Source organism: Flavobacterium sp., from assembly GCF_034111225.1.
Lineage (GTDB): Bacteria > Bacteroidota > Bacteroidia > Flavobacteriales > Flavobacteriaceae > Flavobacterium.
The window spans coordinates 1-57671 of the sequence record NZ_JAWUXR010000009.1 but is presented as its reverse complement, the minus strand read 5'-3'; the positions used below and the strand labels follow the sequence as shown (position 1 = coordinate 57671).

Annotated in this window: 53 protein-coding genes, 1 rRNA gene and 1 other RNA gene (1 of these 55 running past the window's edge); 20 read left to right on the top strand and 35 right to left on the bottom strand. The window is 29.7% G+C overall.

From position 1 onward, the window contains the following. The 11 genes from UXY25_RS04945 to UXY25_RS04895 form a co-directional block, all read right to left on the bottom strand. Positions 1-376, bottom strand: the 5' portion of a protein-coding gene (locus UXY25_RS04945) for a protein-tyrosine-phosphatase (protein WP_320814892.1). Its footprint begins 239 nt before the window's first position; only the first 376 of its 615 coding nucleotides appear in the window; it begins with the start codon at positions 374-376; its stop codon lies off the left edge, out of view. 3 nt (positions 377-379) lie between these two features. Further along, positions 380-997, bottom strand: a complete 618-nt coding sequence (locus UXY25_RS04940) for a class I SAM-dependent methyltransferase (protein WP_320814891.1) — start codon at positions 995-997, stop codon at positions 380-382. Between the two features lies 1 nt (position 998). Then, entirely contained in the window at positions 999-1472 is a 474-nt protein-coding gene (locus UXY25_RS04935; RefSeq protein ID WP_320814890.1) for a DUF6428 family protein, read from the bottom strand. Positions 1473-1546: 74 nt separating this feature from the next. Further along, positions 1547-1870, bottom strand: coding sequence for a metalloregulator ArsR/SmtB family transcription factor (locus UXY25_RS04930; protein WP_320814889.1), 324 nt, complete (start codon positions 1868-1870; stop codon positions 1547-1549). A 112-nt stretch (positions 1871-1982) separates the two neighbouring features. Continuing rightward, on the bottom strand, positions 1983-3752 hold the full coding sequence (gene rpsA, locus UXY25_RS04925; protein WP_320814888.1) for a 30S ribosomal protein S1: 1770 nt from the start codon (positions 3750-3752) through the stop codon (positions 1983-1985). A 190-nt stretch (positions 3753-3942) separates the two neighbouring features. Further along, complete coding sequence (gene cmk, locus UXY25_RS04920) at positions 3943-4635, bottom strand: (d)CMP kinase (RefSeq protein ID WP_320814887.1); 693 nt, start codon at positions 4633-4635, stop codon at positions 3943-3945. Positions 4636-4637: 2 nt separating this feature from the next. Continuing rightward, complete coding sequence (porQ, locus tag UXY25_RS04915; RefSeq protein WP_320814886.1) at positions 4638-5657, bottom strand: type IX secretion system protein PorQ; 1020 nt, start codon at positions 5655-5657, stop codon at positions 4638-4640. 116 nt (positions 5658-5773) lie between these two features. Further along, positions 5774-8227, bottom strand: coding sequence for an endopeptidase La (lon, locus tag UXY25_RS04910; protein ID WP_320814885.1), 2454 nt, complete (start codon positions 8225-8227; stop codon positions 5774-5776). Positions 8228-8423: 196 nt separating this feature from the next. Beyond that, entirely contained in the window at positions 8424-8981 is a 558-nt protein-coding gene (locus UXY25_RS04905) for a DUF6252 family protein (RefSeq protein WP_320814884.1), read from the bottom strand. A gap of 41 nt (positions 8982-9022) precedes the next feature. Then, positions 9023-10408 (bottom strand): MFS transporter, encoded by a 1386-nt coding sequence (locus UXY25_RS04900; protein ID WP_320814917.1) that lies wholly within the window; start codon positions 10406-10408, stop codon positions 9023-9025. Between the two features lie 61 nt (positions 10409-10469). Beyond that, positions 10470-11288, bottom strand: coding sequence for a M48 family metallopeptidase (locus UXY25_RS04895; RefSeq protein WP_320814883.1), 819 nt, complete (start codon positions 11286-11288; stop codon positions 10470-10472). A gap of 126 nt (positions 11289-11414) precedes the next feature. On the opposite strand from UXY25_RS04895, the gene UXY25_RS04890 reads away from it, so the two are divergent. After that, positions 11415-12275, top strand: coding sequence for an alpha/beta hydrolase (locus UXY25_RS04890; RefSeq protein ID WP_320814882.1), 861 nt, complete (start codon positions 11415-11417; stop codon positions 12273-12275). Here the strand turns inward: UXY25_RS04890 and corA are convergent. After that, positions 12272-13342: a magnesium/cobalt transporter CorA gene (corA, locus tag UXY25_RS04885; RefSeq protein WP_320814881.1), complete on the bottom strand. Its 1071-nt coding sequence runs from the start codon at positions 13340-13342 to the stop codon at positions 12272-12274. The two genes, UXY25_RS04890 and corA, sit on opposite strands and share 4 nt — an antisense overlap. 72 nt (positions 13343-13414) lie before the next feature. On the opposite strand from corA, the gene hutI reads away from it, so the two are divergent. Then, positions 13415-14653 carry an imidazolonepropionase gene (hutI, locus tag UXY25_RS04880; RefSeq protein ID WP_320814880.1) on the top strand — a complete coding sequence of 413 codons (1239 nt, stop codon included), beginning with the start codon at positions 13415-13417 and terminating at the stop codon, positions 14651-14653. 48 nt (positions 14654-14701) lie between these two features. On the opposite strand, the gene UXY25_RS04875 is transcribed toward hutI, so the two are convergent. Continuing rightward, positions 14702-15580, bottom strand: coding sequence for a hypothetical protein (locus UXY25_RS04875; RefSeq protein ID WP_320814879.1), 879 nt, complete (start codon positions 15578-15580; stop codon positions 14702-14704). A 115-nt stretch (positions 15581-15695) separates the two neighbouring features. Between UXY25_RS04875 and UXY25_RS04870 the strand changes: the two genes are divergently transcribed. From UXY25_RS04870 to UXY25_RS04860, 3 genes are all read left to right on the top strand, one after another. Beyond that, positions 15696-16718 (top strand): formimidoylglutamase, encoded by a 1023-nt coding sequence (locus tag UXY25_RS04870; RefSeq protein WP_320814878.1) that lies wholly within the window; start codon positions 15696-15698, stop codon positions 16716-16718. Positions 16719-16854: 136 nt separating this feature from the next. Further along, the gene (locus UXY25_RS04865; RefSeq protein WP_320814877.1) at positions 16855-18099 is read left to right on the top strand and encodes a DEAD/DEAH box helicase; all 1245 of its coding nucleotides are present in this window, start codon (positions 16855-16857) and stop codon (positions 18097-18099) included. Between the two features lie 79 nt (positions 18100-18178). Then, entirely contained in the window at positions 18179-18952 is a 774-nt protein-coding gene (locus UXY25_RS04860; RefSeq protein ID WP_320814876.1) for a sulfite exporter TauE/SafE family protein, read from the top strand. Here UXY25_RS04860 and UXY25_RS04855 read toward each other — a convergent pair. From UXY25_RS04855 to holA, 5 genes are all read right to left on the bottom strand, one after another. After that, positions 18949-21156, bottom strand: a complete 2208-nt coding sequence (locus UXY25_RS04855) for an ATP-binding protein (protein ID WP_320814875.1) — start codon at positions 21154-21156, stop codon at positions 18949-18951. The two genes, UXY25_RS04860 and UXY25_RS04855, sit on opposite strands and share 4 nt — an antisense overlap. A gap of 83 nt (positions 21157-21239) precedes the next feature. After that, positions 21240-22934: an energy-dependent translational throttle protein EttA gene (gene ettA, locus UXY25_RS04850; protein ID WP_320814874.1), complete on the bottom strand. Its 1695-nt coding sequence runs from the start codon at positions 22932-22934 to the stop codon at positions 21240-21242. A gap of 49 nt (positions 22935-22983) precedes the next feature. Beyond that, positions 22984-23160 (bottom strand): CAL67264 family membrane protein, encoded by a 177-nt coding sequence (locus tag UXY25_RS04845; protein ID WP_320814873.1) that lies wholly within the window; start codon positions 23158-23160, stop codon positions 22984-22986. 72 nt (positions 23161-23232) lie between these two features. Further along, positions 23233-25485, bottom strand: a complete 2253-nt coding sequence (locus UXY25_RS04840; protein WP_320814872.1) for a response regulator — start codon at positions 25483-25485, stop codon at positions 23233-23235. A gap of 45 nt (positions 25486-25530) precedes the next feature. Next, positions 25531-26535: a DNA polymerase III subunit delta gene (holA, locus tag UXY25_RS04835; RefSeq protein ID WP_320814871.1), complete on the bottom strand. Its 1005-nt coding sequence runs from the start codon at positions 26533-26535 to the stop codon at positions 25531-25533. Between the two features lie 62 nt (positions 26536-26597). Between holA and UXY25_RS04830 the strand changes: the two genes are divergently transcribed. The 3 genes from UXY25_RS04830 to UXY25_RS04820 all read left to right on the top strand — a co-directional run bounded on the left by UXY25_RS04830 (position 26598) and on the right by UXY25_RS04820 (position 28962). Continuing rightward, positions 26598-27050, top strand: a complete 453-nt coding sequence (locus UXY25_RS04830) for a type I restriction enzyme HsdR N-terminal domain-containing protein (protein ID WP_320814870.1) — start codon at positions 26598-26600, stop codon at positions 27048-27050. A gap of 7 nt (positions 27051-27057) precedes the next feature. Next, positions 27058-28053, top strand: coding sequence for a glycosyltransferase family 2 protein (locus UXY25_RS04825; protein ID WP_320814869.1), 996 nt, complete (start codon positions 27058-27060; stop codon positions 28051-28053). A gap of 75 nt (positions 28054-28128) precedes the next feature. Beyond that, the gene (locus UXY25_RS04820; RefSeq protein ID WP_320814868.1) at positions 28129-28962 is read left to right on the top strand and encodes a flagellar motor protein MotB; all 834 of its coding nucleotides are present in this window, start codon (positions 28129-28131) and stop codon (positions 28960-28962) included. Between the two features lie 57 nt (positions 28963-29019). Here UXY25_RS04820 and UXY25_RS04815 read toward each other — a convergent pair whose 3' ends face one another. Beyond that, positions 29020-30639, bottom strand: a complete 1620-nt coding sequence (locus UXY25_RS04815) for an ABC-F family ATP-binding cassette domain-containing protein (protein WP_320814867.1) — start codon at positions 30637-30639, stop codon at positions 29020-29022. Positions 30640-30783: 144 nt separating this feature from the next. Between UXY25_RS04815 and UXY25_RS04810 the strand changes: the two genes are divergently transcribed. Continuing rightward, positions 30784-32181, top strand: a complete 1398-nt coding sequence (locus UXY25_RS04810) for a thioredoxin family protein (RefSeq protein ID WP_320814866.1) — start codon at positions 30784-30786, stop codon at positions 32179-32181. A gap of 63 nt (positions 32182-32244) precedes the next feature. Here the strand turns inward: UXY25_RS04810 and fsa are convergent, their stop codons facing one another. The 5 genes from fsa to ffs form a co-directional block, all read right to left on the bottom strand. After that, a complete protein-coding gene (gene fsa / locus UXY25_RS04805; RefSeq protein ID WP_320814865.1) occupies positions 32245-32901 on the bottom strand; it encodes a fructose-6-phosphate aldolase in 657 nt (218 codons plus the stop codon). A gap of 74 nt (positions 32902-32975) precedes the next feature. Further along, positions 32976-33620 (bottom strand): hypothetical protein, encoded by a 645-nt coding sequence (locus tag UXY25_RS04800; protein ID WP_320814864.1) that lies wholly within the window; start codon positions 33618-33620, stop codon positions 32976-32978. 6 nt (positions 33621-33626) lie between these two features. Further along, positions 33627-34430: an SDR family oxidoreductase gene (locus tag UXY25_RS04795; protein WP_320814863.1), complete on the bottom strand. Its 804-nt coding sequence runs from the start codon at positions 34428-34430 to the stop codon at positions 33627-33629. Between the two features lie 49 nt (positions 34431-34479). Beyond that, entirely contained in the window at positions 34480-35472 is a 993-nt protein-coding gene (locus tag UXY25_RS04790) for an enolase C-terminal domain-like protein (RefSeq protein ID WP_320814862.1), read from the bottom strand. A 60-nt stretch (positions 35473-35532) separates the two neighbouring features. Further along, positions 35533-35631: signal recognition particle sRNA small type (ffs, locus tag UXY25_RS04785), an RNA gene on the bottom strand. 88 nt (positions 35632-35719) lie between these two features. On the opposite strand from ffs, the gene UXY25_RS04780 reads away from it, so the two are divergent. Next, entirely contained in the window at positions 35720-36793 is a 1074-nt protein-coding gene (locus UXY25_RS04780) for a glutaminyl-peptide cyclotransferase (RefSeq protein WP_320814861.1), read from the top strand. Positions 36794-36846: 53 nt separating this feature from the next. On the opposite strand, the gene UXY25_RS04775 is transcribed toward UXY25_RS04780, so the two are convergent. The 5 genes from UXY25_RS04775 to UXY25_RS04755 all read right to left on the bottom strand — a co-directional run bounded on the left by UXY25_RS04775 (position 36847) and on the right by UXY25_RS04755 (position 42063). Next, positions 36847-37317, bottom strand: a complete 471-nt coding sequence (locus UXY25_RS04775) for a hypothetical protein (protein ID WP_320814860.1) — start codon at positions 37315-37317, stop codon at positions 36847-36849. Between the two features lie 83 nt (positions 37318-37400). After that, positions 37401-37787 carry a hypothetical protein gene (locus UXY25_RS04770; RefSeq protein ID WP_320814859.1) on the bottom strand — a complete coding sequence of 129 codons (387 nt, stop codon included), beginning with the start codon at positions 37785-37787 and terminating at the stop codon, positions 37401-37403. 35 nt (positions 37788-37822) lie between these two features. Then, positions 37823-38773 carry a nitronate monooxygenase gene (locus UXY25_RS04765; protein WP_320814858.1) on the bottom strand — a complete coding sequence of 317 codons (951 nt, stop codon included), beginning with the start codon at positions 38771-38773 and terminating at the stop codon, positions 37823-37825. A gap of 110 nt (positions 38774-38883) precedes the next feature. Further along, the gene (locus UXY25_RS04760) at positions 38884-39924 is read right to left on the bottom strand and encodes a cysteine synthase family protein (RefSeq protein WP_320814857.1); all 1041 of its coding nucleotides are present in this window, start codon (positions 39922-39924) and stop codon (positions 38884-38886) included. Positions 39925-40002: 78 nt separating this feature from the next. Next, positions 40003-42063 carry a S9 family peptidase gene (locus UXY25_RS04755; protein WP_320814916.1) on the bottom strand — a complete coding sequence of 687 codons (2061 nt, stop codon included), beginning with the start codon at positions 42061-42063 and terminating at the stop codon, positions 40003-40005. 137 nt (positions 42064-42200) lie between these two features. Between UXY25_RS04755 and UXY25_RS04750 the strand changes: the two genes are divergently transcribed. Beyond that, complete coding sequence (locus UXY25_RS04750) at positions 42201-42524, top strand: YbaB/EbfC family nucleoid-associated protein (protein ID WP_320814856.1); 324 nt, start codon at positions 42201-42203, stop codon at positions 42522-42524. 29 nt (positions 42525-42553) lie between these two features. On the opposite strand, the gene UXY25_RS04745 is transcribed toward UXY25_RS04750, so the two are convergent. Next, positions 42554-43579, bottom strand: a complete 1026-nt coding sequence (locus UXY25_RS04745; protein WP_320814855.1) for a GntG family PLP-dependent aldolase — start codon at positions 43577-43579, stop codon at positions 42554-42556. A 49-nt stretch (positions 43580-43628) separates the two neighbouring features. Between UXY25_RS04745 and prfB the strand changes: the two genes are divergently transcribed. From prfB to UXY25_RS04710, 7 genes are all read left to right on the top strand, one after another. After that, positions 43629-44727, top strand: a protein-coding gene (gene prfB, locus UXY25_RS04740; RefSeq protein WP_320814854.1) for a peptide chain release factor 2 whose coding sequence is annotated in 2 segments (ribosomal slippage) — positions 43629-43691 and positions 43693-44727 — 1098 coding nt in all. Because the reading frame shifts where the segments join, the coding sequence is not laid out codon by codon here. A gap of 79 nt (positions 44728-44806) precedes the next feature. Beyond that, positions 44807-45811 carry a UDP-3-O-(3-hydroxymyristoyl)glucosamine N-acyltransferase gene (lpxD, locus tag UXY25_RS04735; RefSeq protein WP_320814853.1) on the top strand — a complete coding sequence of 335 codons (1005 nt, stop codon included), beginning with the start codon at positions 44807-44809 and terminating at the stop codon, positions 45809-45811. A gap of 100 nt (positions 45812-45911) precedes the next feature. Next, the gene (locus UXY25_RS04730; RefSeq protein WP_320814852.1) at positions 45912-47555 is read left to right on the top strand and encodes an acyl-CoA carboxylase subunit beta; all 1644 of its coding nucleotides are present in this window, start codon (positions 45912-45914) and stop codon (positions 47553-47555) included. A 50-nt stretch (positions 47556-47605) separates the two neighbouring features. After that, positions 47606-47947, top strand: a complete 342-nt coding sequence (locus UXY25_RS04725; protein WP_320814851.1) for a hypothetical protein — start codon at positions 47606-47608, stop codon at positions 47945-47947. 65 nt (positions 47948-48012) lie between these two features. Further along, positions 48013-49650 carry a pseudouridine synthase gene (locus UXY25_RS04720; protein WP_320814850.1) on the top strand — a complete coding sequence of 546 codons (1638 nt, stop codon included), beginning with the start codon at positions 48013-48015 and terminating at the stop codon, positions 49648-49650. Between the two features lie 59 nt (positions 49651-49709). Next, on the top strand, positions 49710-51338 hold the full coding sequence (locus tag UXY25_RS04715) for a M1 family metallopeptidase (protein ID WP_320814849.1): 1629 nt from the start codon (positions 49710-49712) through the stop codon (positions 51336-51338). Between the two features lie 92 nt (positions 51339-51430). Continuing rightward, entirely contained in the window at positions 51431-51853 is a 423-nt protein-coding gene (locus tag UXY25_RS04710) for a DoxX family protein (RefSeq protein ID WP_320814848.1), read from the top strand. Positions 51854-51976: 123 nt separating this feature from the next. Here the strand turns inward: UXY25_RS04710 and UXY25_RS04705 are convergent, their stop codons facing one another. Then, positions 51977-53041 (bottom strand): AMP-binding protein, encoded by a 1065-nt coding sequence (locus UXY25_RS04705; RefSeq protein ID WP_320814847.1) that lies wholly within the window; start codon positions 53039-53041, stop codon positions 51977-51979. Then, positions 53016-53930, bottom strand: coding sequence for a CPBP family intramembrane glutamic endopeptidase (locus UXY25_RS04700; RefSeq protein WP_320814846.1), 915 nt, complete (start codon positions 53928-53930; stop codon positions 53016-53018). The genes UXY25_RS04705 and UXY25_RS04700 overlap by 26 nt, the downstream gene beginning before the upstream one ends. 78 nt (positions 53931-54008) lie before the next feature. Here UXY25_RS04700 and arsC point away from each other — a divergent pair, with 78 nt between their 5' ends. Both arsC and UXY25_RS04690 read left to right on the top strand, forming a co-directional pair. After that, a complete protein-coding gene (arsC, locus tag UXY25_RS04695; RefSeq protein WP_320814845.1) occupies positions 54009-54350 on the top strand; it encodes an arsenate reductase (glutaredoxin) in 342 nt (113 codons plus the stop codon). Between the two features lie 83 nt (positions 54351-54433). After that, positions 54434-56881, top strand: coding sequence for a TonB-dependent receptor domain-containing protein (locus tag UXY25_RS04690; protein ID WP_320814844.1), 2448 nt, complete (start codon positions 54434-54436; stop codon positions 56879-56881). Between the two features lie 51 nt (positions 56882-56932). Here the strand turns inward: UXY25_RS04690 and UXY25_RS04685 are convergent, their stop codons facing one another. From UXY25_RS04685 to rrf, 3 genes are all read right to left on the bottom strand, one after another. Beyond that, the gene (locus UXY25_RS04685; RefSeq protein ID WP_320814843.1) at positions 56933-57103 is read right to left on the bottom strand and encodes a hypothetical protein; all 171 of its coding nucleotides are present in this window, start codon (positions 57101-57103) and stop codon (positions 56933-56935) included. A 106-nt stretch (positions 57104-57209) separates the two neighbouring features. Continuing rightward, positions 57210-57413 carry a hypothetical protein gene (locus UXY25_RS04680; RefSeq protein WP_320814842.1) on the bottom strand — a complete coding sequence of 68 codons (204 nt, stop codon included), beginning with the start codon at positions 57411-57413 and terminating at the stop codon, positions 57210-57212. Between the two features lie 163 nt (positions 57414-57576). Next, positions 57577-57671 (bottom strand): 5S ribosomal RNA (gene rrf, locus UXY25_RS04675); the annotation flags it as partial.

Sequence of the window (57671 nt, the reverse complement as noted above, 5' to 3'; positions counted from 1 at the left end):
AACAAATGACAGGAAGTGAATTCTCATCATATTTAACTGCATACACAGGATTAGCTTCTGAATTTAGTTTTTGAATTTGAAATCCTTGATTTAATAGCGTCTCTGCAACTTTTGGAAACATTGCTGTTGTCGCTGTTCCGCCAGAATAACAATTTACATTAGACATATTATAAAAATAAGCCATTGTTTGCGCCCATATTTGAGCCAAATGACTTCTACGAGAATTATGTGTACAAATGAAATTTAAGCGAACAGAATCATTCTTATTGGTTTTATGCGCTATATAATCAACTAATGGTTGCAAATATTCTTTCCTTTCTTCAGAAATTGACATTTTACTAATTACATTAATTGTTTCTTTTAATGTTGTATTCATTTTTTACTGCTTTCTAAAATGACAAAAAATAAAATTTTGGGTTGTATCAAATGGTGTTTCATGATCTTCGGTAAAACAATTTTCCATTTCAAACTCTTCTTCAAATAAATCCAATATTTTTTCAACTGAATATTGAGTAATCTCTAAACCACTACATTTTAATGGACCTTCATCAGAAAATGTTCCCAAAAGAAAACTTCCATTGGAGTTTAAAGCATTAGAAACAATAGTTCTATATTTTATAATATCTGTTTCGTTTGTCAAAAAATGAAAAGAAGCTCTATCGTGCCAAGCATCAAATTTTTCAGTTGTTATGAAATCTAAAACATCTGAAACTATAAAAGTAACTTTATCAGCATTAGCTCCTAGCCTCTTCTTACTTCTTTCGATAGCATTTTCAGAAATATCCAATAAATATAAATTGGTATAACCCAATTCAATTAAACTGTCAATTAAATAACTATCGCCACCACCAATATCAATAATTTTGGCATCCTTTGGTAATTTACACGCCTTTATTAATTGTATAGAAGTTTCCGGTTGTTTTTGAAACCAACTAACTTCATTTTCTGCCTTTGTAGTAAAGACTTTTTCCCAATGTTCTTTTTTTATATTTTCCATATTAACAACATCCTGAATTTGGATTACACGAATTTTCTTTTTGTTTCCACTCACCTATTTTAACTTTCTGCTTTTCTACAGGAATCCCGCAATTATCTTTAGCTAAACAATCGGTTAATTTTGAAGTAAGTAAAAAGTTTGCACCGTCGAAATCTAAATCAAATTTACCAATAGTATCTTTCATTTGGTATTCTACTTCAATTTCTAAATCTGGAATTTGTAGTTTTTTTTCAGATAATTCAATAATATGAATCAATTTTTCAGGGTGCAATCGATGATCATAATCGTTTGCTTCCCATAATTGAAAGTTTACAACTTCTTCGTTTCTGACAGTTCCACCGCAATCAATAAAGTTTTTGGTTACTTTACCAACTTCGGTAACGTGAAAATGATTAGGAACCAATGTTCCATCAGGTAACTGAAAAGCAATGGTTTTCAACTTTTGTAAAGCTATTTTTATTTCTGATAATTTCATATTTAGATTTTTAGATTATTGGACATTTAGATTTTAGACTTCTATAATCTAAGAAGTCTAACTTGTCTAATTATTTAACAACACTTATTTTGCAATTGATTTGAGATTCCATTAAAATAAGTTTCAAACATAGAAATGGTTTCAGGATTTAAGCAATAACAAATTGCCGTTCCTTCGATAGTTCCTTTTATAATGTTTGCATTTTTCAATTCCTTTAAGTGCTGAGAAATTGTTGGCTGTGCCAATGGCAATTCGTTTACAATATCACCACAAATACAAGAATCTACTTTTAAAAGATATTGAATGATTGCAATCCTTGCAGGATGAGACAATGCTTTAAACACATTTGCCATATTATTCTGCTCATTTGTAAAAAAATCTGATTTTGAAGCTCCCATAATTAAATTATTATATTGCAATATTACGATATAATAATTAAAGAACAAAATTTTGCATAAAAAAAGTCCTGATTTTCATCAGGACTTTTAAGTATAAATTAGAATTTAGAGATTATTTATTTTCTCCTTTTTCCATTTTCGCTTTTAATTCAGCTAAAACATCTAAATCACCTAAAGTTGATTTATCTGCATTATTGTTTGATGAAGATGATTCAACAGCAGCTTTTACATGTTTTTCTTCTTCTTCACGGAAGATAGCTGTATGAGAAGCAACTACTCTTTTGAATTCTTTATTGAACTCAATAACTTTAAAGTCAGCAGATTCTCCTTTTTTCAATTTCTTACCATCTTCTTTTTCAAGGTGACGAGTAGGAATGAAAGCAACGATATCTTCTCCAAATTCAACAGTAGCACCTTTGTCTACAATTTCAGAAATTTCTCCGTTGTGAATAGTACCTTCAGCAAATGAAGCTTCATATTTATCCCATGGATTAGGAGTAGTTTGTTTGTGACCTAAAGATAATTTACGTCCTTCAACATCTAACTCTAAAACAACAACATCCATTTTGTCTCCAACGTTTACAAATTCAGATGGGTGCTTAATTTTCTTAGTCCAAGATAAATCAGAAATATAAACTAATCCGTCGATACCTTCTTCTAATTCAACAAATACACCAAAGTTTGTAAAGTTTCTTACAATACCGTTATGGTTTGAACCAACTGGGTACTTAGCTGTAATATCAGTCCAAGGATCTTGTGATAATTGCTTGATACCTAATGACATTTTACGGTCATCTCTATCTAGAGTTAAAACAACTGCTTCAACTTCATCTCCAATTTTCATGAAATCTTGAGCCGAACGTAAGTGCGTAGACCAAGACATTTCAGAAACGTGGATTAAACCTTCAACACCTTCAGCAACTTCGATAAATGCACCGTAATCAGCGATTACAACAACTTTACCTTTTACTTTATCACCAATAGCTAACTTAGTATCTAAAGCATCCCATGGGTGAGCGTTTAATTGTTTTAAACCTAATTGAATTCTTGTTTTCTCATCATCAAAATCAAGGATTACAACGTTTAATTTTTGATCTAATTCAAGAGCTTCACTTGGGTGATTAATTCTTGACCAAGATAAGTCTGTAATATGGATTAATCCATCTACACCACCTAAGTCAATAAACACACCATAAGAAGTAATGTTTTTAACAACACCTTCTAATACTTGTCCTTTTTCTAATTGACCAATGATTTCTTTTTTCTGGATTTCAATATCCGCTTCAATAAGCGCTTTATGAGAAACTACTACGTTTTTGAATTCGTGGTTGATTTTCACAACTTTAAATTCCATAGTTTTGTTTACATATTGATCGTAATCTCTAATTGGCTTAACGTCAATTTGAGAACCTGGTAAGAATGCTTCGATTCCGAAAACATCTACAATCATACCACCTTTAGTTCTACATTTTACGAAACCGTTAACGATTTCACCTGTGTCATGAGCAGAAATAACTCTGTCCCAAGCTTTAATAGTTCTCGCTTTTCTGTGAGATAATACTAATTGACCTGTTTTGTCTTCACGTACATCGATAAGTACTTCTACTTTATCTCCTTCTTTTAAAGCTGGATTGTAACGGAATTCATTTAAAGAAATTACACCTTCAGATTTAGCGTTGATATCAACGATAACATCTCTATCTGTGATTCTTACTACTACACCTTCTACTACTTCTGCATCATCAGTAGAGATAAAAGTTTTAGATACTAAATCTTCAAATTCTTGTAAGTTTTTTTCGTCTACTACATCAATACCTTCTTGGTAATTGTGCCAGTTAAAATCCGCTAAAAACGCTTCTTGTTCTTTATTAATTTCAGACATGCTGATAAAAAATTTGTATTCTGTGCTATTCAATGGGTTTTTATCAGTTTTGATAACAACAGAAGTGTTAAATTATTTAGTTTATACCTAATTGGAAACCCAATACTGCCAAAAGGTGTGCAAAGGTAATACTATAATTTTGATTTACAAAAGCTTAGATAAATAAAAAATGAAGTATGTTTTTGAAAAATTATTTAGATTTGAATTTTTCATTAACCATTGCAATGACTAAGTTAAATTGTTCTTCTTTAGACATTGAAGAATTATCAATTTCAATAGCGTCTAAAGCTTTTATTAATGGTGAATCTTCTCTATGGGTGTCAATATAATCTCTTTCTTGAACATTTTGCAAAACCTCATCAAATGTTACCATTTGTCCTTTTTCAACTAATTCGTCAAAACGACGTTGTGCTCTTGTTTCAGCTGAAGCAGTCATGAACAACTTTAATTCAGCATCTGGAAAAACGACAGTTCCAATATCTCTTCCATCCATAACAACCGCTTTGTTTTTACCCATTTGCTGTTGTTGCTTTACCAACATTGATCTTACTTCTGAAATTTCTGCAATTTTACTAACACACCTAGACACATTAATTGTGCGAATTTCATTTTCAATGTTTACTTGGTTTAAAAACATTTCTGCAAAACCTAATTGTTCGTTGAAACGAAATTCTAAATTTATACTAGACAAATTATTAATTACTTCAACAGTATTTAAATTGGTTTCAGAAACCCAACCCTTTTTCATCGCAAAATAAGTGACTGCACGATACATTGCGCCAGTATCCACATAAGCATACCCCAATTGGTTAGCTAATTGTTTTGCTAAAGTACTTTTCCCTGTTGACGAAAACCCGTCTATTGCAATTGTAATTTTTTTCAATATTAATCTAAATTAATCATTATGCCAAACAAACTTGTGTTTGCTGCAACTGTATATTTTGAATACGAATAATCAAATCGTACTTTATTAAATCTTATTCCGAAACCAGCTGAAATTCCAGAAAAATTTCTTTGATCCACAATTCTTAGCTCTTCTCCTCTTCTAAAGTTATATCCTAATCGAATACTAAACCCTTTTTCAGGAAAAAGTTCTGCTCCCAAAATCACATGTCGTAATGCATTGTTGAAAAAAGATACTTTTTCTTCGTTTGTTTCACCGTCTAAAGTAGATTCTCCTCTATTTGGATTTGAAAAAGCTATATTCCATTGTTGTAAATTTTCTAATGTTAAATGCCAACGAATAGGAACATTTTCCATTAATTGAGAAACTCCTGCATCAATAGATAAAGGTAATTTCTCATTTACATTATCATATGGTTTTATTTGAAATCCTAAGTTTCGAACGGTTAAACCGTAATTAATATCATTTTTATAATCAACATAAAGAAAACCTAAATCTACCGCAGTTCCCCATGAATTATAGGTTTCTAAAGTAGATGAAATTAATTTTACATTAGCTCCCACAAACATATCGGTCCAGGGAATATTATAGGCATATCCTAAAGAAAGGGCAGCTTCGCTTCCTGTGAAATCAGAAGTTAAATTTCCTAATTCATCTCTTCCCTCAAACGTACCGTAATTTACATAACTAACACCTGCATGAAAAGTTTGAAGATGTCTGTCCCATGTATAAGCATAAGCAGCTGTTCCATATGTGACTTCGCCATAATAATTACTATAATTAACAGCTAATCGTTTATTCATTTTTTCATTAATTGTTGCTGGGTTATAAAAAACCTGATTAACATCGTAATCTACAACAGTAACGGTTTTTCCCCCTAATGCTGCTTGCCGTGGAGATTGAACTAGGTTCAAAAACTGATATACATACTTACCACCTATTTGTCCCAACATACTGGAAGAAAAAAGTAAAAAAGTAAAAGCAATCAATTTTTTGTTCATTAAATCTAATTCTAAAAGCTATAACGCTTATGCGAAGATAAAATTATAAAGCAATATATAAAAAACAAATTCCAACTAAATATTTGAGTTGGAATTTGAGTTTGAAAACATCGTAATTAACTTAATTTCTTAGCGTTATTTACTTTTTGATTTGTAATAGCAATATCAATTACTTCACTCATTCTATCGACATAATGAAATGTAAGTCCTTTTAAATAATTTGGATTAATCTCTTCAATATCACTTTTATTTTCTTGACAAAGAATAATCTCTTTGATATTTGCTCTTTTTGCAGCTAGAATTTTTTCTTTAATTCCTCCTACAGGCAACACTTTACCTCTTAACGTAATTTCTCCAGTCATGGCTAGTCCTTTCTTTACTTTTTTCTGGGTAAAGGTTGAAACCATAGACGTTAGCATTGCAATACCTGCACTTGGTCCGTCTTTTGGCGTAGCGCCGGAAGGAACATGAATGTGAATATTGTTTGTAGTTAATAGCTCAGGGTCAATTGAAAGTAATTCTGCATTTGAACGAATGTATTCTAAAGCAATCGTAACCGATTCTTTCATTACAGTTCCTAAATTACCTGTCATACTCATTGTGCCTTTCCCTTTTGACACAGAAGATTCAATAAATAGAATATCTCCTCCTACTGAAGTCCAAGCCAAACCAGTAACAACGCCTGCGACATCATTATTTTCGTATTTATCTCTTTCTAAACGTGGAGCTTTAAGAACACTTAAAATATCTTCGTTGGTTACTTTTACATTATACTCCTCCTCCATTGCAATAGATTTAGCAGCATTACGAACTATTTGAGCGATTTTCTTTTCCAATCCTCTCACTCCCGATTCACGAGTATATCCTACAACAATTTTCTCTAATTGTTTTTTATCAATTTGTAAATCTGAAGGCTTTAATCCGTGTTCTTTTAATTGCTTTGGTAACAAATGTTTTTTAGCAATTTCAACTTTTTCTTCGATAGTATAACCAGACATGTTAATAATCTCCATTCTATCCCTTAAAGCAGGCTGAATGGTCGATAAACTATTTGAAGTTGCAATAAACATTACTTTAGATAAGTCGTACCCCATTTCTAGGAAATTATCATGAAAGTCTGAATTTTGTTCGGGATCTAAAACTTCCAATAATGCTGAAGATGGGTCTCCACTATGACTAGTTGATAACTTGTCTATTTCATCTAAAACAAAAACAGGATTTGAAGTCTTTGCTTTTTTAATAGATTGAATAATTCTTCCTGGCATTGCACCAATATAAGTTTTTCTATGCCCTCTTATTTCAGCTTCATCTCTTAATCCGCCTAATGAAACTCTAACATATTCTCTTCCCAAAGCTTCTGCTACAGATTTCCCAATTGAAGTCTTTCCTACTCCCGGAGGGCCATATAAACAGATAATAGGTGATTTCATGTCGTTACGCAATTTAAGAACTGCTAAATGCTCTATAATTCGTTTTTTAACGTCATCTAAACCATGATGGTCTCTATCTAATATTTTTTGTGCTCGTTTTAAATCAAATTTATCTTTTGAAAATTCATTCCAAGGTAATTCAAGAAACAATTCAATATAATTCCGTTGAATACCAAAATCAGGCGAATTTGGATTTGTTCGTTGTAATTTTGAAAGTTCCTTATTGAAATGAGCTCCGGTTTTTTCATCCCATTTTTTTAGCTTTGCTTTCTCTCGCATTTCTTCAATTTCCGCATCATGAGAAACACCACCCAATTCTTCTTGGATTGTTTTCATTTGTTGTTGTAAGAAATATTCGCGTTGTTGCTGGTCTAAATCAAAACGAACTTTAGACTGAATATCGTTTTTAAGTTCTAATTTTTGTAATTCTAAATTCATGAAACGCAATGTTTCCAATGCTCTTTCTTTCAAATTATGAATTGACAAAAGATTTTGTTTGTCAATAACTGAAAGATTCATATTTGAAGAAACAAAGTTGATTAAAAACGGATTAGACTCAATGTTTTTAATTGCAAATGTAGCTTCCGTTGGAATATTCGGGCTTTCTTTAATTATTTCAATAGCCAATTCTTTAATAGAATCAACAATTGTATCAAATTCGGTATCGCTATTTTCTGGTCTTTCTTCAGCAACTTCTCTAATTGTTGCCTTCATATAAGGCTCTTCTTGAGTAAAAGTATCTATTTCAAACCTTTTTTTTCCTTGAAGAATAACGGTTGTATTTCCATCAGGCATTTTTAAAACACGAATAATTCGTGCCACTGTCCCTATTTTATGAACATCGTTTGGAGTAGGTTCTTCTACATTTTCGTCAATTTGCGCAACAACACCAATAACTTTACCGCTTGCATTAGCATCATTTATCAGTTTTATTGATTTATCTCTACCTGCAGTAATAGGAATTACAACACCAGGAAATAAAACCATATTCCTTAATGAAAGAATAGGTAAATCTGAAGGCAATTCTTCTTTGTTCATTTCCTCCTCATCTTCTGGAGTTAAAAGAGGAATTAATTCGGCATCTGAATTTATTTCTTGCAGTGACAAATTGTCAAGCGTAAGTATTTTTTGATTAGACATATCTATTTTAAAGTCATTTTGTCATTAAACATAATTAAATGGAGAAAGAAGTAAATTGTCGTTTTCATATAAACAACTGTATATCAGTAAAAAAATACTCAATTTACAAGTTCCATAAAGTATAAGGTCAAGTTTTATGCCATAAAAAAATCCCGAAGTTTTAAATCGGGATTTGATTTATAGTATAAGTTAGCTATTAATTAACCGTATTTTCAAATGTAATATTATTAAAAACACCATTTGTAATTGATCTAGTAGTTGTGTCATTAGAATTATAAGCAGTAAAGCTAAATGTTCCTGAAGCTTTGTTGTTAACCGTATCAAAATTTGTAATTGTAACAGTTCCTGTTGAAGTATCAGTTAATTGATTATATGAAGAAAAAGAGCCGTTTATTCCTAATGAAATATCCGTAAACTGAAGTAATGTTAAATTACTAGTATTAAAATTAGCAGGAAAAGTTGCTACTGATGGGTTTAAAACAGTAATTGAAATATTTTTCCCTGTAGTAGTCGATCCTGATATAACAAATTCATTTCCAATTGAAGCAGGTGAATAATCGCCAATAATTGACTCTGATGATGCAATAAAATTTTCGCCATTAACTTTTGCCGTAAAACTAGCAACTGTAATTCCTGAACCTCCTCCAGTACTAATATCTATTGAAGAATCTAATGGCTCAACATCACAAGAAGTAATTGCAGTAAAAGCTAATGTTAAAATTAGAACTGAGAAAATTGATTTTATAGTTTTCATACGTTTATTTTTGTATTTGTTTCCAAATATATATAAATTATTTATATTTTATTTATTGTTTTTTGAACATTGACTAATAAAAACACTCCTATAATAAAAAATACTGCTAAAAACACAATAGCATTTCTCATTGAACCTGATATTTGATCAATACTTGCAAAAATACCCATTCCTATAACAATTCCTATTTTTTCTGCAACATCATAAAAACTAAAGAAAGAAGTAGAATCATTTGTTTGGGGCAATAATTTAGAATAAGTAGACCTTGAGAGGGATTGAATTCCTCCCATTACCAAACCTACAAAACCTGCTGTAATATAAAAATGAATAGGAAGTGTTACAAAAAATGCACATATGCATATAACAGCCCAAATAGAATTAATTATAATTAAGGTCTTAATGTTTCCTATTTTTTCTGAAAGTTTTGATGTTAAAATAGCGCCCACAACAGCAACCAATTGAATAACTAGAATACTTATTATTAATCCTGATGTACGTTGACTATCAGATTCCCATAAAATTTCTTGTTCTCCAAAATAAGTTGCGACCAACATTACTGTTTGAACAGCCATAGAATAAACAAAGAAACTATTTAAATACTTTTTTAAAACTATATTTTCTTCCAATTGATGCCAAACTTTTTTTAACTCTTTATATCCATTGAGAATAACATTCTTTGTAACCTTATTATTTACAGTGTTTTTTGGCAAATAATAGAACGTATATTGACTAAAAATTACCCACCAAATTCCAACAGAAATAAACGAATATTGCATGGCTCTAAATGAGGCGGCATTTTTAGCAGATTCTAAAGCCGTCTCAATTTCTAACGGATTACCAGAATGCATTAAGATTTCAGGTATTGATAAATCAAAACCAAACCATTCTGGTTTCATGACCATAGCTAAATTAAACAACAGCAAAATAACACTCCCAATATAACCTAATGAATAGCCTTTAGCACTTAGTTTATCTTGATCTTCAGGATAAGCAATATCTGGCAAATAAGAATTATAAAAAACCAAACTTCCCCAAAAACCTATTAAACCAAAAAAGAAACATAAAATGCCAAAATATAAATTATCTAATGTAAAAAATGATAGTCCAATACAAGACAATGCCCCCAAATAACAAAAAAACTGCATGAATCGTTTCTTATTTCCTGTGAAATCTGCTATTCCAGAAAGTAATGGTGACATGATAGCTACAATTAAAAAAGCAAAAGCTGTTACAAAACTAATTAAAGCTGTGCTTTTTACTTCATATCCCAAAAATTGTATAGATGTAATTCCTTTTATTTTGAATAATGCACCATAATATATAGGAAAAATAGCTGATGATATTACTAAATTATATACCGAATTTGCCCAATCATAAAATGCCCATGCATTACCTAATTTTTTGCTTCCTTTTTCTAAATTCATAATGGTAATTAAATTAAAAAATCCCGCCAAAGCGGGATTCAAATATACTATATAAATCTAAAACCTATTTAAAAGTAACTCCAAATTTTGCAGCTTCAGCTTTAGCCTGAGGGATTAAAGCAGTTAACTCATTAATTCTAGTTTGATTACTTGGATGAGTACTTAATATTTCTGGTGGAGCTTGACCACTAGAAAGAGCTGACATTCTTTCCCATACTCGTACAGCATTAATTGGGTCGTAACCTGCAATTGCCATTAATGTTAATCCTATTTTATCTGCTTCACTTTCATGACTTCTACTAAAAGGCAGCATTCCACCTACTTGAGAACCTACACCATAAGCTTGCATAATTAAAGCTTGCGTTTGTGGATCTTTGTTACCTACTGCAACTTGAGTACCTACTGCACCTACTTGTTGTAATAATCCAGCACTCATTCTTTGTTGACCATGATTTGCTAATGCATGAGCTACTTCGTGTCCCATTACAGCTGCAATACCACCATCATCTTTACAAACAGGTAAAATTCCTGTATAGAAAACAATTTTTCCACCTGGCATACACCATGCATTTAATTCTTTACTATCAACTAAATTATATTCCCATTCATAACCGTCTAAATAATCAGCATGTCCGTTTGCATTTAACCATCTTTCAGATGCTGTTTTAATTTTCATACCAATAAGTTCAATTTTTTTAGCTTCGGCAGTACCTTTTATTACTTTATTCTCAGATAGAAATTGCCCGTATTGTTGAAATGCTGATGGGAAAATTTGACTATTTGGCACAAGAGCCATAGTGCTTTTACCTGTGAAAGGATTCTTAGCGCATGAGAATACAATTGCTAAAATAATTCCTAACAAAAATTTTATTTTTAAATTCATAGTGTAAATGTTTTTTTACAAAGTTAATTATATTTTTAATCTACTTCAATAATGTTGCCAATATAAATTTAAGATAAGTTTAATATAGTGCTATGATACATTTAATAGTTTTGTAAAAAAAAAGTAATGTCAAAAAGACAAAAAAATATTTCAAGTGATTCAATCCCGAAAATAATTATATTAATTACTAAATCTTTACAAAAAATTTCTACTTCATTAACTGTGAAATTTGCAAAAAAAATATTTTCGACTCCTATAAAATATAAAATTCCGAAGAGAGAATTTGAAATGGATTTAAACTCTAAACAAAAGTTAGTTTTTATTCCTGAAATTTCAAAAAAAATAATGACCTACAAATATGGAACTGGCACTAAAAAAGCTTTATTAGTTCACGGATGGTCTGGTAGAGGAACGCAATTGGTAAAAATAGCAGATCAATTAACTGAATTGGGATACACAACCATTAGTTTTGATGCACCTGCGCACGGAAAATCTCCTGGCTCTACATCCTTAATGATTGAATTCATTGCAAGCATTCTAGAATTAGAAAAAATCTATGGGAAATTTGACCTAGCAGTTGGCCATTCCCTTGGAGGTATGTCTATTTTAAATTCTATTAAACAAGGTTTAAATGTTGATAAAGCAGTTATTATAGGAAGTGGTGATAGCATAAGTGATATTTTACATGATTTTGCAAAAAAGTTAAGTTTAGAACCTAAAATAGCTGATTTAATGAGGGATTCTTATGAAGCAACTTATAAAGAAAAAATGGAAAATTACTCAGGAAGTAATGCTGCTAAAGAAGTTAATGTTCCTATTTTAGTAATCCACGATAAAGATGACGAAGATGTTCCATATACAGCTTCAGTGAATATTGACAAAGTACTAAATAACAGCGAATTATTCCTAACAAACAACTTAGGTCACAGAAAAATATTAGGAAATGAAGATGTTATTTTAAAGATTAAAGATTTTATTTTAAATTAAAACCACTTTTTCTTTTTAAAATAAAACATCATCGCTAAAACAATAAAAATCATTACACCTATCACAATAAAATAACCATTTCTTGCATGTAATTCTGGAATTCTATCAAAGTTCATTCCGTAAATTCCTGCCAAAAAAGTAATGGGCATAAATACTGCTGATACAATGGTTAATGTTTTCATTACTTCATTCATTTTATGACTTTGAGTAGTATAGAAAAAATTACTTGCGCTGTCTAAAGTATGTAAATCATAATCTATTTGATCTAGCAATTCAATTGTTTTCTGGTGTAAGCGCCCAAAAAAGACAAAATTTGTAGGTTCTATGCAGTTAAAGTCATCATCATCTTTAATTGTTTTAATGGTATATAAAGCATCTCTTAATGGAACAATTGCTCTTTTTAGGAAATGAAAAATTTCTCTGTTTTTCTCAATTTCCTCCATTATAGATGGATTATCAGTTGTTTTAGAAGTGCCAACTAATTTTTCTATTTCAATTTCTTTATTATCAATTGTAATGTAAAAATTTTCAATTATAGCATCAAGCATAAGGTATAAAAGATAATCGGTCTTCTTTTTACGAACTAAACCTGAATTTGTTCTCAAACGTTCTCTAATGTGAGTAAAAAAATCACCTCTTTTCTCTTGAAACGAAACAATCAATCCGTCTTGTAAAACGAAACTAATTTGTTCTATAGAAATATTTGTTTTGTCGTCTGTAGGAAGAATCGATTTTATACTAAAGAAAAGAGTGTCATCAAGTTCTTCTAATCTTGTTCCTCTTGAAATATTAAGAACATCCGAAACAATAATGCTGTTAATATTTAAACTTTCTGATAAATTTTTAATTAAATCCACATTCTTTAGACCATGTACATTTATCCAATTATTATCTATCGAAGATTTATTATTTAAAATTTCATCAATTCCAATGTCCTTAAATTCATTTACCTCCTTTTCATTGTAAACAAACAATTGCATTTCGGTATTCTTGTCTGTATAAATACCTGTATATTCTAATGGAGTTGGTTGAACCCTTCTTCCTTTTTTGTATTTTAATCGTCTCAAATCTGTAAAATTTACTATAAAGATAGGAGTTTTTAAAAATGGACCTTATTTTTACCAAAATATTTTTAGAAAATGAAAACATTATTCATCAACATAAAAGAATTACTTCAAGTTAGAGAAATCTCAATCGATAAAGTTTCTGGAAAAGAAATGGCTACGTTGCCAATAATTAAAGAAGCATTCTTATTAATTGAAAATGATACAATAATTGATTTTGGTTCAATGAAATCATGCCCTGAAGTTGATAACGCTACGACTATAGATGTCACTGGAAAAGTTATTTTGCCAACATGGGTAGACAGTCATACTCATATTGTATACGCAGGAAATAGAATTCAAGAGTTTGTAGATCGAATCAATGGCTTAACTTATGAAGAAATATTTAATAGAGGTGGCGGAATTTTAAATTCGGCAAGAAACTTAAATGAAACTACTGAAGATGAAATTTACGAACAGTCTAAAATTCGTTTAGAAGAAATAATAAAACAAGGAACTGGTGCAGTAGAAATTAAATCGGGTTATGGATTAACAGTTGAAGGAGAATTAAAAATGCTTCGTGTAATTAAACGTTTAAAGGAGAACTATGCTTTACCAATTAAAGCTACTTTTCTTGGAGCTCATGCATTCCCTACTGAATATAAAGAGAATCATGCTGCATATATCGATTTAATCATTAATGAAATGTTGCCTAAAATTGCGGAAGAAAATCTTGCCGATTATATTGATGCATTTTTAGAAACAGGTTACTTTTCGGTTGCAGAAACTATAAAAATTATGGAAGCTGGTAAAAAATATGGTTTAATTCCAAAAATTCATGTCAATCAATTTACTGCAATTGAAGGAATTAAAGCATGTGTTAAAAATGGTGCTTTAAGTGTAGATCATTTAGAAATTGTTACCGATGAAGATATTGAAGTTTTAAAAAACAGCAACACAATGCCTGTTGCTTTACCTAGCTGTTCGTATTTTATTAGCATTCCTTATACTCCAGCGAGAAAAATGATCAATGCAGGCTTACCAATTGCTTTAGCTACCGATTACAACCCTGGCACTACTCCATCTGGAAATATGAATTTTGTAGTAGCAACAGCCTGTATAAAAATGAAAATGACTCCAGAAGAAGCTATAAATGCTGCAACAATAAATGGCGCTTATGCAATGGGAATTTCTGAAACGCATGGAAGTATTACCAGAGGCAAAAAAGCTAATATTATATTAACAAAACCTATAACAACTTATTATCAATTGCCATATGAGTTTGGCAGTAATTTAATTGATAGAGTTATGATAAATGGTGAGTTTATATCATAAAAAAAGAGCGACAATTGTCGCTCTTTTTTTATGCTCTTTTATGAAATATTATCTCAAAGAAAAACTAGTTTTAGAAACCATTTCCCCTGTTGCGTTAAACACATTCACAAAGTAAGAACCCGGTTGAAAGTCTTTTCCTGCAACTTCTTGTTTTACTTGTACTGTTTTGTTTTCAAATTTCACTTTAGTAATAAAAGTATAAGTTAAAGATTTATCTCCCATTGGAATAGTTTCTTTATCTCCTAGAATATTATTTTTTGCATCAATAATTTGAACATAGTAAGTTCTATCTCCTGATTTAGCAATTTGGTTTTCAGCAATTAAAAAACTAATTTTTAATTTATCCGCTCTACTTGCTTTATCAGTTTCAATTTGTTTTCCAGAACTTCTTTCTTTTACAGCCAATACATTTAAGTTTAAAACTGAAAGTTTTGAACCTTTTTCAACTGTTTTAGTCAAATTATCATTCTGAGAAACTAAAGTGTCATTGAATTTTTTAGCATCAGTTAAAACAATTTTAGTACTATCTAGACTAGATGTTAAAACTACATTTTGCTCTTTTAATAATTTATTTTCAGCAACTAAATTATCCATATCTCTCTTTAAACGGAAATACTGATCTTTATACTTTCTCATTGCAGCTGCATCTCCTTTTGATTTTTCGATAGCAACCAAAAGCTTTTCCATTTCTTCTTTTTGCGCTTCAAAATCAGCCTTAAGAGCATTGTCATCAGCAATTAAAGTATCATATGCAGCGATTTTTGCTTTTAAATCATTTACTAATGTTTCCTTTTCAGAAGTTAAAGTTGTAACTGTTTCCTTATTGTCAGATGTCATCTTATAAATATAAGCTCCGCTTCCTAATAATAATAAACCTAAAACTACTACTGCAGCTTTTAATCCTGAATTGTTTTGCTTGTTTTCCATTTAAAAATATAGATATTTGGTTAAATTAATAACAAAAATACAATAAAAAACTATTTTTCCCATTTTGAATTAAAGTTATTTTAAAATAGTATTTTTGATTGCAATTTTTTAATCAATGGAAAACATAAAATTACTGTCGGCAAAAGAGCTTGCAAAAATCACTCAACATAGAAGCGGCGAAATAAAATTTGGTGAAAAAATACAGCTTATTCCACCAGATGTTGATGTATTTAATTTCATTAAAGAATCATCAGCTAATTACGTTTTATTAGGCATTCCTGAGGATATTGGCGTTAGAGCTAATAGAGGAAGAGCTGGAACTTCAACTGCATTTGAATCAACTTTAAAAAGTTTAGTTAATATTCAACATAATAAATTTTGCAAAGGAAGCAATCTAATAATCCTTGGAGAATTAGATGTTGAAAATGAAATGGCATTAGCCCAAAATTTAGATTCATCTAACAAAGATGACAGGAAACAATTATTTAGTTTAGTTGAAAAAATAGATAAAGAAGTATCTCATACAATTCATCAAATAATAAAAGCGGGTAAAAAACCAATAATTATAGGTGGCGGACATAATAATGCTTACGGAAATATAAAAGGTCTAGCGCTTGCTAAAGGGAAACCAGTTAATGCTGTAAACTTTGATCCTCATACCGATTTTAGAATCTTAGAAGGAAGACATTCTGGAAACGGATTTAGTTACGCATATGAAGAAGGGTTTTTAAAAAAATATTTCATTTTTGGTTTACATGAAAGTTATATTTCTAAAGGAGTTCAAAGTACAATTAAATCAATTGCCGCGAGGGTGAAATTTACTACTTATGAAGAAATTGAGATTCGTAAAGAAAAAACATTCTATGATCAATTAAACGAAGCCTTACAGTTTATTAAAAATGACCCCTTTGGAATTGAAATGGATTTAGATGCAATACCAGGAATTCATACAAGTGCTATGACATTAAGCGGATTTAGTGTACAACAAGCACGACAATTCATACATCATTTTGCGTCAAATAAAAATGCTTCATACATACATATTTGCGAAGGAGCTCCTACTTTAGACGAAAGCAACAACAATCAACTAACTGGTAAATTGATTGCTTATATGATAACTGATTTTATGAAATCGTAATTAACATGAAGTTTTTTGAATAAAAACACCAATAATTGAAAACGATACATATTTGACCGCTAAAAAATAAAATTTACAAATATGAAAAGTTAATATAAATCACTAACTTTCATTACTTTACAAAAAAAAAAAAATAATGACTTTTAAAGAATTACACTTAATAAACCCAATACAAGAAGCTTTAAATGATTTAGGCTATGCTGCTCCTACTTCAATACAAGAACAAGCTATTCCAGAAGTTTTAAAAGGTCAGGATTTAGTGGCTTGCGCACAAACAGGGACAGGAAAAACAGGTGCTTTTGCTATTCCAATTATTAATTACATTCATAAAATCGTTGGTTCGGCTAAAAAAGCTAAAAAGATAAGAACCTTAGTAATAACTCCAACTAGAGAATTGGCACATCAAATTTCTGATAGTTTTAATGATTATGGTAAATATACCAACATTAAATCGATGGTTATTTATGGTGGTGTTAGTCAAAATCCACAAGTTGACCAATTAAAAAAAGGTATTGATGTATTAATTGCTACTCCAGGAAGATTATTAGACTTACACAAGCAAGGTTTTATTGATTTAAACCATTTGCATCATTTAGTACTTGATGAAGCTGATCAAATGCTTGATATGGGTTTTATTAACGATGTTAAAAAAATAATTAAATTAACTCCCGAAAACAGACAAACATTAATGTTTTCTGCAACAATGCCAATTGCTGTAAGAGAACTTGCAGATGCCTTTTTAACTAAACCAAAATATATTATAGTAGATCCTGTTTCGAGTACTGCAGATAATATAACTCAAAAAGTATATTTTGTTGAAAAAGAAGATAAAAGAAAACTATTATATCATATTATTAAAAACGATGGTATCAAAAACGCTCTTGTCTTTACTAGAACAAAACATGGTGCTGATAATGTTGTTAAAGCCTTAACAAAACAAGGCGTTACTTGTGCAGCAATTCATGGAGACAAAACTCAAACTTCGAGACAAAGTGTGTTAGAAGAATTTAAAAATCAAGAAATTTCAATTTTGGTAGCTACTGATATTGCAGCAAGAGGAATTGATATTGAAAATTTACCTTATGTAATTAATTTTGACTTACCTAATATTTCTGAAACCTATGTTCATAGAATAGGAAGAACTGGTAGAGCAGGAAATTCTGGTATTGCACTTACTTTTTGTGGAAAAGACGAAAGAGTATATTTAACAGAAATTGAACGATTGATTAGAATGAAGGTTAAAGAAATAAAAGATCATCCTTATCCTTGGAATAATGAAAGTGCAAAAGTAGATGCAAAACCCGATTTAAGAAATAAAAAGAAAAAGGATAATTCTAGAAAATCAGAAGCTTCTAAGAAAAACAAAAAACGCTGGTATTAGTTTATTAAATTGTTAATCATAATTTCGAATTGGTTTCAATATATCAATTGAATTACCTTTGACATTTTTATTTTATATCATGGATTATATCATCATTTGTATTGTTTCGCTTTTAGCTTCTGGATTAACTCTATTCTCTGGTTTTGGACTTGGAACCATTCTTCTTCCTGTTTTCGCACTCTTTTTTCCTGTAGAAATAGCAATAACTTTAACTGCAATTGTCCATTTTTTGAATAATTTATTTAAATTGGCTTTATTAGGTAAACATGCAAACTACAAGGTTATTGTTGCTTTTGGAGTTCCTGCAATTCTTTTTGCTTTTCTAGGCGCTTATACTTTAAAGTATTTAACAGGCCTTGCTCCTCTTTTTGATTATACTTTATTTGACAAACAATTTTATATTGAGCCTTTAAAAGTTGTTATAGGATTATTGCTAATATTCTTTGCGCTACTAGATATAATACCAAAATTGAAAAACTTACAATTTGATCAAAAATATTTGCCTTTTGGAGGTGTTTTAAGCGGTTATTTTGGAGGTTTGTCTGGACATCAAGGAGCTTTGAGAAGTGCTTTCTTAATTAGAGCAAAGCTTTCTAAAGAAGCGTTTATTGCAACAGGAGTTGTAATTGCTTGTGTAATTGACATTTCAAGACTAAGTGTTTATGCAGAAACGATTATTGAGCAAAAGGACATTTTAAATTATTCGCTTGTAATCGCTGCAACAATTGCTGCTTTTTTTGGAGCATATTTTGGGAATAAATTAGTTAAAAAAGTTACAATTGATTCTTTACAAAAGTTTGTTGCTTTTCTATTAATTGTATTTTCATTCTTTTTTATACTTGGAATTATTTAAAGAGTTTTTTCATTGATAAGTTTGTAAATCATTTGAAATAATTTTGCTGGCTCAAATGGTTTTACAATAACATCATTTATATCAGCCTCAATCATTTTTTCTTCAATTTCCTGCCTGTCAAATGCAGTAACGGCAATAATAGGAATTCTGATACCATTGCTCCTAATGATTTTTGTAGTTTCAAAACCATTAATTTTTGGCATGTTTATATCCATAAGTATAGCATCAAATTCTTCGTGCTTTAACACATCAATTGCTTTAAAACCATCATCAACTATTGTACATATGAATTTATGGTTTTCTAATAAACGTTTTGTAACAACTTGGTTTATTTTGTTGTCTTCAACTATTAAAATTCTATAATTAGAATAATCAGATAAGTCTACTTCGGTTGAATTAATCGTTTCAATTAATTTATCTACTCCCGATTCAAAAGGTAATTCAACTATAAAGGTAGTTCCAAATCCTTCTTCACTTTCTAATTTTACTGAGCCTTGAAATAAATTAACTAACTTTTTAACAATAGTTAAGCCTAATCCTGTTCCTTGATAATCATCTTCCCTTCTCTCAATTTGAACAAATTTATCAAAAACAGCTTCTTGATATTCAACAGGAATTCCTATTCCATCATCAATCACTTTTAAAACAAGTTTAAGGTTACTACCATTTATATCTTCAGCTTTCGCGATTACTTTAACGGTTCCATTATTGGTAAACTTCAACGAATTACTCAGTAAGTTTATAAGTATTTGAGAGAGTCTAATTTTATCGCCATATAGAAATTCGGGTATACTTTTATCAATTTCAAAAACCATTTTATTGTTGTTTGAGATTGCAATAATTCGCAATGAATCTATAATGGTTTCTAGTTCATCTTCTAAATTAAATAAAACACTTTCGAGAACAATTTTTTGTTCTTCAATTTTATAAACTTTTAAAATATCGTTTACTAAGGCTAATAAGTATTTTGCTGAAAATTTAAGTGATTTTAAATGTTGACTGCCTCTTAATTCTTTATGTTCTTCTTCAATAATATCAGTTATACCAATAACACCATATAAAGGAGTTCTAAGTTCATGACTAATATTAGAAATAAATTGGGTTTTAATGTTTGAAGCTTCTTCAGCCTTTTCTTTCGCAATAACTAACTCTTCATTAGCAAGTTGTAGTTTTAAATTTGAATTTAATCTTCTTTTATTATTTTTGATTAATGAAAATAATAATATAAAAAGAATAGTAAAAATGATAAAGAATAAGAAAATTACAACTTTAGTTTGAAAAATCCTTTCATCTTGTATTACTTTTTCTGCCTCAATTTGTTCAATTTTTCTTTTTGATTCATTCTTTTCTATATCTTGACTAGCTAAACCAACTTCTTTTGTTCTTTCATCATTATAGATAAGGTCTTGAAGAGAATCATGTTTTCTAAGAAAATCATAAGCTTTTACAAAATCTTTCTTTTTAAAGTAAAAATTAGAAATATCCTTATACGTATTTGAAACATGAGAATTGATGAATTCAACTTCATTTTGAAAACAGTATTCTAACGATTTTAAATAATAATACTCTGCTTTTTCATCTTGATTCAATTGATTATAATAATCCGCATAAAGAGCATTTAAAGTTATTTTAGCTTCAACATCTCCTTTTGTATCAACATATTTTTTAGCTTCATTTAAATAAACTATTCCATTTTGATAATCGCCCATTGAAAAATAGGCTGTTACCATATTTAATTTAGTAAAGGTGATTTCGTAGTCATCTTTGAGCTTAATTGAGTATTTGAGTCCTATTTTATAATACTTAATACTTTCCTTAAAGTCAATTTTATTGTAACTATATAAATTAGCAATATTATTTGACAACCAACATTTTATAGTGTCATTAGACGTTTTATTAGCATAATCTAAACCTTTTTTATAATATTCAATTGCTTTTTTTTTATCTGAAAAATCAGCAAAATTTAATCCAATAAGGTTGTAAGATTTAGCAGCTAATTCATTTTCATTTAGTTTAATTGAATACTCTAAAGCTTTATTAGCAAATTGCAATGACTTATCGCTTTCTAAATTTAGAAAGTGCTTCCCTGAATTTGATAACCATACTTTAATATCTTTTTCAGAAAATTCTTTTTCTTGAGAAAAAACATTTCCTGAGATTATTGAGGTTAAAAATAGTAATACTAATACTCTAATTTTTATCATTATTTAATCTCAAAGTCAAATAGTAGTTTGAGAAATTTAAAAATAAAAAAAATCCTGATATAATCAGGATTTTTTTTGTGATATTAATTTCTAATTAATTTTTTATATTTAATTCGGGTTGGAGTAACATCCTTACCTAATCGTTTTCTCTTATTTTCTTCATAATCTGAGAAACTTCCTTCAAAACAATACACTTGAGAATCTCCTTCAAAAGCTAAGATATGAGTACAAACTCTATCTAAAAACCATCTATCATGCGAAATAATAACTGCACAACCAGCAAAGTTCTCTAAACCTTCTTCTAAAGCTCTAAGAGTATTAATATCTAAATCATTTGTTGGTTCATCTAATAAAAGCACATTTCCTTCTTCTTTTAGAGTCATTGCTAAATGAAGTCTGTTACGTTCTCCACCAGACAAAGTTGATACTTTTTTATTTTGATCACTTCCACCAAAGTTAAAACGAGATAAATAGGCACGAGAATTTACTTGTCTTCCACCCATCATCATTAATTCTTGACCATCACAGAAATTTTCATAAATTGATTTTTCTGAATCTATATTTGAATGTGTTTGATCTACATATGCAATTTTAACGGTTTCCCCAATTGAAAAAGTTCCGCTATCTGCTTCTTGTTCTCCCATTATCATTCTGAATATAGTAGATTTACCAGCACCATTAGGTCCAATAATTCCAACTATACCTGCTTGTGGTAATGTGAAGTTCAAATCGTCATATAACAATTTATCACCAAAAGCTTTCGCAACATTTTTAGCTTCAATAACATTAGTTCCTAAACGAGGTCCATTAGGAATATAAATTTCTAATTTTTCGTCTAAAGCTTTTTGATCTTCATTTAAAAGCTTATCATAGTTTTGAAGACGTGCTTTTTGTTTCGTTTGTCGTCCTTTAGCTCCTTGACGAACCCAATCCAACTCACGTTCTAATGTTTTTCTGTGTTTAGAAGCCGATTTTTCTTCTTGCTCCATACGTTTTGATTTTTGGTCTAACCAAGAAGAATAGTTTCCTTTCCAAGGAATACCATGACCTCTATCTAACTCTAAAATCCAACCTGCTACATTATCTAAGAAATATCTATCATGCGTTACTGCAATTACAGTTCCTGCATACTGTTGTAAATGTTGCTCTAACCAAAGTACCGATTCAGCATCCAAGTGATTGGTTGGCTCATCTAGTAATAAAACGTCTGGTTGTTGTAAAAGCAATCTACATAATGCAACTCTACGTTTTTCACCACCAGAAAGTATGTTTATTGGAGTGTCTGCTTCAGGAGTTCTTAATGCGTCCATTGCAATCTCTAATTTAGTATCTATCTCCCAAGCACCAGCAACATCAATTTTATCTTGTAATTCTGCTTGGCGATCCATTAGTTTTTGCATTTTATCTGCATCTTCATAAACTTCTGGCAATCCAAAGCTGTCATTTATCTTATTGAATTCGTCTAAAAGAGCATAAATTTCTGCAGCACCTTCTCTTACAATTTCAATAACCGTTTTTGTTTCGTCTAATTGAGGTTCTTGTTCTAAATAACCTACAGTATAGTTTGGAGCAAAAACAACGTCTCCTTGGTAGTTTTTATCTAAACCAGCAATGATTTTTAATAATGATGATTTTCCTGAACCATTTAAACCTAAAATACCAATTTTAGCTCCATAGAAGAAACTTAAATAGATATCTTTTAAAACTTGTTTATTTGTGCTAGAGTAAATTTTATTTACTTTAGACATTGAAAATATTACTTTTTTATCGTCTGACATTTTTTATTTATTGTTTGATTTTCTTAAAATCTTTATTTTGTAAATTGAACTAAACTCTTCCTTTTAATGCATTGAAAACCCATGCATTAGCAAAAAAACCAATTCCTACTGCACCAAAGCCCCAACCTGCAACATCTGCATATCTATAAATTGCTAATCCAATTAAAATTATTCCCATAATTATCATTATGAATGTAGCCCAAGCTAAAACTGTATTTTTATTCATTCTAATTTTTATTAATTATTATGTTTTTTGAGGATGGCAAATATACGAAAAAAGGTGCGATTTTAAATGGTTTTAAGCATCTAAAATAATGTTGTCATAAATTGCATCACACAATACCTCTACGCTAACTGGCTTTGTTAAAACCCTTATAATTTTAGCATCTTCAAACTTTTTCCTATTTACTGCTTCATACATTGCTGTTAAAGCTATTATAGGAATATAAGGCTTTATTTCCTTAATTTTTTCCGAAGCTTCAAATCCATCCATTACTGGCATCATAATATCCATTAATATTAATGAATAGTCTATTGTTTCTACTAATTTTACTGCTTCAAATCCATCATTTGCTATATCACATTCAAATCCCTGATTAGTAAGTATTTTTCTTGTTATAAGTTGGTTCACCTTATTGTCTTCAACTAATAGTATTTTAATTTTACTTGTTGAAATTAACTCTTTAGTCCCTTTATTAATCTTCATTCTTGGTTGGTAAACATCTAAAGAAAGACTAAATGAAATAGAAGTGCCTTTACCTATTTCTGAAGTAACAACTGGCTTGCTTTTTAACAAATCAAGTGTTTTAGCCACAATTGACAAACCCAGTCCACTTCCTTCAAAATCGCCTTTAGAAACTTGGTAAAATGGGTCAAATATTTTATTAAATTCATTTGTATCAATTCCTATACCTGTATCTTTAACTTCGAAATTAATAGCTACTTTGCTATTGGTTATATCTTCCAAAAACACCTTAAGAAACACATCTCCATCTTTAGTGAATTTTAATGAATTACTTATCAAATTAATTAAAATTTGGGTAATTCTAAAAGCGTCCATTAAAACAACATTGGGAATATTTTCATCTATTTTTAAATAAATTCTATTATTATTCTCCTCTTTAATTTTAAAGGAATTATAAATGTTTTTTAATAATATTTTTATTTCAGTTGGTTCATTCTTAAGCTTATTTTTATTTGATTTATCCATAATATTATACTCAATAATATTATTTATTAAACTTAATAAATAATCTGAAGAAAAGCTTAATGTCTCAACATACTTTTTCTGCTCTTTTTCTGAAATGGTGTCTTTCATTAAGTAAGAAATTCCTTTAATGGAGTTTAATGGAGTTCTTAATTCATGTGTTATTGCATCTAAAAATTTCTTTTTGGCGTTTAAAGCTTTGTTTATGTTTGAATTAACATCTACTAATTGTGCATTTTTTTTCTGCAACAGCAAGTTCATCTTTGCTTTAAATTTTGATGTTTTATACTGAAAAAAAGCAAGTATCATTAAAATAAAAATAATAATACTACTTAAGAAAAGAATGAAATTTTTATATTTATTGTTTTGTTTATTAAGCTCTATTTCTTTTTTAATTGTTTGATTTTCAATGTCCTTTAACTGCAAATTACCTTTTAATTTCAATGATGATCTAATTTCTTTAGTTTTTTCAAAAGAGAGTTTTGCATATGCATCATTTGATTTATTATAAAAACTAGTAGCTTCTTTAAAATTTTTCTTTTTTTCATAAAACTGCGCCCTTAAACTATAATAAGAGGCAACCAATAGCAATTTGTTATCAAGTAAATTTTTATCTGTTTCTAGTTCTTTTAAGAATTCATCAGCTTTATCTAATTGACCAAGCTTTAAATAAGCTTCAGCTAAAAACGTATAAAGATATTTTTTTCTAACCTCGCTTTTTTTAGTATTCTCAATAAAAAACAAAGCTCTGTTAGAGTATTGTAATGTTTTATTCCAGTCTTTATTTTCCTTAGAAATAACTGCCAAATTAAAATTAATATCTATATTTTCTTCTGGTTTTGCATACTTACTTAACAATTCTTCAGCCTTTATAAAAGCTTCGTCTCGCTCCTTTTCTTTCTCTTGAGAATAATTAATTACCCCTAATATCTCATAAAAGAAACCGAGTTGCCTGTTATCTTTGTGTATTTCTAAAAGTTTAAAACCTTTATTAGCATAAATTAATGCATTATCAAAATCGTAATTTGCTAAATAAACATCAATTTTTGTTTTATAAAAATCTAATAAAAAAAGTGTGTCTTTTGTGGAAATTATTTTTTTCTCAATCTTTAAAAATAGATCAACTCCATTTTGATATGAATCATCTGATTTTGCTTCAATAAGTGATTTTGCTTGTTCAATCTCTTCGTTTAAACTTTTTATCGTTAATTCATCAGAAATATATCCTTGTGCAAGAGTAGAATTAAAGGATAAAAACAACAACAAAGCATAAACAACCACATGTAGTTTAATTTTAAATACATGAGTTACTTTTTTTAACCTATTTAATTGGTACAATAGCATTTAATAGTTTAGTACTTTAAATAAAATTACGATTTTTTACGATAATTAACTAAAAAGCTTAACTAACATTTCATTTAATAAATCTCTTTGTGGAATAGAGTTTGAACCAACACCTTTACTTTTAACATCAATATCTCTTAAAACAGCAATTATTATACTTACTTTTTTCATTGGATAATTTCTAAAAGCAACTTCATAATCTTTTACAAAAAATGGATTTACTTTTAAAACTGAAGCGACATTTTGTTTCGATTTATCTTTTAAACCATGATATTGCAAGAGTTGAGAAAAGAAGCCAAAAACCATTCCTGTAGTTAACACTATAGGGTTGTCTTTAGGATTTTGTGAAAAATATTCAGCAATTTTATACGCTTTCAATTGGTCTTTTTCTCCAATAGCTTTACGTAATTCAAAGTTGTTATAATCTTTACTAATTCCTATGTTTTCTTCAACATCTTGGGGTGAAAATGTATGTCCTTTTGGAAGAATGATTTTTAATTTATCTAATTCGTTACTTATTTTTGATAAATCAGATCCTAAAAACTCAACCAACATTGCAGCTGCTTTTGGTTCAATACTGTAACCTTTACCAGATAATGTTCTTTTAATCCAGTCCCCTACTTGATTTTCGTATAGTTTTTTACTTTCAAATAAAACAGCATTTTTTGCAAGTAACTTGGTTACTTTTTTTCTTTTATCTAACGTTTTATATTTATATGCAAAAACTAAAACTGTTGTAGGTTGAGGATTTTCAATATAAGATTCTAGTTTATCAATTGTTTTAACTAAATCCTGAGCTTCTTTTACAATAACTACTTGTCGGTCTGCCATCATTGGAAAACGCTTTGCAGTAGAAACTATGTCCTCGATACTTGCGTCTCTTCCATAAATAATGGTTTGATTAAAGTCGCGCTCATGTTCCTGTAACACATTATCTTCAATGAATTCAGTTAACTTATCTATATAATAAGGCTCCTCACCCATAAAAAAATAGATAGGCTTAATATTTCCAGATTTTATATCTTTTGTAATTTGAATTACTTCGTCCATTATTTAGTATTCAGTTTTCAGAAATAAGTTGGCAGTTTACAATTTTTGAGTAATTTTGAGTTATGCAAAAATTGAATTTTAGCGATTATTCCTTTCGGTTCAAAAATAGTGAAAATAAAGTGTCTATTTTTGATCCTATTAGAAAAAAATTTATTCTTCTTACTCCAGAAGAATGGGTTAGACAACATGTAGTTGAATTTTTACTAGACGAAAAAAAATATCCGAAATCGTTAATAAACGTTGAGAAAACAGTTAAAGTGAACGGAATGAATAAACGTTACGATATTGTCGTGTACAATTCTGACGGCTCTATTTTTCTCTTAATTGAGTGTAAAGCGCCAGAAGTTAAGATTGACCAAAAGACTTTTGATCAAATTGCACGTTATAATTTATCTTTAAATGCTCAATATTTAATGGTTACAAATGGACTAAATCATTACTTTTGCGAAATGGATTTTGAAAATGAAAAATATTCGTTTTTGAAAGCGTTACCTGAAATTAGCATCAAGAACTAACATCATAATGAAAAAAATAGCTGTTGTCATCTTAAATTGGAATGGAGAAAAACTTTTAAGAGAGTTTTTACCTTCAATTATTAAATTTTCTGATGAGGCAACTGTTTATGTAGCTGATAATGCATCTACTGATCAATCTATTGAAGTTATTCAAAATGAATTCCCTTCAATTAAAATTATTCAAAACACTGAAAACTTTGGCTTTGCCAAAGGTTATAATTATGCACTTAAAGAAATTGAAGAACCTTATTATGCATTAGTCAATTCAGATATTGAAGTAACTGAAAATTGGTTGCAACCTATACTTTCAACTTTTGATAATGATTATACTGTTGCTATTATTCAACCTAAAATTTTAGCGTATAACAATAAAGAATGTTTTGAATATGCTGGCGCAGCTGGCGGTTTTATTGATAAATACGGATACCCGTTTTGTAGAGGTAGAATTTTTGAATCAATAGAAAAAGACAACAATCAATATAACGATACTACTGAAATATTTTGGGCAAGTGGCGCTTGTTTTTTCATTAGAAAGGAAGTCTTTAAGAAGTTAAATGGTTTTGATGAAGATTTTTTTGCACATCAAGAAGAAATTGATTTATGCTGGAGAGCTTTTAATGAAGGATATAAAACAATTTACAACCATAAATCATTGGTCTATCATGTTGGTGGTGCAACATTAAATGTTGGAAGTCCACAAAAAACTTTTTTGAATTTTAGAAATTCCTTATGGATGTTGACTAAAAACCTTCCTAAAAACAAATTACTTCCTATTTTGTTTTTAAGGCTTTGTTTTGATGGTATTGCAAGTTTTCGTTTTTTATTTCAAGGCAATTTTAAGCACATACTTTCTATATTAAAAGCACATTTTTACTTCTATACATGTTTATTTTATTTTCTTAAAAAAAGAAATGATGTTCAAAATAAAAATTATTTTAAAACGAAATCAATTATTGTTCAATACTTTATAAAAAAAAGAGTGATTTTTAACGAAATAATTTAACAATAGTTTATGTTTTTATATTTTTTAGGCACGAATCTTGTAAGTAATTTTGTTTAAAATAATAATTTAGCTTTTATGAAAAAAATCATCCTTTCCCTTTTAGTGCTATCGCTTTCGATGACGTCATGTGTTTCTAAAAAGAAGTTCACAGATTTAGAAGCGAAACAAAAAACTACTCAAGATTTATTAAACAGTGCAACAGTAAAACTGAACACATGTTTGACAGAAAGAGAAGCTTTAGCTAATCAAATTGATTTCTTAAAAAAGAACAATTCTGATTTAATCAACAACATGGGTAATTTAACTACTCTTACTACAAAAGGTGCTGAGAACCTTGAAAAATCATTAGAAAGTCTTAAAGAAAAAGACCTTAGAATTTCAAGACTACAAGATGCTTTAACTAAAAAAGACAGTGTAACTTTTGCTTTAGTTACTAGCTTGAAGAAAGATGTTGGTATGGATGATCCAGACATTAACATTAATGTTGAAAAAGGAGTTATTATGATTTCTATTGCAGACAACTTATTATTTAAATCAGGAAGTTACGATGTTAGCGATAAAGCTAAAGGTGTTTTAGCTAAAGTTGCTAGAGTAATTAACAGTAAGCCTGATTTTGAATGTATGGTTGAAAGTCACACTGACAATGTACCTTACAAAGGTGGTATATTATTAGACAACTGGGATTTATCTGTAAAAAGAGCTACATCAATTGTGAGAGTTTTACAATCTGATTTAGGTGTAAGCCCAAAACAATTAATTCCTGCAGGAAGAAGTTCTTATATGCCGTTAGCGAGCAATGATTCTCCTGAAAACAGAGCTAAGAACAGAAGAACAAAAATTATCATTATGCCTAAAATCGATCAGTTCTATGATATGATTGAAAAGGAAATGAAAACTTTGAGTAAATAATCACTCAAATAGATAAATAAAAAAATCCCTGCAATTGCAGGGATTTTTTTATTTGTATTACACTGTATACATTTTCTTTCTTAACTCTTTTATCTTATCATCCTCAAGATATTCATCAAAAGTTGTATATCTATCAATTACACCATTTGGGGTAATCTCAACTATTCTATTTGCCAATGTTTGTGCAAACTCATGGTCATGTGTTGTAAACAAGATAGAACCCTTAAAGTTTTTTAATGAGTTATTAAACGCAGTAATAGACTCCAAATCTAAATGATTTGTTGGTTCGTCTAACATTAATACGTTTGCTCTTTGCATCATCATTCTAGACAACATGCAACGTACTTTTTCTCCTCCAGATAAAACATTACATTTTTTCAATGCTTCTTCACCTGAGAAAATCATTTTACCTAAGAATCCACGAACATAAACCTCATCACGCTCTTCTTCTGTTTTTACAAATTGACGTAACCAATCTACTAAGTTTAAATCTGATTTAAAGAAATCATGATTATCACTTGGTAAATATGACTGGTTAGTTGTAATTCCCCAATCAAAAGTTCCAGAATCTGCTTTTAAGTTATTGTTTAAAATTTCGTAAAAAGCTGTAGTAGCACGAGAATCTTTAGAAAAAACAACTACTTTATCTCCTTTTGCCATATTAAGGTCAACATTTTTAAATAATGTTTCTCCTTCTATACTAGCACTTAAATTTTCAACATTTAAAATTTGGTCACCCGCTTCTCTTTCTGTTTCGAAAATAATAGCTGGATATCTTCTACTTGATGGTTTAATTTCATCAAGATTTAATTTTTCAATCATTTTCTTACGAGACGTTGCTTGTTTAGACTTAGCAACATTGGCACTAAAACGACGTATGAATTCTTCAAGCTCAGCTTTCTTTTCTTCTGCTTTTTTATTTTGCTGTGCTTTTTGTTTTGCTGCTAATTGACTTGATTCATACCAAAAAGTATAATTACCTGAATAATGGTTTATTTTACTAAAGTCTATATCCGAAACATGCGTACAAACTGAATCTAAGAAGTGACGGTCATGCGAAACTACTAAAACTGTATTTTCATAATTTGCTAAGAAGTTTTCTAACCAAGATATTGTTTCAAAATCCAAATCATTGGTAGGCTCATCCATAATAAGAACATCTGGATTACCAAATAAAGCTTGTGCTAATAAGACACGTACTTTCATTTTTCCTTCCAAATCTCCCATTAAATTATAATGTAAGTCAGAAGAAATACCTAAGTTTGATAACATTGAACCTGCATCACTTTCTGCATTCCAACCGTTCATTTCGTCAAACTGAAGCTGTAACTCTCCAATTCTATCTGCATTTTCGTCTTTATAGTCTAAATAAAGTGCATCCATTTCTGTTTTAACAGCATATAAGACTTTATTACCCATTAGAATAGTATCTAATACCGTATGCTCATCAAACATGTTGTGATTTTGATTTAAAACCGACATACGTTTTCCAGGTTCTAATATAACTCTACCAGAAGTAGGGTCAATTTCTCCAGAAAGGATTTTTAAAAAAGTTGATTTTCCTGCACCATTTGCGCCAATTATTCCGTAGCAATTTCCTTGAGTAAAAGTTACATTTACTTCATCAAACAAAATTCGCTTACCAAACTGAACAGATAAATTTGAAACTGTTAACATTAATTTAGAATTTATTTTTAAATTGTTGCAAAAATATAAAAAATAGTGCAGTTTTGGGTTCATTATTAACAATTAATTTAACGCTCCATTAACAAGCACTCTCATAATAAACTAATATTTTTGTTATAGAAAAAATGTACCTACATGATTAAAAAATACTTTTTGTATTCTCTACCGCTTTTATTTTTATCGTTAGCTTCTTGTGAAAAGAGTTTTGATAATGATAATTATGAAGCCTATTTTGGTGGTGAGATTATTAACCCTCAAAACAATTTCGTTTTATTCTTAAAAGACGATAAGGTTATTGATACTATTTTCTTAGATAAAAACAATCGCTTTTTACATAAGTTTGACTCCTTAACTCCAGGTTTATATACTTTTAAACACTTACCAGAATATCAATATATATATATTGACAAAAACGATAGTGTAATGGTACGTTTAAATTCTTTAGACTTTGATAATTCAATAGCATTTTGCGGAAGAGGTGATGAAAAAAATAATTTTTTAATTGATTTATATTTAAAAAACGAACAAGACAGATCTACTTTATATGAAGTATTAGATAGAGATGCTAAATCATTTATTAAAAACATAGATTCTACTTACAGAATAAGAAAAGCTCATTACTTAAAGAAAAAAACAGAAATTGGTTGGAGCGAAGGTTTTGATGTAGTTGCGCAAGCAGGAATTGATTTTCACCATTATTATAAAAAAGAATTATATCCGTATGCCCATAAATACAAAACTGGCAATGATGTTTCCACTTTACTTCCTAAAGATTTTTATGATTATAGAAAAAAGATAAAATACAACAATAGTGAATTTACAAATTTTTCTCCTTTTATAAAGTATGTAAACATCATGTTAAGTAATGTTTCTTATGACAAGAACAATGGAGCTTATGACGAAATGTCTCTAGAAAATAACATTATAAAACTAAGTATTGCAGATACACTGATAAAGAATCAAAAAACAAAAAATGCTGTATTAAATAATATTGCTTACATGTATTTATTGGAAGATCAAAACATGTATAACAATAAAACATTTATTGATAAGTATTTAAAATTATCTACTGACAAAGAACAACAAAAAGAAGTTACAGAAATATACAATTCAGTCAAGAATTTAAATATTGGCAACAAACTACCTTCTGTTCAATTAATTGATCAAAATTTAAATCCAGTATTACTAGAAAACTTAACTTTAAATAAAGAAACAGTAATTTTCTTTTGGACATCTCATGCAGATTCACATTTAAAATCAGTCCACAAACGTGTTAAAGAGTTTAAAAAGAAATATCCAGAAGTTAACTTCATTGCTGTGAATGTAGATGACACAAATGAAAAATGGACAAAAGCATTAAAGAATAATAATTTAAATGATGTTAACGAATTAAAGTCTACCAATTTTGAAGAAATTAAAAAACTTTGGGTAATTACAAAAATTCATAGAACCCTAATTCTTAATAAAAACGGAACTATTAAAAAAGGGTTTTCCAACTTATTTGATGTGAATTTCGAAAAGGATTTAAACTAAAAAAACTTAATAAAAAAAGAGCGATTTCAATGAAATCGCTCTTTTTTTATATGTAAAAGTAAATTACTTATTTCCTTTTTCGTAATCAGCAATAAACTGAGCAATACCAATATCTGTTAATGGGTGTTTTAATAACCCAAGGATAGACGATAACGGACCAGTCATTACATCTGCACCAATTTTAGCACAATTTACTACATGCATTGTATGACGAACAGATGCTGCTAAAATTTGAGTTTCAAAAGCATAGTTATCATAGATTTGACGTATTTCATCAATTAAGTTTAAACCATCTGTAGATACATCATCTAATCTTCCTAAGAATGGAGAACAATATGTTGCTCCTGCTTTAGCAGCTAATAAAGCTTGACCTGCAGAAAAAATTAAGGTTACATTTGTTTTTACTCCTTTATCAGAAAAATATTTACATGCTTTAATTCCTTCTTTGGTCATTGGTAATTTCACAACAATTTGCTCGTGTAAATCAGCCAACTCCTCACCTTCTCTAATCATCCCTTCAAGGTCCATAGCATTAACCTCAGCACTTACATCTCCATCTACAATATTGCAGATATCAACATAATGTTTTAAGATATTATTTTTACCCGTAATACCCTCTTTAGCCATTAATGATGGATTTGTAGTAACTCCATCTAATACTCCTAAAGCTTGCGCTTCTTTAATTTGCTCTAAATTAGCTGTGTCTATAAAAAATTTCATCTTCTTCTATTTAAGTTTATGTGTGTTGTTTGTTCTACAAAAATACAATTTCAAAATCAATATTAGTAATCAAATTAGATACTTACTCTTAAAACTAAACCAAAATCAAAGTTTGACACACTTTCTGAGGCTCCTTTAAGATTTAAATTTTGTGTTGTATTACCGTTTTTCTCAACAGTAAAATCTTTAACGGTTCCAAATTGAAGCCCTAATTTAGGTCCAGAATATACTCCTTTTGCTATATACAAAAGATAAGAAACACTTGTCCTTACACCTATATTACCGCCTTTGACAGTATAGTCATCAAAGAAATATTGTTTATCACGATAAGCTATATATCCTATTGATAAATCGATGTTAAAATTATCTTTTGTTTTAAATTTACTACTATACATATAAGACAAACCATAAAAAGAAATGGATAGTTTATTCTCATTAATGTAATCAAAAAAATTATTATACTTAATACCCATATAATGATTTGAGTTTGGAGCAAACTGAGTCAATAATGAAGCTTCAATAAAGTAACCGTTTCTAGAAGCATTAATTTTATTATTTAAAATAAAGTCATTTGTTTTTTCAACACTACCTATTCTACTAGAGAGGCCGCCAGAAAAATCAAATATAACTTTAGATTTTTTTATTGTATCATTTAAGGTTCCTTGAGCAAAAAATAAATTTGTAAAAATAAACAGAGAAAAAATAAGTGCTTTTTTCATTTATAGTTAAAGTTTATAATGATTCATTAATAGTTTTTCATAAACAGTATCTGGCAAAATTCTTTTTAAAATAATAGAAAACTTTTGCATAAACGCACCTACTTTATAATGTATCTTAGGATTTTGAGCGTTAATTACTTTAAAAATAGCTTCCGCCATATCGTTAGGATTACTTCCGCCATCTACATGTTCATCCATCATTTTTAAAGTAGTTCCGTATGATTTTTCATAATCTGAACCTTTTACAAGTGGCGCATGGTATCTTCCTGAAGCAATATTTGTAGCAAAATCGCCTGGTGCAACATTTGTAATGTGTATACCAAATTCTTTTACTTCCATACTTAAAGCTTCAGTTATTAACTCCAAAGCTCCTTTTGATGCCGAATAAACACTTCTATAAGGTAATCCCATATAGCCTGCAATTGAAGTAATATTAATGATTAGTCCGCTCTTTTGCTTGCGCATTTGAGGTAAAACCGCCTTCATTACTTCAATAGGACCAAAAAGATTTGTTTCGAAGTTATTTTTAATTTCAGCCGTTGGAATTTCTTCTAACGGACCAGTTATTCCAACACCAGCATTATTTATAACAACATCAATTCTATCTTCTTTTGATAAAATTTCAGCAACAGCCATTTGTATAGACTCTACATTACGAACATCTAGCTTGACTAATGGAAATATTGAATTTTCAACTCGTTCTGGGTTTCTACTTGTTCCGTAAACCTTAAAGTTCTTTTGATGTAAAAACTCACCAATTGCTTTTCCAATTCCAGAAGAAGCACCCGTTATAAATATTACTTTACTCATTAAAAAAAAATTATGATGCGAAAATACAGCTTTTAAAGACTTAATAAAACTATTTAATAGAAATTCCTAAGCCTGCTTTTTCTGAAAGAATTACTTTTCCTTTATCAATGAAATTCCCTGTAGCAATATCATTTGAAATTAAATTTGCTCCGTCTAAATCTACATAGTCTGCAAAAGGAGTTAATACTGCTCCAGCTGAAATTCCTATTGTAGATTCGGTCATACAGCCTATCATAATTTTAAAATCATTTGCTTTTGCTTTTTCAATGAATTGCAAAGCAGGTGTTAATCCGCCAATTTTAACCAATTTCAAATTTAAAGTGCTGTAATGATCATTTAACTTTAAAATGGAAGTTTCGTCTTGGCAATCTTCATCGGCCATCCAATTTGGATATTTATTTGCATTTAGAATTTTATAACTATCAATTTTCAAAGGTTGTTCAATATAAGTAACCTGTTCAGAAAAGGATTGTTCCTCAAGGAATTTACAATTTTCAATACTGAAACTACAATTGGCGTCTAGAGCGATATTTTTATTGGTAAGCAAGTATTCATGAATCATTTTTTCATTAAAATGACTGCATTTTACTTTGAAATAATTCCAATCGGACTTTTTAATTTTCTCCAATTGATTTTCCAATGAATCAATACTTATAGTTATAGACGATTCTGGTAATTTATGATATGAAATTGAATTGAGTTCCAAAAAACTCTTATTTTCTAGTTTTCCAAATAAATCCCAATATGCACAGTCTAATGCTGAACGTAAAAAAGAATGCAAATTTAGAGTTTCTAAAAATGTATAAAATTCAATTGGGTGAGAAATCGATTGTTTTTCAATTAAAACTTGAATTGATTCTAATTTTAAAACGAAAACTTCTAAATCAATTCCGTAATAATCTATTGCAGTACATTCACCATAACCAGTAGAACCATTTTTAGATAACGACACAACAAGTGCATCACGATGAGAATAACTTCCGTAACTAATTGAAAATGTTTCTTTAAGCTTAAAACGAACAATTTGAAAACTTAATTTCATAGAATAAGAATTGGTGTAAAAATAAAAAATCTCCACTAAGGGAGATCAAATATTTTAAAAAAATGGCAAGCGACCTACATCGCACCGCTACAACCGCTTACCCTTGCTGCGTTCCCACCCTGGGGGATTCTGCAGGAGCTGGTCGTGTAGGACTTGCCGGTGCAAATATACAAACATTTTATATTTTTGCAAGGCAATTGTTTCTTTTAAAATTCGTTGTATATTGTGTTATCAAATTATAAAAAGCATGTTATATATTAAGTCATTAACAATCATAACTTTAAGTTTATTAATCGCTTCTTGTGAGGGCGATAAAAACGAAAAAAATAAATTATTTTCTATTGACACTTCTGTTTTAAAACAAGTTTATCAGCCAAATGAATCGGCAGACTTTGTAATTAAAAACAAAAAAGAGAAGAAAATAGATTCAGTAAACTATGTTTTGAACAATAAATCTATTGGAACGAGTGTTGCAAACAACAAACTTCACTATAGTTTTGAAAACGAAAAATTAGGTTGGCATCTTATAAAAGCTAAAGTCTATTTTGAAAATGAAATTGCTGAAGTTGAAACTAACTTTACTGTGGTTGCACAAGATGCCCCAAAATTATTGACCTATAAAATAATCAATACCTATCCACACGATATTGCAGCTTACACACAAGGATTTGAATTTTATAGAGATACTTTAATTGAAGGAACTGGAAATGGCGCTGGAAGCGGAACAGGAAAAAGAGGAATAACGAGTTTACGAAAAACTAATTATAAAACAGGCGAAGTCTATAAAAAAGTTGAACTTCCTACGCAATATTTTGGTGAAGGAATAACCATTTTAAACAACAAAGTATACCAACTAACCTATCAAAATAATGAAGGTTATGTGTATAATGCAGATACTTTTGAAAAAATAAAAACATTTAAATATTTTAAAGATATGGAAGGTTGGGGCTTAACCAACGATGGAAAATATCTTTACATGAGTAATGGAACAGAAAAAATATACATTTTAGATCCAGAAACATTAGAAGAAGTAGATTATATTAATATTTATACCAATGCAAATAAGATTGAAGCCGTAAACGAGCTTGAGTGGATTGACGGTAAAATATGGGCAAATGTTTATGGAAGAGACGCTATAGCCATTATAAACCCAAAAAATGGTGCCGTTGAAAACATCATTAACTTAAGTGATTTAAAAAACAAAGTTACTAAACACCCCGATATTGATGTATTAAACGGGATAGCTTATAATCCTAAAACTAAGACTATTTTTGTAACAGGTAAAAATTGGGACAAAGTTTTTGAAATAACAGTTGAATAATTATTTACTTCATAAAAAAAATGCCCTTACAAATTGTTAGGGCATTTTTAGTTTTAGATCATACTACTAATAAGTTCTTGCCATTTTTTTGCAATTCGCATTTCCTCACCCACAATAAAGTGAGATGGACTGGCTTCAAAAAAAATTAAATTAAGATTCTTTTGATTTTTAAATTCTAAATGCAAAGATAACTTCACAATATCATGATTAGATTTTGGTTCTTGACCTGTTTTATTGGTTTTAATCATTAGGCATTTCTTAACTTCATTCAGATTAATAGTTTCTTTAAATTCTGAAGTTTCATTTTTTCCAAGAAAATTTAATTCATCATTTTTTAACCCTATTCCAAAAGAATTATTCCATAAATCAACTTCTGAGAATTTTTCATTCCTATTCGATGATATTTCGTTTAATACTTTTAGAACTTGATTTCTTTTCTTTTTTACGTTTGAATTGATAAGATAAATTGGAATAATAATAGTTAAAGAAAGTGCAATTCCAATTATAGTGTTGGTAATATCCATTTTGATTTTATTTAAAATTAAGTGTATAAAAAACATCCCAAAATATATGATATATTAGGGACTAACTAAAAATAAAGAGGATTTTACCAAAAATAATGAAAGGGAAAAATGATGATTGAAGTTGTGAAAAATAAATCTAAAAGATTCTTTTTATCAAATAAGACTTCAAAACTGTTTTTATAAAACAACTCTATTTGAGCAAGTGAAATTTGATAAAAAAACGGATAAGTTAGCTTTCTTACAATTTGATTTGAGCTCGTTTGATTTTGTCCAGAATTAAAAGAAAAAGTTTCATTTTGTAATCCTTCTGAGTTAAAATAAAAATTATTTTGCTCAATTGTAGAATTAACTTCTTTAGAAAAATCAATCTTTTTTGAATAAGAAATAGAATTTTCAGAACTATTCCATACCAAAAAACCGAATATAAAAACGGTTAAAATAGCAAAGGTGAAATTTACTGATTTTTTCAAATGAAATCCTTATTATTAAAGTAAATATAGATAAATTACTTGACTAATTTACTCACAATCTCTGCAAGCGGTAAAATTGATTTCGTGTCTTTAATACTTGGTCCGGCAACCCAAACTGTTTTATAGGTTGCTTGTGTTGCTGCTTTAGTAACCGCACTAGTGCCTATCATGAAACGAATCATTTTGACCCATTTTTTTAAACTTTTATTCTTATTCAAAAGATTCTCTAACCATGTTTGTTTTGTTCCAATTTTTTGAACATAAGGTGTATTAATAACTGTACATGGTGTACCTGATATACGCTCGGTCATTACAATATCTTTTGCACCATAATCAACACAAGCTTGTTTGTATTCGTCAGAAACTCCAGCTTCTACAGATGCAATAAACGGACTTCCAATAGAAACTCCTATTGCACCATAAGATAACATTTCATTTAATTCTGCCTTATTACCTACTCCACCAGCCGAAATAACGGGCAGTGATGTTCCTTCATTAAGTAATTTAATTAAGTCTCCTGGTGCAACATTACCTCTGTGCCCTCCAGCTTGATTATTGACTGCTATAATAGCATCGCCACCTAATTCTTCAACTTTTTTAGCAAATTTCAAATCAGTAACATCACAAAATACTTTAATACCTACTTTATGAGCTTCATTAATCGTTTCTTCTGGACTACCTAAAGAAGTAATTATAAAATCTACTCCTTCTTCACAAATCACTCTTAATTGCTCTTTATATTTAATATTTGACTTATTTACAATTAAGTTAAATCCGAAACTTCCTCCAGGAATCTTAGCCGCTTTTAACTCAACTATTGCTGCTCTTAATTCCTCAAGTGTTCTATAATTTAATGCAGGAATACAACCAGCAACTCCACTTTTCATTCCTTCTATAACCATTTTAGTATTTGACACTAAAAACATTGGCGCAATAATAATTGGATATGTTGTATTAAGCAGGGAATTAAATGTAGGCTTTTGCATAATTTAAAAGTTTTGTTTGTCAAATATAATAAAGAATTACCAAATAGTATGCGTGCATACAATGATTTAATTGCATAAAAAAAGGATATTAAAACAATATCCTTTTTTTATTACTTTATAATTTCAATTTTTTGAGCTTCTTCTTGATTTTTAGTATCAAAAAAACCTTGTTCAGTCATCCAATCATCGCTAAAGACTTTACTCATGTATCTTGAACCATGATCAGGAAATATGACTACAACATTACTGTTTTCATCAAATACTCCCGCTTCTCCGTATTGCTTGATAGCTTGAAAGGCTGCTCCTGAAGTATAACCTACAAACAAACCTTCTTTCCTTGCTAGTTCTCTAGCGGTATGCGCACTTTCTTCATCTGATACTTTCATGAAACTATCGATAATATCAAAATCAGTAGCTGTAGGAATTAAGTTTTTACCTAACCCTTCAATACGGTATGGATAAATTTCATCATTGTCAAATTCTTTCGTTTCATGATATTTTTTCAATACTGAACCAAAAGCATCAACTCCCAAAATTTTAATATTTGGATTTTGTTCTTTTAAGAATTTTGCAGTTCCTGAAATTGTACCTCCAGTTCCACTACAAGCAACTAAATGTGTAATTTGACCATTTGTTTGTTCCCAAATTTCTGGCCCAGTTGACTTATAATGTGCGTCAACATTTAAATCATTAAAATATTGATTTATATAAACAGACCCTTTAGTTTCCTCATGTAATCTTTTAGCTACATTATAATATGAACGTTCATCATCAGCAGAAACGTTCGCCGGACAAACATAAACTTTAGCTCCCATTGTACGAAGCATATCAATTTTGTCTTTTGATGATTTTGAACTTACTGCCAAGATACAATCGTAACCTTTAATGATACTAACCATAGCTAAACTAAAACCTGTATTACCAGATGTAGTTTCTATAATTGTATCGCCTGGTTTAAGAATCCCTCTTTTTTCAGCTTCTTCAATAATATATAATGCAATTCTATCTTTTGTTGAATGACCTGGATTAAAAGCTTCTACTTTTGCATAGAAATTTCCAGATAAGCCTTTCGTAATATTATTCAGTTTAATAAGTGGTGTATTACCGATTAATTCTAATATATTATTGTAGGCTTTTATTTCTTCTTTCATAAAAACGATATTATATGAGGCATAGTATTGGTTAATTTTTAACCCCAAAACCCTGCAAATTTAACAAAAAAAGTTTAATTACTCCTTAATTTTTTCTAAATCTAATAAAAAGGCAAATTCTTTAGCAACTTCTTTAAGTGCTTCAAATCTTCCTGAAGCTCCACCATGTCCGGCTTCCATATTAGTATCTAAAAACAATAAATTTTTATCGGTTTTCTTTGCACGGAGCTTAGCTACCCATTTTGCTGGTTCCCAATATTGTACTTGAGAATCATGTAAACCAGTAGAAACATACATATTCGGATAAGCTTGTTCAGTTACATTATCATATGGTGAATATGATAACATATAATCGTAATATTCTTTATCGTTAGGATTTCCCCATTCGTCGTATTCCCCTGTTGTCAATGGAATAGAATCATCAAGCATTGTAGTAACTACATCCACAAAAGGAACTTGTGCAACAACACCATTATATAATTCTGGAGCCATATTAACTATTGCACCCATTAATAAACCGCCAGCCGAACCACCTTCAGCATATAAATGGCTTTTTGAAGTATATTCTTTTCGTATTACATATTTTGAACAATCAATAAAGTCAGTAAATGTATTTTTCTTTTTCAATAATTTACCATCTTCATACCATTCTCTTCCTAAATACTCTCCTCCTCTTACATGTGCAATAGCAAAGATAAAACCTCTATCTAATAGACTTAATCTTGTTGTTGAAAAATAAGGATCTATAGTTGAGCCATAAGAACCATAAGCATAAAGTAAAAAAGGATTTGAACCGTTTTTCTTCATTCCTTTTCTATATACCATTGAAATTGGAATTTTAGTTCCATCTTCTGCAGTAGCCCAAATACGCTCTTCTTTGTAATTATTCTTATCAAATTTTCCACCTAAAACTTCTTGTTCTTTTAAAACTGTTTTTTCTTTGGTAACCATATTAAAATCAATTACTGAAGAAGGCGTTGCTAAAGATTGATATGCATATCTTAAAACATCTGTATCAAAGTCTGGATTGGTAGTTGAATATGCAGTATAAGTTTCACTTGTGAAAGGCAAATAATATGATTCTTCACCACTCCAAGGACGTATTTGAATTTTGTTTAAACCATTGGTACGCTCTTCAACAACTAAAAAGTTTTTAAAAATATCAATTCCTTCTAATAAAACTTCTTTTCTATGTGGAATTACCTCAGTCCAATTTTCAATAGAAGTTGCTCTTTCAGGCGTTTTCATCAATTTAAAATTAGTCGCTTTATCACTATTGGTCAATACATAAAAATGATTTGCAAAATGTGAAATACTGTATTCCAAACCTCTTACCCTTTTTTGAAAAACTTTGAAAGTACCATTAGGAGTTGAAGCATCTAGAGTCTGAAATTCAGTAGTTAACGTACTTGAAGAAGCGATAACTAAATATTTTTTTGATTTATCTTTGTAAACTGTAGTGTAAAAGGTATCGTCCTTTTCATGAAAAACCAATTCATCCTTTTTAGAATCAGTATTCAATACATGTTTATAAATCATATCTGATCGCAACGTTTTTGGATCCTTCTTCGTGTAAAAAATAGTTTTATTATCACTTGCCCAAGTTGCTCCTCCTGTTGTGTTTTCAATTTTTTCAGAAAGAATTTCACCCGTTTGTAAGTTTTTTATCTGAATTGCATATTGTCTTCTCGAAACTAAATCTAAACCAAACGTAGCCCATTTATTATCTTCACTAATACTTATTCCACTTAAATTGAAATAAGAATTACCTTTTGCCATTTCATTACAATCAAACATTATTTCTTCTTTAGCAGATAAACTTGCCTTTTTTCTAGCATAAACAGGGTAACCCTTACCTATTTCAAATCTTGTATAATAATAATATCCGTTGTAGAAATAAGGTACAGAAGAGTCATCTTCTTTAATACGAGCTTTCATTTCTTTAAACAAATCATCTTGAAATTGCTTAGTATGAGCTGTCATTTTTTGATAATACTCATTCTCTTTATTCAAATAATCAATTACATCTTTATTTTCTCTGTCATTCAACCAATAATAGTCGTCAACTCTAACTTCACCGTGTTTTTCTAAATTGTGAGGTATAATTTGTGCTATTGGTGCTTTAATTTCTTCGTTCATTTTTACTTTTTTTTCTTTACAAGAGGTTGCAAAAATAAGAGAAATTAATGCGATATAGATATAATTTTTCATGAAGTTATCATTTGTATTTAAAAGCTAATTTAATATTTTTGCATGAATAAAAAAATTAAAAGAATATGTTTGGAGATATTATGGGAATGATGGGTAAAATTAAAGAAACCCAACAAAAAGTTGAAGAAACTAAAAAGCGTTTAGATTCAGTACTAATCGATGAAAAAAGCAGTGATAATCTTATTGAAGTAACGCTAACTGCAAACAGAAAAATTACAAATATTTCTATTGATGATAGTTTACTAGCTGATAAAGAAATGTTAGAAGATTATTTAATTAACACCTTGAATAAAGCAATAGAAAAAGCTACTAATGTAAATGAAGCTGAACTAGGTGCAGTAGCCAAAGAAGGAATGCCAAATATACCAGGCATGGACATGTTTAAATAAAAAAAAGCAACTCCTAGAGTTGCTTTTTTTTATAATTCAATTTTAGATAAAGCCTCTAAAACATAAGTATGCATAACTTCTTTATAATCTAAATGCGTTACCATTCTTAATTTACCTTGTCCCATAGAGCTTATTAAAATGTTTTTTTGTTTTAATATTTCCATGAATTTAGATTCATCAATAGTTGCCTTTAACTTAAAAATTAAAATATTAGTTTCAATATCTTCGACTTTTTCAACCCAAGACATTGTTTTCAACAACGCTCCTAATTCTTTTGCTTTTCTATGATCTTGTTCTAATCGTTGAATATTATTATCTAAAGCATAAATTCCTGCTGCAGCCAAATAACCAGCCTGACGCATATTTCCACCAAAAAGTTTTCGTACTCGAATTGCTCTATCAATATGCTCTTTTGTCCCTAATAATACTGAACCAACTGGAGCTCCTAATCCTTTTGACAAGCAAACTGAAATAGTATCAAACAATTGACCGTATTCTTTTGGATCTTGGTTTTTAGCTACCAAAGCATTCCATAATCTAGCTCCATCTAAATGGTAAATCAAATTATTTTGAACACAAACTTCTTTAATTGCTCTTAAGTTATCCATTTCATAACAAGCACCACCACCTTTATTTGTAGTATTTTCAACGCTAACCATTTTTGTAACTGGTGCATGATAAAAACCTGGGTCACTAATCACACTTTTTACTAGTTCTGGTGTAATCATTCCTCTATCTCCATCAACTAAATGGCATGAAACACCACTATTTGCAGCTACTCCTCCACCCTCATATAAAAAAATATGCGACCATTTATCACAAATCACTTCATCTCCAGGACGAGTATGTACTCTTATTGCAGTTTGATTTGCCATAGTTCCCGAAGGAAAAAAAAGCGCTGCTTCCATCCCAAACATATCAGCCACTTTAGCTTCAAGTGCATTAACCGTTGGATCTTGTTTAAATACATCGTCTCCTACTTTAGCGTTGAACATTGCAGTAAGCATTTCTGGAGTTGGTTTTGTTACCGTATCACTTATTAAATTAATTTCCATAATATTAAAAGGATTGTCTATTTTTGTGCTGTAAAACTACAAAAATAATATGATTACTACAGAGCAAGTAAAAGATATTATAGAGCGCCTTGGTGCGTTAAGGAGGTATCTTTGACATCGATAAAAAACTTATAGAAATTTCAAACGAAGAAGAAAAAACGTTTGCACCTGACTTTTGGAATAACGCAAGAGAAGCAGAAGTGATTGTTCGAATTTTACGTTCAAAGAAAAAATGGGTTGAGGATTTCAACAAAGCAACTGAATATACTGAAGAGCTTCAAATAATGATGGACTTTCTAAAAGAAGGTGAAATTAGTGAAGAAGAAGTTGAAGAATTATTCAACAAAACAATTCTTCATATTGAAGATATTGAATTTCGCAACATGCTTTCTGATGAAGGAGACAGCTTAAGTGCTGTTCTTCAAATTACTGCTGGAGCTGGCGGAACTGAAAGTTGTGATTGGGCTGCTATGCTTATGCGTATGTACCTTATGTGGGCAGAAAAACAAGGTTACAAAATCAAAGAATTGAATTACCAAGAAGGTGATGTTGCCGGAATTAAAACGGTTACTTTAGAAATTGAAGGTGATTTTGCTTTTGGTTATCTTAAAGGTGAAAATGGAGTTCATCGTTTGGTAAGAATTTCTCCTTTTGACAGTAATGCAAAGCGTCATACTTCTTTTGCTTCCGTTTATGTTTATCCTTTAGTGGATGATACAATTGAAATTGAAATCAATCCTGCAGATATTGAAATAACAACAGCTCGCTCTAGTGGAGCTGGTGGACAAAATGTAAATAAGGTTGAAACCAAAGTTCAGCTGGTTCATAAACCAACAGGAATTCAAATTCAATGTTCTGAAACGCGTTCTCAACACGACAACAGAAACAGAGCCATGCAAATGCTTAAATCGCAATTGTATGAAATTGAATTGAAAAAACAATTAGCACAACGAGCTGATATTGAAGCTGGAAAAATGAAAATTGAATGGGGTTCGCAAATTCGTAATTACGTAATGCATCCTTATAAATTAATTAAAGACGTACGTTCAGGACACGAAACAAGTGATGTTGATGGAGTTATGAATGGTGAAATTGATCAATTTCTAAAAGCTTATTTAATGCTAATGGGACAACGAGAAGAAGAATAAGAATTTATTCTTCTTCTTTTGTAGGTTTTTAGAATTTTCTTTTCTTAATTTAGTCGCCTAACCTATTCTAACTAAACTTATGAAATCATACTCAGTACAAGAAATTAACGAAATTTTGGAAGGAACATTAATTGGTTCAACTAGTTATAAAATAAGTGCTCCTGAACAACTTGAAGCTGCAAGTGAAACTGAAATTTCTTTTATTGGCAATAAAAAGTATGAGAAATTATGGGCATCATCTAAAGCATGTGTTGCTGTAGTTAATGAGAATATTTCCATCGAACCTGGTGATAATAAAGCTTTTATAAAAGTAAAAAATGCAGATTTGGCAATGTCTCAAGTTTTAGAACTTTTTGCTCCTCCTGCGCCTATTTTTAAACATGACATACATCCAACCGCAGTTATCGACGAAACAGCTTCAATTGAAAATGGAGTGAAAATTGGTGCTGGTTGTTACGTTGGACCAAATACTAAAATAGGAGAAAACTCAATAATCTATCCAAATGTTACCATTCTTGATGAATGTACTATTGGAAAAAATACTGTTATTTGGTCCGGAACTGTTATTAGAGAACGTTGTCACCTAGGAAACAACTGTATTATTCACCCAAACGCTACAATAGGCGCAGACGGTTTTGGATTTCGACCTGATCCGGAAAAAGGATTAGTCAAAATACCACAAATTGGAAATGTAATAATTGGAAACAATGTTGAAATTGGCGCAAATTCTTGTATTGATAGAGGTAAATTTAGTTCAACCGTTTTAGGTGATGGATGTAAAATTGACAATCTTGTGCAAATTGGGCATAATTCTAAATTAGGAATGTTTTGCATTATGGCAGGAAATAGCGGGTTAGCTGGCTCTGTTACTCTAGGAAACGGAGTTATAATTGGCGGAAGTGCTTCAATTAAAGATCATGTAACAATTGGAGATGGTGCAATTGTTGGTGCAGGATCTGGTGTAACAGGTGATATTGAAGCTGGAAAAGTGATGTTAGGATATCCGGCTGTAGAAGCTCGTGATGCTTTAAAACAATGGGCAATCCTAAAAAATCTAGTACAAGATTCAAAAAATAAAAAATAAAAACTTATTAAACTGTAAATAAATTATCAAAATCCAACGATGAAACATCTTTTCTAGTTGGATTTTTCTATTTTTGTACAACAACAAATTAAATGCCAACATGGACTTAGAATTCAATAAAAACGAAGATTATAATAAATTATTAGTATCTGATTTAAAGCAACGTTTTGCAAAAGTAAAACTTGGTGGCGGTCAAAAACGAATTGATAAATTACATGCAGAAGGTAAAATGACTGCTCGTGAACGTATTGATTATTTATTAGACGAAAAGTCGAAAAGTATAGAAATTGGAGCGTTTGTTGGAGAAGGAATGTATGAAGAGCATGGCGGTTGCCCATCTGGAGGAGTTGTTGTAAAAATAGGATATGTATCTGGCAAACAATGTATTGTTGTTGCTAATGACGCTACTGTAAAAGCTGGAGCTTGGTTTCCAATTACTGCAAAAAAGAATTTAAGAGCACAAGAAATTGCAATTGAAAACAGATTGCCAATTATATATTTAGTAGATTCTGCTGGGGTTTATTTACCAATGCAAGATGAAATTTTTCCTGACAAAGAACATTTCGGGCGAATTTTCAGAAATAATGCAGTGATGAGTAGTATGGGAATTACACAAATTGCTGCTGTTATGGGAAGTTGTGTTGCTGGTGGCGCTTATTTACCTATTATGAGTGATGAAGCCATGATTGTTGATAAAACGGGAAGTATTTTCCTTGCCGGAAGTTATTTAGTTAAAGCTGCAATTGGAGAAAGCATTGACAATGAAACGCTTGGTGGTGCAACTACGCATTGCGAAATTTCAGGAGTTACAGACTTTAAAGCGAAAGACGATGCAGATGCCTTAAACAGAATTAAAAGTGTTGTTGGTAAAATTGGTGATTTTGATAAAGCGGGTTATAATCGTATAAAAGCTCAAAAACCAAAATTAGATCCAAAAGAAATATACGGAATACTTCCAAAAGCACGAAACGAACAATATGATATGAAAGAAATTATCAATCGAATGATTGATAATTCTGAATTTGAAGAATATAAAGAAGGTTACGGACAAACTATTATTACAGGTTATGCACGTATTGACGGTTGGGCTGTAGGGATTGTTGCCAACCAACGTAAAGTTGTAAAAACAACTGCTGCAAAAACAAAGCCTAGCGAAATGCAATTTGGCGGTGTAATTTATTCTGATTCTGCTGATAAAGCGACTCGTTTTATTGCCAATTGTAACCAAAAGAAAATTCCATTAGTCTTTTTACAAGATGTAACTGGATTTATGGTAGGGAGCAAAAGTGAACATGGTGGAATTATTAAAGATGGTGCAAAAATGGTAAATGCCGTTTCAAATTCGGTAGTGCCAAAATTCACAGTAATTATTGGGAATTCTTATGGTGCTGGTAATTATGCAATGTGTGGAAAAGCATATGACCCAAGACTTATTTTTGCTTGGCCAAGTGCTGAGTTGGCTGTTATGGGTGGTGCTCAAGCTGCTAAAGTATTAATGCAAATTGAAGCTTCTTCTTTAAAGAAAAAAGGTCTAGAAGTGGATGAAAAAGTAGAACAAGAATTATTCGATAAAATAAAAGCTCGTTACGATGCGCAAGTTTCTCCTTATTATGCTGCTTCTCGTTTATGGACAGACGGAATTATCGATCCGTTAGAAACAAGAACTTGGCTTTCTATGGGAATTGAAGCTGCAAACCACGCTCCTATTGAAAAGCCTTTTAACCTAGGAGTAATTCAGGTTTAATTCCTAAAACATAAAAAAAACTTATATTTATATCCTAAAAAAATCATATTATGAAATTATTGAAAAAAATTATTGCAATTGCCCTTATCAGTTTAAGTGTTGTTTCTTGTAACGATGCAAAAAAAGAATGTACAGAAGATTGCAAAAAAGAATGTTGTGTAGAAAAAGATGGTAAAGCTTGTGAGCCTGGATGCGAAAAAGCATGTTGTGCAGATAAAGTCGCTAAAACTTGTGAACCAGGTTGTGAAAAAGCATGTTGCGCAGATAAAAATGCTGAAGCTAAAACTTGTGAGCCAGGATGTACAAAAGCATGTTGTGCAGACAAAACTGCTGAAGCTAAAGCTTGTGAGCCAGGTTGTAAAAAAGAATGTTGCGCTAAAAAAGCAGAATAAACTTTAAAAAAATATATTCATAATTGAGCTATTCTTTTAGAATGGCTCTTTTATTTTAAAACAGAATGAGTACTTTTTTTCATTTATTTGATTCCAATATTTCAGGTATTAGCTTACCAGAAAAATTCACGTTCCCTTTTTATTACGAGCCAAATCAATTGAGTATAATTGCCGCTCAAGAATTACAAGATTACTTAAATAATCAAACTGATTTTGAACATAATTTTGGATTAGAAGAAAGCCAAAGTGGATTAGTTATTGGAAAAATGTTTGGTGTTTTAGTTTGCCAAAACTCTAAAGCTGAATTAGGATTTTTAGCAGCATTTTCTGGAAAATTAGCAGATAGTAATCATCATAAATACTTTGTTCCAACAGTTTATGATATGCTTTCCAATTCTGGTTTTTACAAAAAAGAAGAAGCCGTTTTAAATGAATTGAATAGAGAAATAGAGCATTTAGAAAATAAATCTGATTATAAAATTGTTCTAAAAAACCTTAAAAAAGTTCTAAATGAAGCCAAAATTGACTTAAATCGTCAAAAAGAAGCTATGAAAGCGCAAAAAACACTTCGTGCTGAAAAGCGTAAAATTTTCGATTATAACATTGATGAACTCAATAAAGAAAGTCAATTAGAAAAGATTTTATTTAAAAAAATGACCAAATATTGGGAATACAAGACAGAAGATGCAGAAAAAGAAGTAAGTTTTTTCACGAATGAAATCAATCAAAAAAAAGAAATTAGAAGTTTAAAATCAGCAAAATTACAGCAACAATTGTTTGATAATTATGCTTTTCTGAATCAATATAAAAAGTCAAAAAGTTTAGGTGAAATTTTTGAAAACAATCCACCAGCTGGAGCTGGAGAATGTGCTGCACCAAAACTATTACATTATGCTTTTCAAAACAATTTAAAACCTATCGCAATGGCTGAATTTTGGTGGGGACAATCGCCAAAATCAGAAATTCGAAAACACAAGCAATTCTATCCTGCTTGTACTGGAAAGTGCGAACCTATTTTAAGACACATGCTTTTGGATATTGAAATGGATGAAAATCCGTTTTTAAATAATACTGCAGAAAATCAAAATATTGAAATTGTATTTGAAGACGATTATTTAGCTGTTATTCATAAACCACATGAATTCTTATCGGTTCCTGGGAAAAATGTAACAGATTCGGTTTACCAAAGAGTAAAAAATTTATATCCAAATGCAACCGGACCATTAATTGTGCATCGATTAGACATGTCTACTTCTGGTTTAATGCTTATTGCAAAATCAGAAGAAGTATATAAAAATTTACAAAGTCAGTTTATCAAACGAAACGTTCAAAAAAGATATGTAGCTCTTTTAGATGGAATTGTCACTCAAAACGAAGGCTTTATCGATTTACCTTTACGAGTAGACCTGGATAATCGTCCAAATCAATTGGTTTGTTATGAACATGGAAAATCGGCAAGAACGAAATTTGAAGTAATAAGTAGAGAAAATAATCAAACACGCGTTCACTTCTACCCTATTACTGGCAGAACACATCAATTACGAGTACATGCATCACATAATTTAGGCTTAAATTGTCCAATTATTGGTGATGATTTATATGGAACAAAAGCAAATAGATTACATCTTCATGCAGAGAAAATTACATTTGAACATCCAATTTCAAAAGAGAAAATCACTTTTCTTAAAAAAGCTGAATTTTAACTTAATCGTAACAAAACATAAAATCCAACTACTTATATTTACTTTAGAAATATACAACAATGAAAAAACTACTTATCATCGGATTTCTTTTTATTGGAATTCACGAAATTACAGCACAAAAATTCTCTCGCAGAGATTCACTTCAAGGCGGTTTACGTTTTGAGCGTATTTGTTTTGATGTATTACGTTATGATTTGAACATTACTATAAATCCAGAAGAAAGATCTATAGTTGGTTATAACGACATTAGCTTTAAAGTTGTTGAAAATACTTCAAAAATTCAATTGGATTTATTCGATAATATGAAGGTAGATTCAATTATTTGGAACAAGCAAAAACTTACTTATAAAAGAGATTTCGATGCAGTTTTTGTTAATTTTCCAAAAGAATTAGCTCAAAACACTTCTGAAAAAGTTCGTTTTTATTATTCAGGAAAACCAAAAGTAGCTAAAAATGCGCCTTGGGATGGCGGTTTTGTATTTAAAAAAGACAGTAACAAAAAGCATCATATTGCAGTTGCTGTTCAAGGAACAGGTGCTAGTTTATGGTTTCCTGTAAAAGATTCTCAAACCGATGAACCAGATAATGGAGCTTCAGTAAAAGTGGCAGTCCCAAACGGGCTTATGAATGTTTCAAACGGAAGATTTAAAGGCTCTGAAGATTTAGGAAATGGCTACACACGTTGGGATTGGGAAGTAATTAACCCAATTAACAATTATACAATTACGGTTAATATTGCAGATTACGTTCACATTCATGACAAACTAGATGATTTAGATTTAGATTATTATGTACTTCGTGAAAATGAAGAAAAAGCCCGAAAACATTTTGAAGAAGATGTAAAGCCAATGATGAATTGCTTTCAAACTAAATTTGGAAAATACCCTTTTTGGGAAGATGGTTATAAGCTTGTTGAAACACCTTATTTAGGAATGGAACACCAAAGTGCCGTTGCTTATGGAAACAAGTATAAAAAAGGCTATATGGGCTTTGATTTATCTGGAACAGGAGTTGGAATGTTCTTCGATTATATAACCATTCATGAAACGGGTCACGAATGGTTTGGAAACAGTGTTACGAGTAAAGATATTGCCGATATGTGGATTCATGAAGGATTTACTACTTATAGCGAAACAGTTTTTATAGAGTGCATAAAAGGCTATGAACCGGCCATGAAATACATTAACGGTCAAGCTAAAAACGTAAAAAACGATCGTCCTATTATTGGTCAATTTGGGGTTAATAATGAAGGAAGTGGTGATATGTATTACAAAGGTTCGCTTTTACTAAATACACTGAGACATGTTGTTAATGATGATGATAAATGGTGGAAAATCATTTTAAAATATTCTGAAACGTTTAAAAAACAAATTATTGATACTGATACGGTTATTGCATTCTTTAATAAAGAAACAGGCATGAACCTTACTCCTGTATTTAAACAATATTTATATACAACTACAATTCCTGAGTTTACCTACAAAATTGAAGGCGATATATTAATTTACTCTTGGTCTAATGTAAACGAAGATTTTAACATGCCTATTGATTTTGAATACGATAAAAAAATTATACGTTTATTTCCAACAACAATTAAACAAGAAATAAAGTTAAAAAAGCTCAAAAACTCTAAAAGCTATCAAATTTTTGATAATAAATTTTTTGTAAATATTAAAGAAGACATTTAGTCTTCTTTTTTTATTTAAAATAATGTTAAATACCAATCATAATTATTTAATTTTTAGTAACTTAGAGTAATTAAACTAAAACCATTTATATTATGACAACCATTAGAGAGTTAAATAAATGGGCTAATGCGCATACTAATTTTGCTGTTGATACTCTAAGAGTCGTTTTTGGTATTTTTTTGTTTTTAAAAGGTGTTTCATTTATTACAGAAAAAGAATACCTAAGTCAGCTTTTAAGTTCATTTGTAGGGTTTGGCAGCGAAATGCTGTTAATACATTATATTGCATTAGCCCACATGGTTGGAGGCGTAATGATAGTCATTGGGTTTCTAACAAGATGGTCAATTTGGGTACAGTTACCTATAATTATTTGTGCATTTGTAATTAATTTTATTGGAGATTTTAATATGCATAATTTTATACAATCTGCAGTAGCACTAATTTTGTGTATTTCCTTTCTTTTATATGGAAGTGGAAAACATTCAGCGGATTACTATTTTCAAATGGAAAAATAAATTAGGGTTGTCTAAAAAGAAATATTTTAGGAAAACAAAAATGATAAATCTATTCTGAATTGGAATCATAAATAGTAGTAAATATAGATTTATCGATCGTTTAGTTTAAAGTTTTCTCCCTTTTTAGACAACCTTTATTTTATGTAAAGTCTTTTTTCTATTTATTTTATTGGTTTTTGTTTCAACAAACTCATTAATATAATAAACATTTTTAGGCACTTCATATTTAGATAAATTTTCAAATGTTTTTGTATTTAAATTCAAATCAATATTTGATTCAATAACTAATACTACTTTTTGTCCCAGTTTTTCATCCATTTGAGCACCAATAAAAAAACGGTTTTGAAATTTTCCTTGTAATTTTGATTCAATCACTTCTGGAGATAACTTTACTCCTCCACTATTTATTATATTATCGAACCTTCCTTTCCAAATGAATTGATGTTCAGAAATTAATTCAACTAAGTCATTAGTAATAATTTTGCTTTCGGCAACTTTATAAGCATCAATAATTAAGCAGTTTCTATCATCAATAGAAAAAATAACATTTGGTAAAGCTTCAAAATAATTATTTTCAATACGTTTCATTGCAACATGAGATACCGTTTCGGTCATCCCATACGTTTCAAATATATTTGTTGGTGTACTTTGAAGTTTTTCTTTCAAAATTGAATTTACTTCTGATCCACCAATAATTAATGTTTTAATTTGATTTAACTGAGCAATAGATTGTTCTACTTGTAATGGAACCATTGCCACAAAATCATAATTTCTAGTTATTGATTCAAATGGCGCACTTGAAGGTTCTACTGCATCTAACTCAAGTCCTAAAATTAAAGATCTAACCAACATTAATTTACCAGCTATATAATCAGCTGATAAACTTAATAATGCTGAATCGCCAGGTTTTAAATTCAAATAATCTCCAGTTGAAAGAGCAGAAGCAACCACAAATTGCTTTTCAATTTTAATTATTTTTGGTTTTCCTGTTGTTCCAGAAGTGAGTACTTCAATGTATGGTTTCTCGTCTAACCAATTTAAAAGAAACTTAAAAATTACTTTTTCATACTCCTCTCCTTCTTTAATATAACTAACTGCTACACGTTTAATTTGTTTAAAATTCAAATGAATTCCATTGAATTTAAAACGATTATGAACATTTTTATATGTTATTGTTTTCTGTAACATTTTCTGTATTTAAATTTCCGGTTAACTTTTTAAGCCAATTATTCCATTTGTATTTTTTAGCGAATATTAGAATCAATATTGGAAAAATTATAAAAACAGGCAAAATAATATCAAAACCTGCTGTTGGTTCTGAAATATCTTTAAAAATAGAATGCGTTTGAAATGCAGTCCAATCTGCTGTAACCAACAAAGCACCAATTAAGTTATTTGCAGCATGAAAACCAAGGGCTAACTCAAGACCTTCATCCATTAGAGTAATTATCCCTAAAAAGAATCCAGTTCCTATATAATAAGCCATTATAATATAACCTATTTTACCAACTTCTGGGTTTGCTATGTGCATTAATCCAAATAAAACAGAAGTTATCACCAAAGGAATTATTCTGTTATTTGTAGCTAAACCTATTCCTTGCATCATGTGACCTCTAAATAAGTATTCTTCAAAACTCGTCTGTAACGGAATAAATAAAATAGCAATTACTAAAAAAACTAAAAACTTGTCCATTCTAAAATTAAAAACAAAACTTTCAGGACTCAAAAAATAAGAGCCTAAAACCATTGTGATACTTATTATACTCCAAAGTGAAAATGAAAAAAATATTCTTTTCCAATCGATCTTTTTCCTAGAAGTTGTTAATATGGTAATTGATTGATTTTGAATATATTTAACCCAAAACAATAAAACCATACAAGCAATTGATAAAGGTGCAATTAAAGCTAAAAAAGTTCCATTAACACCTATGATTTCTATGTATTGTTGAATCATTTCGTTTGTATCAATACCTTCAGATTCAATATAATTCCAAATCATTAATCCAATAAACAATACAGGAAAAGGCAAATACAACCAAAGGTTTGGTTTTCTATTTTTTAATTGTTCTATAAACATATTATAACATTTAGTTAGCACAAAGTTAATTCTTTTCTACTATCTACTATTTTTTATTTCTTTGTGAAAATAAAAAATATGATAACAATATATCACAACCCAAGATGTTCAAAATCGAGAGATGGAATCTCTTTTTTAGAAAGCCTAAACATAGAATTTGAAACTGTAAAATATCTAGATGAAGCACTTACAAAAGAAGAGCTAAAATCAATACTAAAAAAATTAAATTACAAGCCTATTGAATTAGTTCGAACTAAAGAAAAAATATGGATTGATAATTATAAAAACAATCAATTATCTGATGATGAAATCATAACTGCAATGATTGAAAACCCTAAATTAATAGAACGACCAATAATTATCAATGGTAATAAAGCTGTTGTAGCAAGACCGATTGACAAGGCAAAAGATGTTCTATAACTCTTTTAACAAAGTATTGTGATTTCGTCATTAAACCAAAAGGTATTTTTGCAATCTAAACTAAAAACATTTAAAAATTAATCATGTCAAACATTAAAAAGTTTATCACACTAAGTTTATTTTTCATTACAACCTTAGGTTTTACACAAATGAAACCAGAATTAAAAAAAGTGACTATTTCAGGAATAATTTTAGAGAAAGGAACAAATATTCCTTTGGAATATGCAACTGTAGTTCTTCAAAATGCTCAAAAACCAGAAATTGTTACAGGTGGAATTACTGATATTGATGGAAAGTTTAGTTTTGAAGTAAATTCAGGCATTTATAATGTTAGATATGAATATATTTCTTTTAAAACAATTGTAGTAAAAAACAAAAATTTAAATTCCGATACTAATTTAGGAACTATATTCTTAGAAGAAGATGTTGCGCAACTTAATGCCATTGTAGTGATTGCAGAAAAATCAACAGTAGAAATTAAACTTGATAAAAGAGTTTATAATGTTGGTAAAGATATGATGGTTAAAGGTGGTACAGTAAGCGATGTTTTAGATAACGTTCCTTCTGTAACTGTTGATCCAGATGGAACAATTGCACTTAGAGGAAATGAAAATGTTAGGATTTTAATCGACGGTAAACCCTCAGGTTTAGCAGGAATAAATATTGCAGATGCTTTAAAACTTTTACCTGCAGATGCAGTTGAAAAAGTAGAAGTCATTACAAATCCATCAGCACGTTATGATGCAGAAGGAAGTGGAGGAATCATCAATATTATTTTAAGAAAAGGTAAGGCACAAGGTATAAATGGTTCTGTAGTCCTTTCTGCAGGTGATCCAGAAGCATATGGAGTAAGTTCAAACTTAAACTTTAGATCCGATAATTTTAATTTATTTTCGAATTTCGGATACAATTATAGAAACTCTCCAGGGAATTCATTAAATGATGCAGAATATTTTAATGCAGATGGAACAACTAGTAGTTTTGTAAATGAAAGAAGAAATAACAATAGATTTAGTGAAGGTTTTAATTCAAATTTTGGAATTGATTTATTTGTAAATAAAAGTACTACTTGGTCAAATGCTCTTACCTTCAGTAAAAGTAGAGGTAAAAACCCAGATGATGTCTTCTTCTATAATTACGATAATACTTTCACTCCTACTTTCATTAGAAATAGATTTAATGACCAAAAAAGTAACGATTTAAACTTTGAATATTCTACAAACTTTACAAAAAATTTCAAAAAAGATGATCATAAACTAACAATAGATATTGCGATTTCTCAAAATAGAGACAATGATAATTCTATAATTTACGATCAAATTATTGGAGATAGCAGCTCATTATTTACTGAGTCAACTCTAAGTAATCAAAAACAACAACGAAACTTATTTCAAACAGATTACGTTTTACCAATTGGTGAAAATGGTCGTTTTGAAGCAGGTTATAGAGGAAATTTTCAGAAAAACTTAACTGAATTTGAAATCGAGCCTAATACTTTATATTCTAATACCCTAGAGTACAAAGAGTTTGTAAACGCTTTATATGTTCAGTATGGAAACAAAATTAATAAGTTTTCTTATTTCTTAGGATTACGATTTGAAGATAGTGATATCGATGTTAATTCTATAACATCAAATGATTATAATAATAAAAAATACAATAATTTTTTCCCAACGGCTACTGTCAATTATGAATTTTCTGATTCAAATAGTATGAGCTTAAGTTATAGTAAGAGAATCAATAGACCAAGAGGACGTTTTTTAAACCCTTTCTCAACATATTCTAGTAACATTAATATATTTCAAGGAAATCCTGATTTAAATCCAGCATACACAAATGCAATAGATTTAGGATATCTTAAAAGATGGAAAAAATTAACTTTAAATTCATCAGTTTATGTTAATGTAACGGATGAATCATTTCAATTTATTAGAAAAGAATCTGGTTTGTTTGTAAGTGGTATTCCGGTAATTTTAAGTACTCCAATTAATCTTTCTAAAGAATATAGAGCTGGATTTGAATTCAATGTCAATTATACTCCTTATAAATGGTGGAGATTAAATGGTAACTTAAATGTATTCAGAAATGAAAATAAAGGAGATTATAAATACACCGATTATTTAGGAAATGACATTGTTCAAAATTTTGATAATGTTGCCACTTCTTGGTTTACAAGAGTATCTTCAAAAATAACATTACCTTATAAAATAGATTGGCAAACTAACGTTACTTATAATGGTCCACAAAATGGAGCTCAAGGAAAGCGTTTAGATATGACTTCTGTAAATCTTGCATTTAGTAAAGACATATTAAAAGATAAAGGTTCAATAACATTAAATGTAAGTGACCTGTTCAATACTAGAAAAAGAAGGTTTACAAACGAAATTGATAATGTAGTAAGTTCATATTCAGAATTTCAGTGGAGGCAAAGACAAATAACACTAGCATTTACCTATCGTTTTAATAAAAAGAAAAACGATAGAGAAAACCAAAAAAGAGAAGATGGCGGTGGCGAAGGTGAATTCATGTAAAAACAAAAAAAAGTCCCGATTTAATCGGGACTTTTTTATTTAAAGAAGAAATTATTCTCCTTTATCATCTTTGTTTTTATTTCTTTTCTCTTTGATTAATTCAATAATAGAACCGCCCAACCAATATTGAACAAATCCAACTAAAAATATCATTAACCAAAAACCTATTGTTAAAATGGTTAAGAAAAGTAAAAAACCTAAATACTGTTGAAATTCAAACATGTTTTCCGGAATTTTTTGAATGCAAGTCAAAGATAATAGGAATTATCTACATCAACAATAATATTATATATTTTCTTTTAAAAAAACTCTTAATAATAAATAATATTTATTCATCATTAAACTTATTCATTACTAAAGTGTTTAAATTGCGCTTATTTATAGTAAATAGTCTTAACCACTTAACAAGAACTTCAATCTCTTCTTCGTGAAGGCATTTTTTCGCTTTATTCAATTCTCTTTCGAAACGAATTAAATCTGGGCTTACTTTTTCTAAAGTAGATTTGGTATAATCATAAATCATTCTAGGCATACTGTCAATATTAAAGTTATTAACTCCTTTTCATAGTATAAACATATAAAAAACATCGTTTAAAACCATAACTAATCGATGAAGTGCTAGTATTTAACTTTTTTATCAAATGAAACCTTACTAAAAACAAAAAACCCCGTTCGTTAGAACAGGGTTTTTAAAAGAAAGGCGGTGTCATACTCTCCCACATAAATGCAGTACCATCTGCGCAAGCGGGCTTAACTTCTCTGTTCGGAATGGGAAGAGGTGAGCCCCGCC

Bases quoted from the DNA above. Each gene is read 5' to 3' on its own strand.
- UXY25_RS04830 (WP_320814870.1), top strand. From the start codon at position 26,598: ATGCAAAAATTGAATTTTAGCGATTATTCCTTTCGGTTCAAAAATAGT.
- UXY25_RS04705 (WP_320814847.1), bottom strand. From the start codon at position 53,041: ATGTTACAGAAAACAATAACATATAAAAATGTTCATAATCGTTTTAAA.
- UXY25_RS04730 (WP_320814852.1), top strand. From the start codon at position 45,912: ATGGACTTAGAATTCAATAAAAACGAAGATTATAATAAATTATTAGTA.
- UXY25_RS04790 (WP_320814862.1), bottom strand. From the start codon at position 35,472: ATGAAATTAAGTTTTCAAATTGTTCGTTTTAAGCTTAAAGAAACATTT.
- UXY25_RS04760 (WP_320814857.1), bottom strand. From the start codon at position 39,924: ATGAAAGAAGAAATAAAAGCCTACAATAATATATTAGAATTAATCGGT.
- porQ (WP_320814886.1), bottom strand. From the start codon at position 5,657: ATGAACAAAAAATTGATTGCTTTTACTTTTTTACTTTTTTCTTCCAGT.
- fsa (WP_320814865.1), bottom strand. From the start codon at position 32,901: ATGAAATTTTTTATAGACACAGCTAATTTAGAGCAAATTAAAGAAGCG.
- UXY25_RS04690 (WP_320814844.1), top strand. From the start codon at position 54,434: ATGTCAAACATTAAAAAGTTTATCACACTAAGTTTATTTTTCATTACA.
- UXY25_RS04780 (WP_320814861.1), top strand. From the start codon at position 35,720: ATGTTATATATTAAGTCATTAACAATCATAACTTTAAGTTTATTAATC.
- lpxD (WP_320814853.1), top strand. From the start codon at position 44,807: ATGAAATCATACTCAGTACAAGAAATTAACGAAATTTTGGAAGGAACA.
- UXY25_RS04825 (WP_320814869.1), top strand. From the start codon at position 27,058: ATGAAAAAAATAGCTGTTGTCATCTTAAATTGGAATGGAGAAAAACTT.
- UXY25_RS04890 (WP_320814882.1), top strand. From the start codon at position 11,415: ATGTCAAAAAGACAAAAAAATATTTCAAGTGATTCAATCCCGAAAATA.
- UXY25_RS04810 (WP_320814866.1), top strand. From the start codon at position 30,784: ATGATTAAAAAATACTTTTTGTATTCTCTACCGCTTTTATTTTTATCG.
- UXY25_RS04755 (WP_320814916.1), bottom strand. From the start codon at position 42,063: ATGAACGAAGAAATTAAAGCACCAATAGCACAAATTATACCTCACAAT.
- UXY25_RS04680 (WP_320814842.1), bottom strand. From the start codon at position 57,413: ATGCCTAGAATGATTTATGATTATACCAAATCTACTTTAGAAAAAGTA.
- UXY25_RS04905 (WP_320814884.1), bottom strand. From the start codon at position 8,981: ATGAAAACTATAAAATCAATTTTCTCAGTTCTAATTTTAACATTAGCT.
- UXY25_RS04865 (WP_320814877.1), top strand. From the start codon at position 16,855: ATGACTTTTAAAGAATTACACTTAATAAACCCAATACAAGAAGCTTTA.
- ettA (WP_320814874.1), bottom strand. From the start codon at position 22,934: ATGTCAGACGATAAAAAAGTAATATTTTCAATGTCTAAAGTAAATAAA.
- UXY25_RS04685 (WP_320814843.1), bottom strand. From the start codon at position 57,103: ATGTTTGAATTTCAACAGTATTTAGGTTTTTTACTTTTCTTAACCATT.
- UXY25_RS04860 (WP_320814876.1), top strand. From the start codon at position 18,179: ATGGATTATATCATCATTTGTATTGTTTCGCTTTTAGCTTCTGGATTA.
- UXY25_RS04840 (WP_320814872.1), bottom strand. From the start codon at position 25,485: ATGCTATTGTACCAATTAAATAGGTTAAAAAAAGTAACTCATGTATTT.
- UXY25_RS04820 (WP_320814868.1), top strand. From the start codon at position 28,129: ATGAAAAAAATCATCCTTTCCCTTTTAGTGCTATCGCTTTCGATGACG.
- UXY25_RS04875 (WP_320814879.1), bottom strand. From the start codon at position 15,580: ATGGAAAACAAGCAAAACAATTCAGGATTAAAAGCTGCAGTAGTAGTT.
- rpsA (WP_320814888.1), bottom strand. From the start codon at position 3,752: ATGTCTGAAATTAATAAAGAACAAGAAGCGTTTTTAGCGGATTTTAAC.
- UXY25_RS04935 (WP_320814890.1), bottom strand. From the start codon at position 1,472: ATGAAATTATCAGAAATAAAAATAGCTTTACAAAAGTTGAAAACCATT.
- UXY25_RS04845 (WP_320814873.1), bottom strand. From the start codon at position 23,160: ATGAATAAAAATACAGTTTTAGCTTGGGCTACATTCATAATGATAATT.
- UXY25_RS04725 (WP_320814851.1), top strand. From the start codon at position 47,606: ATGAAATTATTGAAAAAAATTATTGCAATTGCCCTTATCAGTTTAAGT.
- UXY25_RS04800 (WP_320814864.1), bottom strand. From the start codon at position 33,620: ATGAAAAAAGCACTTATTTTTTCTCTGTTTATTTTTACAAATTTATTT.
- UXY25_RS04765 (WP_320814858.1), bottom strand. From the start codon at position 38,773: ATGCAAAAGCCTACATTTAATTCCCTGCTTAATACAACATATCCAATT.
- UXY25_RS04855 (WP_320814875.1), bottom strand. From the start codon at position 21,156: ATGATAAAAATTAGAGTATTAGTATTACTATTTTTAACCTCAATAATC.
- UXY25_RS04715 (WP_320814849.1), top strand. From the start codon at position 49,710: ATGAAAAAACTACTTATCATCGGATTTCTTTTTATTGGAATTCACGAA.
- UXY25_RS04750 (WP_320814856.1), top strand. From the start codon at position 42,201: ATGTTTGGAGATATTATGGGAATGATGGGTAAAATTAAAGAAACCCAA.
- UXY25_RS04775 (WP_320814860.1), bottom strand. From the start codon at position 37,317: ATGGATATTACCAACACTATAATTGGAATTGCACTTTCTTTAACTATT.
- UXY25_RS04930 (WP_320814889.1), bottom strand. From the start codon at position 1,870: ATGGGAGCTTCAAAATCAGATTTTTTTACAAATGAGCAGAATAATATG.
- lon (WP_320814885.1), bottom strand. From the start codon at position 8,227: ATGTCTAATCAAAAAATACTTACGCTTGACAATTTGTCACTGCAAGAA.
- hutI (WP_320814880.1), top strand. From the start codon at position 13,415: ATGAAAACATTATTCATCAACATAAAAGAATTACTTCAAGTTAGAGAA.
- arsC (WP_320814845.1), top strand. From the start codon at position 54,009: ATGATAACAATATATCACAACCCAAGATGTTCAAAATCGAGAGATGGA.
- UXY25_RS04710 (WP_320814848.1), top strand. From the start codon at position 51,431: ATGACAACCATTAGAGAGTTAAATAAATGGGCTAATGCGCATACTAAT.
- UXY25_RS04870 (WP_320814878.1), top strand. From the start codon at position 15,696: ATGGAAAACATAAAATTACTGTCGGCAAAAGAGCTTGCAAAAATCACT.
- UXY25_RS04895 (WP_320814883.1), bottom strand. From the start codon at position 11,288: ATGAATTTAAAAATAAAATTTTTGTTAGGAATTATTTTAGCAATTGTA.
- UXY25_RS04940 (WP_320814891.1), bottom strand. From the start codon at position 997: ATGGAAAATATAAAAAAAGAACATTGGGAAAAAGTCTTTACTACAAAG.
- UXY25_RS04815 (WP_320814867.1), bottom strand. From the start codon at position 30,639: ATGTTAACAGTTTCAAATTTATCTGTTCAGTTTGGTAAGCGAATTTTG.
- UXY25_RS04745 (WP_320814855.1), bottom strand. From the start codon at position 43,579: ATGGAAATTAATTTAATAAGTGATACGGTAACAAAACCAACTCCAGAA.
- UXY25_RS04720 (WP_320814850.1), top strand. From the start codon at position 48,013: ATGAGTACTTTTTTTCATTTATTTGATTCCAATATTTCAGGTATTAGC.
- UXY25_RS04700 (WP_320814846.1), bottom strand. From the start codon at position 53,930: ATGTTTATAGAACAATTAAAAAATAGAAAACCAAACCTTTGGTTGTAT.
- UXY25_RS04795 (WP_320814863.1), bottom strand. From the start codon at position 34,430: ATGAGTAAAGTAATATTTATAACGGGTGCTTCTTCTGGAATTGGAAAA.
- holA (WP_320814871.1), bottom strand. From the start codon at position 26,535: ATGGACGAAGTAATTCAAATTACAAAAGATATAAAATCTGGAAATATT.